We start from the raw sequence: 57,671 nt of genomic DNA, 5'->3' as shown, positions 1-57,671 counted from the left end.
TTTTTCCCGGAACTTAAATGTTTACTTTTTAATTTATTGGAATAATGGCAAAAGCTACCGCCAAAAACAAACCTAAACACATCGCAGTCGCGGGCAATATCGGAGCGGGGAAAACCACGCTCACGCAACTGTTGAGCAAGCATTACAAATGGATTCCGCAGTTTGAAGATGTTGACCACAATCCTTATCTCAACGATTTTTATGATGAAATGTCGCGCTGGAGTTTCGAGTTGCAGATTTATTTTCTCAACAGTCGTTTGAAACAATTGCTCGAAATCCAAAATGGTACGGAAACCGTGATTCAGGACAGAACCATTTATGAAGATGCCAATATTTTCGCGCCCAATCTTCACGATATGAACCTGATGAGCACACGCGATTTTAATAATTATTACAACTTTTTCAAGACGTTGAAAAGCATGGTAAAGCCGCCGGATTTATTGATTTATCTAAAAGCGTCGGTGCCGGCTTTGGTAGCACAGATTCAAAAGCGAGGCAGGGAATATGAAGATAATATTCGCCTCGATTATCTGAAAAAACTAAATGTTCTCTACGACAAATGGATTGAAAGTTACAAAGAAGGTCCATTGCTTGTAATTGATGTGGACAACATCAACTTTGCAGAAAATGAAGAGCATCTCGGCAATATTATCAACAAAGTGGATGGGCTTTTGTATGGACTGTTTTAAACCATGATTTATGGGATTATAAGGATTTTGAAGAAAAAAATTGAACAAGAAAATTATATTTGATAACGCTTGCACGTCATTCCCGCGAAAGCGGGAATCTCAATAAAAAATAATATGATTCAAAACATTTCTTTCATCACAATCGGTGTAAAAGATTTAGACAAAATGAAATCTTTTTACAAAGATATGCTCGGTTGGAAAACAAGTAATGATGAAGAAGGAATTGTGTTTTTTAAAATGGATAACGGATTAACATTTGCTTTGTTCCCTGAAAAAGAATTGGCTGAAGATATAGGAACGGCGCAGGTTTTAGCCGGGTATAAAAATTTTGCGCTCGCTATAAACTTGCCTTCACAAGAAGATGTGAATGATTTTTTTCAAACACTGATTGAGAAAAAAGTAACCATACAAAAAATGCCCGAACCTGTTTTTTGGGGCGGTTATCGCGGCTATTTTTCCGACCCTGAAAATAACTTTTGGGAAGTGGCATATAATCCGTTTTTGAATTAAACAAATTATTGTTGTATGCTGTGTGCGGTGTTCTCGCCGCGCATTTTTATTATGTCGCCTCATGTCGACTTTATAAAATGCAAACCGCCTTCTCATAGAAAAGACGGCTTGCAACAAGTTAGTTATTAATGCGCATCAAGCGTAGAACTTTACGTGTAAAATGATGAACGAATGATTATTATCAGGCTTTCAACCCCGAAGGGGGCAAACGTGCAGGTCGTATTTCTACTATAACATGTCATCCCTTTGGGATGAAATATCCGTTGTTTCTGCCGTCGTTATTACTTCGCTGTCGCTTACCCGGCAACAAACATCTTCCTGATGTCCAATACCTTTTAATAAATCATCTATCAAACAAAATATTCTTATAATTTTATCCTCGTTGAGCATTTGATATTACTTTTTGTGTCGTAACTCAAAGTTATATCTTATGCTCTTCTCTTTTATAACCCGCAACTTGGGTTAATTACATATTTTTTATCACTATTGTCCGACTAAAATAGATAAAAAAGCGGTTCCGAAGAACCGCCCGATTAGTTAAGTTTGAGTTACCAAGCTTAAACAATAACTAATGAGTGAAATTATAAAATTTACCGGACAGCCGATATTATCGCAGATATTAAATTTAATAAGCAGTTCTTTGATAAACAAAGCAGTCAGAAAACACCAGTCCAACCGGTACTACAAGAAATTACCGGTACGTATACATTTGATAAGCCTGCTGTATGGTGTATTCAGCTATTGCAACGGTTTGCGGGAGCTGTGCGAGGGGATGTTAGCCTGTGAAGGCAAGTTGGTTCACCTGGGTTTTGATAAAGCGCCTGCGCGCAGCACGCTGTCGGATGCCAACAGCAAAAGAAGTTTTCTGGTGTTCGAAACGATTTATACCGAATTGTTACAGCAATACCACAGTTTTATCTCGGACAGCCGGTTAAGGGGCTTGAGCATCCGTAATCTGAAAATAATTGACAGCAGCACTATTCAGTTGTTCAGCGAATTGCTTCGTGGCGTAGGGCGCAACACTAAAGACGGGAGCCGCAAGAAAGGCGGCATCAAAGTACACACAATGATGGATGCCTTTAGCGGAGTGGCTGAGTTTGTGCGTATGACCGCCGCCCGGGAGCATGACCGTAAGTTTCTGTACGAGTTGGATTTACCTGCCAACAGTTGGCTGGTGTTCGATAAAGCCTACAATGTGTATCGTCAGTTTTTGAAATGGACGGAACAGAAAATATGGTTTGTTACCAGGATGAAGGACAATGCTGTTTTTCACGTAACCAAAGTATTGGTGGACAGAACAAAGAAAAAAAATGCAAAAGGCGTGTTGAAAGAACAATACATCACCATCGGGGTAAAAACCGGCAATGGACAGGAACAACGGCTCAAGCTAAGGCGCATCACGTTCCAGACCCAGGATGGCAAGGCATATGTGTTCATTACCAACAATTTTACTTTACCGGCTTCGCAGATAGCCACGATATACAAAAACAGGTGGATGATAGAATTGTTGTTCAAGCAAATCAAGCAGAACTTTCCGTTGCGTTACTTTTGGGGCAATAGTGTGAATGCTATTAAAATGCAGGTATATTGCGTACTAATAGCACAACTGCTGATGGTGGTCATTAGGAAGAAAGCTGCAACCAGGAAATCTTTTGCCAACATGATCACCGTTATAAGATTGCACCTGATGAGCTATGTATCGTTGTTAGAGTTTATCAAAGACACGTATAAGGCATGGAGAAAAACACACAACGCTTCTTTTGCTTTTACACCATAGAAAAAAAATCGGGGGTACTCCCCCAATTTTGAAACAATAACTTTTTATGCTGTAGTCCTTTACTATAGAGAGTTACAGCAGATTTATACCCGATTTTAGTCGGACAATAATGATTTTTTATACAAATTATTAATTTCTTGTTTATTAGATTAACATTCAAAAATTATATCTAAATTTAATTATTCAAATTATTTAAAATGAAAAAGGGAAGCTTAAGCGATTTCGAGTTTAGTTACAGGAATGATTATGCACATAGATTTAGTTCAAGCAATTATGTTTTAGCGGTAAAAGATGAAGATTTTCCTGATCGAAATATTATTCCGATTTTATATTATGAGAATGGACAGGTTCAGGATATTAATAATGATGATATGGAAAAGATAGTCGTAATTCCTCATAAAACTATAAACGACAGGTCTTTATCAAGATTTCATTTAAACGAGCTGATTAAAATATCTTTTGGAAATATATACGACAATTCTAGATATTATGAAGGCTCTAAGTTACCTAAATGCGCTACAGTAGATTCTTATATCTATCCAACTGATAAAAATGATGTTGTTGAAATATTTAATGGAATAATAGACGAATCAACTTCTAGAATTAAATTATTGGATTCTTATTTAGATTCATTAATACTAGATATTTATGTAGAAGATAATACCCCAATATTTATTGAAACAAATAATAAGATTGTTGGACCATTTAAAGTTTTAGGAAAGGATAGTGAAGGATATTTCAACGTAGAAAAAAATCTATGGAAACCTTTTGGAGAATATAAACTTACAAATGAAATTTATATTGAATTTACGGTTAATGAGGTTACTCGTAAAATTCATATTCCTTCTTTTAATAAATTTGAACTTTTAAATACTCTTGATTTCAAGGATGACACTGAAATAATTAAAGAGTTTAAATTTGTACTAACTGAAAATTCAGAAACTTTTGATAAACAGCATATAGAAAATTTATTAGATATTCTGAGTAAAACATATAAAATAAAATCAATAGACAAATATATATCTGAAAACAAGAGAATTGCTGAAATTATTAAAAATACTGAGAACGTAATATTTTCAAACAAAGAACTTGCTCTACTAATTCCAGAGATTCACAACATAAAAATTGAAATTGAAAGACTACAAAATGAAGAGTTTGAACTAAAAAGCAATGTTGAAACATTCTCAACAAGAAAAGATATAATCCAACAAGAGTTACATCAAAAGCAAGAGGAATTACAAAAAGTAAGTTCTGAATTAGAAAATCTTAATAAAACGAAGGAAGAAGAATTACTTAAAATTAAATCGGGCTTAGAAAATGATATAACTGTTTTGCAAAATGAGAAAGACAATTTGGAGAATGATATAAAAACTGAAACCGAGAGTAAATCAAAAGAATTAAATTTTGTAAAAGAAAAACTTCAAGAATTAAAAAAAGCGGAAGAGGATTTAAAATATTCCGTTGATAAATTAAAAGTGGAGAATCAAGAGACTCAAAGAGATTCTCTGAAAGGATTAATTGATTTATTTAAAAATAAAAAATACTTTGATTTTTTTAGTGGACGAGACTTATCCGAATATGATAAAAAAGAAGATAAAGAATTTACCGATTTTTCTATTTTAGATACTTATTCTGATTATCTCCAATTAAGAACAGACTTGGTTTCAATCTTGAATAAAAATGGAAGAAATTTTGATACCCATTTTATTGATAACTTATTAATTTCAATTCATCAAAACACATTAACAGTATTAGCAGGACTTCCAGGTACAGGTAAAACCAGTTTAGCAAGATTATTAACAAAAATATTATCTCCAAAAGAGAGGATTTCAGAAGTGTCAGTAAGCCGTGGATGGTCTTCTCAAAAAGATTTAATTGGTTTTCAAAATCCATTAACTAATAAATTTCATTCTGCACCCACAGGTATTTATGAATTATTGACCCAACTAGATTATGAGTCTAAAAGCAAAAAGTATTTAGACTCTCCAATGGCATATATAATTTTAGACGAGGCGAATCTAAGCCCTATAGAACATTATTGGTCAACGTTTTATAATTTAACAGATTCTACTGCAAAGCAAAACAGTCTTTTATCAATTCCACTAGGGAATAACTTAAATCTGGAGTTTGCAAATAATCTTCGATTTATAGCAACAATCAATTACGACCAAACAACTGAGGGGTTATCTCCCAGAGTAATTGATCGAGCAAACATAATTCAAATTCCGGCAAATAGTTTTAACATCGATACGGTTTCGGTCGAGGAAATAGACAGGTTGAATATTTCATATCAAAAATGTATTGATTTTTTTAATCTTTTTGACTTTCAGGAAGAAAAACAAAATGTTGAGTTATCTGATGAATTGAACTTGATTTTTAATGATATAAAGAAACGTTTTAAAACTCTTAGAATTCCAATAAGCCCACGAGTGGAAATAGCTATTAAAAGATATTGTTTAGTAGCTAAAAACTGGATGAAAAAAGAAGTTTCTCGCCCATTAGACTATTGTGTTGCTCAAAGACTCTTACCTATGATAAATTTACAGGGAGATTCTGCAAAAAACAATCTGGAAGATTTACTAAATGTTTTTGAAAAAAACGATTTGAAAAAATCTAGTGAAATTCTAAAACGAATTATTGAAACAGGGAATGAAGACAGTATTTTTGAAGGAAATTATAATTATTTCTTAACCCTGACTTATGCTTAAAATATTTCTGGTAAATAAAGACAAAAAGATAGAGGTTGTCCCTTCAAATAATATTTATACTGTTTATGAATTGGGAAAATATGAGATATTCTATACGTCTGACAATATAATATCCAACAATGTATTTATTGAAGACATTCCTGTTGATTCAAATAAATTATCTCAAAATGGCAATCAAATAAAATTATTAGAATTTAGATATTTTGAAAATTATTTTGGCTACGCAAGTTTAAATTTGAATAATGAAATTTTTCTTTTCAACATCAAAATTGAAAAACTAAAATTATCAGAAATCGAAGATATTTTCATTTATCTATGGAAAAAAGAAGACAAACTTTTCAATATTTTCTTTTCTAAAAGTACATACGAATTAGACTTTAAAAGAAAAGGATTTGAATTAGGGCAAACTTCTAAGTTAATCTCATTCATTGAAAATTTTGTATCAACTTTCGAGAAATTATATTTTTCTTTTGAAAATTTACCCCACACTGTTTTGAGAAAATTTCATAAAAAAACTAAATATGATTCTGACAAAGTTACTGTCGATACAGTAGATTGGATGTTAAATAATTTAGACGAAATATATTTTGACAATTCTTTCAAAGGTCATTTTAATTCAATAAAAATCAGTAATAAATATGGAATAATTGACAATATCAAAACATCTGAAAATATAAATTCATTTAATATTTATGAAAATCAAATTATTTTAGGATCATTTAAGATTATTCTGAAAAAACTAAGTCAATTAAAATCTGAAATTAATTCAAACATCAATGTCCAACCAAATAAAGACGAATTATATGCAGATTTTAGGGATTTAAAAAGAATTCCTTTTATAAAACTTTTTGATGACTCTACTTCGTTAGAAAAAAAAGTAACTAAACTATTTAATAGATATCAAAAGCTTTTTAAAGAAGTACAACCTAAAATAGAAAAACCAATTTTAACGACAGTTTTTGCTCAAAAACTACACTATAAAAAAGCCTTTAGCTTAATAAAAAACTTGAATGATTATAAGTTTGATTTATTTGGAGAATTTAAACTATTAAATATAAGTAAGTTAAGTAAACTCTATGAAGTTTATAACTTATATATAATTCTTGAATCAATAAGACAAAAGTTAAGATTAGACTTGTTTAATATTATTGCATCTTCTGATAGAAATGATGAAATAATTGAGAAAATAATTTTTGATAGTAGTAATTATAGTATAAGGCTATTATATGAACAAAAATTCTATGATATTTCAAAAACGATACAAGAAACAGAACTTAGAAGAATTGACATAAAGAAAGGAAACTATTACAATCCTGACTATATCATAGAGATTTTTAATAAAATTGAACAAAAAAAGAAATATTATATTCTTGATGCGAAGTATTCGAAACTTCAAACCGTAAGAAGCATTCATCTACCAGATTTAATTGAAAAGTACATTATCAACACAGGAATAAATGGAAATCCTAATATGAAAATAAGTTATTTAAACTTAATTTTCCCAAATGAATACGGTCAAAGTGTTATTGAAAGTGAATATTTTGAGCCAACAATTAATCTAATAGCTTCCAAACCAAACTTTGAAAAAGAGTTAAATTTATTTGTTACAAGAATTATAGAAAAAAATCTACCTGAGAATTTGATATATCCTTATAATACTTTATATCAGAGTTAATTATAACTGTACAAAATAATGCAACTCAACTACAAATCTATCAACTCCGAATTTCAATATCCGTTTACCATATCCAACGGAAGAACCAAAACGCATCAGCCTGCGTTGATTGTTTCGCTGCAACTTGGCAACCACATGGGTTTTGGCGAAGCGCCTGCAATTACTTATTACAATATTACAGTCGAAAAAATGATAGAAGATTTGGAAGCGAAAAAAAATTTCGTGGAAAAATTTGCATTAACTGACCCTGAAAGATATTGGCATTACCTGCATCATCTTTTTCCGCAAAACCCGTTTTTGGTTTGTGCATTAGACATGGCTTGTTGGGATTTGTATGGAAAATTAAAAGGGCGACCTTTGTATAAATTATGGCAAACCGAATGGAAAAATGTTCCGCTTTGCGATTATACCATCGGTATAGATTCGATTGAAAAAATGCAAGAAAAAATCAAGGCAAATCCTTATCCGGTTTATAAAATAAAATTAGGCACAGATGAAGATATTGAAATCGTGCAATCGCTCCGAACCTTGACAGATGCGACTTTCCGCGTAGATGCAAATGCCGGCTGGACTTTGTACGAAGCCTTGCAAAAAATACCAAAGCTGAAAGAACTTGGCGTTGAAATGATTGAACAACCTTTGGCAAAAGATAATTGGGAAGGCATGAAAATTTTATACAAAGAATCTCCCATTCCATTGTTTGCCGATGAAAGCTGTGTATTTGAAAACGATGTTGAAAAATGTTTCAATCATTTTAACGGCATCAATATCAAGCTTACAAAATGCAGCGGCATTACGCCTGCGTTGCGTATGATAAAACGCGCCCGTGAACTCAACTTAAAAGTGATGATGGGCAGCATGAATGAAACCGAAATAGGCTCTGCTGCGGTTGCAAATTTTCTGCCTCAGCTCGATTTGGTGGATGTGGATGGTCCTTTGCTTTTAAAAACCAATAAACCCGAGGGCTTGAATATTAAAAACGGTGTTGTTTCTTTATCGGGATATGCCGGCTTAGGAGTAAAATTTTCTTGGGAATAAAACCTGTTGCCCAAAACATTCTCCACTTTTTGTGATTAGATTTTGTTGTTTATATTTTGATGGTATTTTGTGGAAACGTTTTCACAAAAATTCTTTATTTTTGATATATTGAAAGCATTTATTTGTGAAAACTAAATTTTTCAATATCTTTTCTTTAAAATAAAAGCGAATAATGAAGAAAGCTGTAAAGGATAAGATGGGAAGTAATACGATACTTCATGTGGCTGAGGCTTCGGGATTGTCGCCAGCGACTGTTTCGCGCGTGATGAACAATCATCCTTACGTGAAAGAAGAAACCAAGAAACGTGTATTGGATACGATTGAAAAATTGGGCTATCATCGCAATAATGTTGCTTCCGGATTGAGAAGCAACAAGACTAAAACTATTGGTTTAATTGTGCCGCGTATTTCCATGTTTTTTCATGCAGCGGTAATTACTGTGGTGCAAAATCATTTATACAAGCAAGGATACAATGTGATGATTTGCCAGTCGAATGACTCTTTGCAAATGGAAAAAGATTTGGTAAAGACATTACATTCCACAAGAGTGGATGCAGTGATTGCAGCCTGCACTTTGCAGACAACTGATTTTAGTCATTTTGATTTGTTGATGAAAAGCGGCATTCCGGTTATTTTTTACGACCGCGTACCTATGCAAAAAACTTCGGCTATATTGATAAAAGGCGATGATGTCCGTGGCGGTTATCTTGCGGCAAATCATCTGATTGAGTTAGGTTGTAAAAGAATTGCCCATATATCCGGCTTGTTGTCGTGTAATTTGTATCTCGACAGAACTGCCGGTTTTGAAAAAGCGATGAAGCAAAATAATATTCCCGTCAACAAAGACTGGATATTTCATCACGAGCTTACTTATGATAATGCGCGCAGAGATTTGGAGAAGATATTTAAAAAATCAAAAGTACCCGACGGTATTGTTGCGGACAATGATACATCGGCAATTGCTGCTTTGGAATATGCAAAAGAAATAGGACTGAATGTGCCTGTAGATTTAAAAATAATCGGTTATTCCAATGACCCTCGCAGTGCTATTATCAGTCCTTCAATCACGACAATTGAACAATATCCCGACTTAATGGGCGAAAAAATTGTGAAAGTGTTGATGTCCATCTTAAGCAGAACAAACACAGAGGATGTTTTGCAAGAGCCGACTGTTATCCCGGTACAACTGATAAGAAGATTTTCTGCGTAAAAAATTTATTATGCAAAAACAATTTATAAAATGATAAGAAAACGTTTTCCTATTTTATTGATTTTATTATTTACGGTTGGCTTTTTGAACGCGCAAAATATGCGTAAGTTGATAAAGAAGCAGTTTGAATTTGCCGACAAGCAATATAAAATTTTGCAACAGCATACACCCGAAAACAGAATGCCCAAAACATATTATGCGAAAGACAATAAGTGGGAAACAAGCGATACGCACTGGTGGTGTAGCGGGTTTTATCCCGGAAGTCTTTTGTACATTTATGAAAATACGAAAGATACATTTGCGTTGAATGAGGCAGAAAGACGGCTGAAAATACTGCAAAAAGAAGACCATAATACGCATACGCACGATTTGGGGTTTATGATGTTTACGAGTTTTGGCAATGCTTATCGAATTACGCACAACCCTTTGTACAAAGCTGTTATAGACACTTCTGCTGCTGCTCTTTCGACAAGATTCAGACCGAAGATTCCGGCAATTCAATCTTGGGATTCCAGCAAAAAATTACGTTGCCCGGTTATTATTGACAATATGATGAATCTTGAATTGCTGTGCTGGGATGCGCAGCACGGCGGGAGTAAACGTTTTCAAAAAATAGCAGAATTGCACGCTAATACAACTATGAAAAACCATTTCAGAAAAGATTACAGCTCTTTTCATGTGGTGGATTATAATCCTGAAACAGGTGCAATTATTAAAAGAGTTACAGCGCAAGGTGCGAATGATTCATCGGCTTGGAGTCGCGGGCAGGCTTGGGGTTTATATGGTTATACAATGATGTATCGTTTCACAAAAGACACAGCATATTTGAATCAGGCAAAGCACATCGCACATTTTATTTTGACCAATCCCAATTTGCCGAAAGATTTAATTCCGTATTGGGATTATAATGCACCCAATCTTCCCGACGCGCCTCGCGATGCATCGGCTGCAAGTGTGATGGCGTCTGCATTTCTGGAGCTTGGACAATATGTAGATGAAAAAGAACGTAAGCAATATGTTGCTGATGCAAAAAAAATTATCCGCAATTTATCGTCGCCGGAATACCGTGCGAAATTGGGCGAAAACGGCGGTTTCATTTTGAAGCATAGTGTCGGCTCGTTGCCTGCGCATTCAGAAGTGGATGTGCCGCTCACGTATGCCGATTATTATTTTCTCGAAGCATTACACAGATATAAAGAATGGTATTTATAAAAAAATAAAACAATGAGCTTACTCGATTCATATTTTAATCTCGAAGGAAAAACTGCACTGATAACGGGTTCCAACAAAGGAATCGGGAAGTCAATGGCAATTGCGCTCGCAGAAGCGGGTGCTGATATTATTGGTGTTTCATCAAGTTTTCCCGATGAGTCGGAAACAGAAACAACGATAAAAAGTTTGGGAAGAAAATTTACAAAATACAATGCCGATTTTTCCTCGCGCGAAACGCTGTATGATTTTATAAACAAAGTAAAAAATGATTTTAAACAAATTGATATTCTCGTAAATAATGCAGGAACAATCATGCGCGAGCCTGCTGCCACGCATCCCGATGAATACTGGGATAAAGTTTTAAAAATAAATCTGGATGCGCCGTTTATTTTGGCAAGAGAATTTGGCAAAGAAATGATTGCGCGTGGCAACGGGAAAATCATTTTTACGGCATCGATGTTGTCATATCAAGGTGGTATCAATGTTCCAAGTTACACAGCGAGCAAATCGGCAATAGCAGGTTTAATAAAAGCATTGGCAAATGAATGGGCGGGCAAAGGCGTGAACGTAAACGGCATTGCGCCGGGCTACATTGCTACTGACAATACAAAAAATTTAATCAACGACCCGATTCGCTCAAAGTCAATATTGGAGCGGATTCCCGTCGGTCGTTGGGGCGAACCGGACGACTTGAAAGGCGCCGTACTTTATCTCGCATCCAGAGCATCTGATTATGTGCATGGAACGATTTTAAATATCGATGGCGGCTGGATGGCGCGGTAAAAATCGTGAGTAGTGAGGCGTGAATCGTGAGAAAAAATTCGTGCATTCGTGGCACAAAAAACAATAAAACAATATTATGGAAGTACGATTTCAAAACAGCCCGAAAGAAACTAAAGCAATGGATTCGGCTGCATTGCGCGAAAATTTCTTAATTGAAAATTTAATACAAAACGATGTGTTGAAACTCGTTTACAGTCATTACGACCGCGTGATTGTCGGCGGTATAAGACCTGTAAACGAAAAAATATTTTTGCAAAATGAAGAAGAATTAAAAGCCGATTTCTTTTTACAAAGAAGAGAATTGGGCGTCGTAAACTTAGGTGGCGCGGGCATTGTAGAAGCGGATGGTATTATTTATGAATTAGAAAAATTATCTTGTTTGTATATCGGCAAAGACACCAAAGAAGTTTTCTTTTCTTCAAAAGATTCAACACAGCCTGCAATATTTTATATGTTGTCATCGCCGGCGCATCGGAGATATGAAACCACATTGTATCACAAAGAACAGGCATCGGGCGGCGAAATGGGTAGCGCGGAAACGGCGAACAAAAGAACCATTTATCGTTACATTCATGAGAAAGGAATACAAAGTTGTCAATTAGTTATGGGGTTAACTATTTTGGAAACAGGCAGCGTTTGGAACACCATGCCTGCGCACACGCACACGCGGCGCATGGAAGCGTATTTTTATTTTGATGTTCCTGAAAACCAAAGAGTGCTGCACTTGATGGGCGAGCCGACTGAAACGAGGCATTTAGTTGTGAACAATAATGAAGCGATTATTTCGCCGCCGTGGTCTGTTCATGCGGGTTGCGGCACATCAAACTACGGATTTGTGTGGGGAATGGCAGGCGAAAATTATACCTATGAGGATATGGATATGGTGGACATTAAAGATTTAAAATAAAGCATGATGAAATGAGCCATAAGCATTTTGCATACACAAGGCGATGATTATTTTGGCTCATTCCATCTGGCAATTAAAAAACAATAAAAATAAACAGGTGAAACAGAAGACTATTCTTTTAGTTGTATTGATTTCTCTTTCGTTAAATCTTTTTGCGCAAGCGGATAAAAGTTTTATTGTCTTGAAAAATCCGTTGAACCTACAACGCGACAGCGAGTTGATTGTACTTTCAAGAAAAAAAATTGAAAGTAAAATTGGCAAGTTGCAACCGAATGAATATGTAAGAATTTATAAAGAAAATGCCACTCCGCTTGTTGTGCAATTTGATGATATAAATCAAGATGGCATTTGGGACGAAGCTGTTTTTTTATATTCTTTCAAACCGGAAGAAACCGTAACACTAAAATTAAAAAAGTCTGAAACATTGATGGATACTAATGTCCAGCCACTTGCTCATGTGCGTATGAAGTTGAAAAATGCCGATGACAAATTCGGTCCATCAGTAAAGCACGTGGATATGCCTTACCAAAACAAGCCGACAGATTTTTCAAAACACGCGCTTCCGACTTATCTCACGGAAGGTCCCGGCTGGGAAAATGATAAAGTTGCTTTTCGCCTGTATTTCGATACGCGCAATGCAAAAGATATTTACGGCAAACGCATTCCGGGCATGGTCATGGACACCGTTGGCGCAAATCCTAAGAACAGTTATCACAAATTATCAGCCTGGGGAATGGACATACTCGCCGTCGGAAAGTCGCTCGGGGCGGGCGGTTTGGCATTTTCTTATAAGTTGGAAAACGGTAAAGATACGTTGGTACGTTTGGGCGAATTGAACATTAAATCCGAATCTTATGATGAAATTGCGGACGGACCTATTCGAGCAATTTTTAAAATGGATTATCATTGGGAATTAAATCATCAGCCTGTTGAAGTGGTTGAATACATCAGCATCTGGGGCGGGCAATATTTTTATCAAAGTAAAATATTTGTCAAGGGACATCACCTTCCTAAAGATTTAAAAGTGGATATGGGCATTGCAAATTTTTATGATAATCGCAGCGGCAATTTTTCTTCAGGAAATACAAAAGTCTTGTACAGTTTTGGAAAACAATCAGAAATAAAAGATGATTTAGGCATGGCAATTTTTTCCAGAGCGGAAGACTTTTCCAAATTTTGGTCGATTGGAAAAGAAGTAACGGCTGCATCTGATATTACGCAAACTTATCTTAGCGAAGAAAAAGTAAATTCGCTGAAACCTGCTGTTTATCGATATTTCGCGTGCTGGAATAAAACAAATACGTTGTTTAAAGATGAAAATAATTTTGTAAATTTTCTTCATTCGGAAGCAGAAAAATTTTCCAATCCAATCATTACATTAATAAAAAACAAAAAATGAAACGTTTTATAGTTGTATTGCTGATACTTTGTATGGCAGGCATTACGCAGCGAACTAAGGCACAAGCAAAAGTTTTCAAAGTGCAGGATGTACAAATACAAAAATATAAAAAGCCGCCGTTACCGGAGCATTATAAACAATATTTAGAAGAAACACGTGAAGTGGAAATTGCTGTTCAGCAACTGACCAAAGCCATGATTGATGCGGACAGTTCTCAATTATACGCATTGACTTACCGGAATTTAAAATATGCACATTCGACAGGCTTGGTGCAAAGTCAAAAAGAATTTGTGGATGGTATTACTTCCGGTCGTTCCGATTTTTTAAGTATTGATTTGTCTGACCAAACCGTTGATATTATTGACAGTACGGCTTGTGTGCGCCATATTCTTACCGCAAAAACTTTTGACAATAAAGTTCCCGGCAGCGTAAAACTTGCCATCTTATTGGTTTGGGTAAAACAGGGTGGAAAATGGCGTTTGCTCGCTCGGCAGGCTGTGAAACCGCAGCAATAAAGCCTTACATTTGCCAAAATTTTAATGATGAGAAATTACAGTATTTTGTTATGCGCAATCATATTTGTATTTAGCGGTTGTACGCTCAACAATGTAACGGTTGACGATAGTCTTCAAAAATATTTTACCGATAATGGTTTAAAAGGAACATTTGCTTTGTACGACAATTCGCACCAAACGTTTACGGTGTACGATTTGCATCGCTATAAAGATTCTTCTTATTTGCCCGGTGGAAGTTTTGATATTGTAAGCTCATTAATAGCCATTGAAACAGGGAGAGTAAATGATCAAAATTCGCTTGTAAAAACATTGCCGGATACATCAAAAACTGCAATTCTTAAAGACGCTTTTAAAAATAGCGATAGCGCCGTTTTTGCAACCATTGCTTCGTCCGTCGGGAAAGACACGCTGCAATTTTGGCTCGACAGTTTGCATTATGGCAAGGTTAAAATCCTTTCCGATAACGATAATTTCTGGTCGAATGATTCACTGAAAATCACAGCTGACGAGCAATTGGGTTTTATCGAAAAATTATATGCCTCTTCCTTGCCTTTCCAAAAACGTACACAGCAAATTGTACGCGACATGATGCTTAGAGAAAGCAACACAGCGTATTCATTTTCTTACAAAACTTCCTGGAACAAAAATATTGGTTGGGCGCTCGGTTGGATCGAAGAAAATAAGCACATTTATTTTTTTGTTATCAATGCTGAAAGCATTGCTGCAACTGCATCTCAGGAATCTTTACAAAAAACATTGAAAGACATTTTGACTTACGAAGGATTTTTCAAAGGAGAAAAATAATTTCTTTTTGTGCAGCTTTTTAAAAGTTCTGGAATGCGCTTGATTAGCTGTTTTTCATCTGTTTATTTTTTAATTGTTTTTAACGGTCAGATGGAATTAGCTGCGCCGAACTCTGTTTCGCCAAATAATCATCTCTTTGGGTATGCAAAGTTCTTATGGCTCATTTCATGTGTATGATATTTTGCAGATATACTTACCTTTGCGCACTAAAAAAATGATTAGGTCAAATAGTCAATCGGTCATTTTTATAATATATTGACTATTGACAATTGACTTGAAATTATGAGTTACGAAAAAGAAATCAGTCGCAGAAAAAGCTTCGCTATTATTTCCCACCCGGATGCGGGTAAAACCACTTTGACAGAAAAGCTGTTACTATTCGGCGGCGCTATTCAAACGGCGGGCGCAGTTAAGAGTAACAAGATTAAAAAGCACGCTACGAGCGACTTTATGGAAATCGAGCGACAGCGCGGTATTTCGGTGGCGACTTCTGTGATGACATTTGAGTACAAAGATTTTTTAATTAATCTGCTTGACACGCCGGGACACAAAGATTTTGCCGAAGATACTTATCGCACGCTCACGGCGGTGGATAGCGTAATTCTTGTAGTCGATAGTGTGAACGGTGTGGAAGACCAAACGCGCCGCCTGATGGAAGTGTGCCGTATGCGCGACACGCCTGTAATTGTGTTCATCAACAAGATGGACCGCGATGGAAAAAATAGGTTTGATTTATTAGAGGAAATTGAAAAAGAATTAAAAATAGACCTGCATCCTATGACGCTGCCTATCAACAGCGGCAAGGATTTCAAGGGTGTTTATAATCTGCACGATAAAAATTTATTGCTCTTTACTGCCAATACCAAAGCCGATGAAGACAGTGTTGAAATTAAAGATTTGAACAACGAAATTTTGTCTCAAAAAATAGGCGAGAGTGATGCAAATACTTTACGTGAAGACGTTGAATTGGTTGACGGCGTTTACGGCGAATTGAATGTTGAAGATTATTTAAGCGGAAAAACGGCTCCTGTATTTTTTGGCAGCGCGGTAAATAATTTCGGTGTGAAAGAGATGTTGGACACATTTATACGCATCGCGCCAAACCCGCAACACAGAGAAACGACGACAAGAATTGTTGAACCGAATGAAGAAAAATTCAGTGGCTTTGTATTTAAAATTCATGCCAATCTCGACCCGAAACACCGCGACCGCATTGCGTTTCTGCGCGTATGCAGCGGCAAATTCGAGCGTGGAAAATATTATGAACACGTGCGTTTGGATAAAGATATTCGATTCAACAATCCGTACAGTTTTTTGGCGCGTAGTAAAGATATTATCGAAGATGCTTACCCCGGCGATGTGATTGGTTTGTTCGATACAGGCAACTTTAAAATAGGCGACACGCTGACCGAAGGAGAGAAATTTTATTTCACAGGAATACCATCTTTTTCGCCCGAGATTTTCAAAGAGCTGGTCAATAAAGACCCGATGAAAACGAAGCAAATGGAGAAAGGCGTGGCACAGTTAACAGACGAAGGTGTGGCGCAGCTTTTTACACAGTTTGGCGGCAATAAAAAGATTATCGGTTGTGTGGGCGAACTGCAATTTGAAGTGATACAATACCGTTTGTTGCAAGAGTACGGCGCGGCTGTTGAGTTCCGGACATTGCCGTTTTATAAAGCTTGCTGGCTCACTTCGGAAAGTCCGAAAACGCTGGAAGATTTTCTTCGGTTTAAACAACAAAATGCTGCGGAAGACAAAGACGGAAATCCTGTTTATCTGGCGCAAAGCGAATGGTTTTTAAACACAGAAATTACCAACAATCCTGATATACAATTTCACTTTACGAGCGAGATTCATAAGTGATCAAAGATTGCGAGCATTTTTTTATAGGCTTCGACTTTCTCTTTTAGGCTCATAGTTGCGTATCGCGGCGATGGCGATGGGAGCGACCGGATGTTTTTGAAATAGGGAAATAGTTTTCTGAAATGTTTTTCTACAAATTTGCTTGTGCATAGCACGCATACATTCGGATATTGCAGTAAAATTATTTTCAGCGCTTTGTCGTTCCATTCTACTATGTCAAGGTTCTGGTCGAGATTGGTGTTTGCAGTTCGTTTTGCTTTCAGAATTACATCGGCAAGTCCTATGTTTAACGAATAAAATAGCTGCTGCTTTGCTTCTCTGGTTTTCAGTTCTTTTTCAAATACGCTTTCTATAATTTTCCAAAACTGGTTGCGGGGTGCACCGTAAAACCAGTTATTCAAAAGTTCAGTCGATTGCGTTTGTTCTTTGCCCGGAAAACTACCCACAATCAGTATTTCGAGGTTCTCGGGAATAAACGGTTCGTATGGATGATGTTCTGTTTTCATTTTACCGATAAATGGAATTAAAATAAATTGCACAAATTTCTTTCTTCAATAAAAATAAGCGGATTATTCGTATTATTGACTCTGCCGAATTTTCTTTCTAAGAAATTGGTGTAACAAAAATGTATGACAATGATTTATCCCAAATTATATATGCTGTTGTTAGGTTGCAAACCAGATGGCAGGCATACGGAACAGCACGATATTTTGTTTGCTATCGGAACGTCGCTAAAAGATTTGATTCCGCAAATAAATGATTTTTGGAAAGATGCCAGCAAGATTCATATCGATTCTTGGCGGGAAGTAACAAGTGTAAATAATAACGCAATAGAAATTGTAGAGCGAAAGTCATTTATTGAGCAGCCCGAAAAATTATTTTTCATCAATCTCGGCGGTTACAAGCCGAATGAGTTTGAAGAGTTTCATTATAAAGTTTTAGCGGTTAACGCGGAAAAATCTTTGGCAATTCAGCAAGTGAAAGAGACGGTTTTTTATAAACAAAAAATGTCGCCTCATATCGATGACAAGTACGGCGTGGATGTGGATGATATTTATGATGTGGAAGAAATTTTACCTGCACAATTAAAAGAAAAATATGCTTTGAAAATTTCTCACGGCATGGCGGGTAAAGAAGATGAATTGCATATCGGTTACGTAAAATTAAACGAGTTGTAAAACAACAAAGGAGCGCATTATGCGTTCCTTTGTTTCAGGCAGGGGAATTCTACTTTTTGTTTTCGATGTATTCTTTATTGCCACTTGGCGAAAGTGTGTATTTGCCGCCTTTCGGTCCTTGGTAAATTGTACGACCTTTGGCATCAGTTCCGATGGCTTTGTCCGCAGATTTGTTTACCGGATTTACTGCAGCAACTTTTTTTGTTGCTTTCGTCTTTGCTTTTGTGGGTGCAGCTTTTGTTGCTGCTGCCGTTGTTTTAGCTTTTTTTGTCGATTTTGTTTTAATTGCTTTTGCTACGCTTGCCGTAGAGTCGGCAGTTGCTTTTGTTTTCCTTACTTTTTTCTTTGCTTTTACCGCTGTGGTGGCCGCAGAAGTTGTTACCTGTTGTGCATGGGAAACATTTGAAAAAATTATGAAAGAAACGAACATAAACAAACCGAATAATGCTTTTTTCATTTTATTTGATTTTTGTTTAAAGAATAAAATTATTGACAAATTATTGTCTGAAAATTTTTCGATAATATAATTTATTGTTATAACCCGGTTGCAGATAAGTGTCAAGTAATTCGCTGTTGGTTTTCGTGTAGAGAGTTAGCGCCCGGCATGCTATTCGATCATTCGTCTTGTAAAGATAATATTGCATCTAAAATATTGAATGCCCTTGTTCTGCAACAACAAGGGCATTCAATATTTATTAGATTTAAATTGTTTTAGTTGCTTTGAATTTTCGCAATATCCTTTGTGTCTTCCTGTTCTTTTTCCTTATCCTGTAGTTTTTGATAAGCAACAAGGAATACAGCGCCAAGATTTTCATAAGGTGGTACATAATCTGCAAAGCGGGTGTCTTTGCTCAACGATTGAGAAAAGCCTTTCCACATATTTACCCAATCGAGGTTTTTACCTTTCTGCAACGTAAGCACAATGCCTGTAATCATAGGCAGATTGAGGTCTCCTGCACCGGTTTGTTTGGTGGAAATAATTTGTGCGCCGGGTGCTTTTGTAAACACATCGCTAAGGCTTTGGAAACCGCCGCAACTGCCAAGAAACACTATTTTTTCCGATGATTGCATTTGAGCGATAGATGATTTTAAGTAATAACTATGCCCGCGATGAAACATGAGTGTGGGATGAATATTATTTTCGTCCAGGTAATCATTCAGTGCATTTTGCGCATCATCGTCCAAGTGTTGATTTTCATCCAAAGGCTTGTTGGTATAAATGGTTATGGGCGTTCCTTTTGTTGATGAAACTGTTGACCAATATTTATTGGATGTTTCTTTCCAGCCGAGGCTTGCAAATTCGCCCATGAAATTTTCATAATTGGTTCTGCCGTCCAGGTCGCCGTAAGTTGTTTGTTGTATTACAATTCTGCCTGTGCTGTCTTTCAGTTTGTCAATAGGCATAAAGTAAACCGGTTCTATGCCCAATCTTGCAGATACATCAATGTTGTTGGTCGAATCCATGGAAAGAAACAGCGTGTTCAGAATATAATAAATATTGTATGCTTTTGTGTTGTGGGTTCGTTTTGCCTGTGTAAGGCACGACTGAACTTCGTTTAGTACTAATTGTCTCATTTCCGGCTGGTCTATGCTGGAGTAGCTTGCCGCGACATTCACGGCATCTTCAAGACTATCCGGGCTGTTGCTTTTATCGAGGTTTCTTACAAATGCTTTCATTAGTTGCTGCGCATTGCCGGGCTGCATTCTGCCTAAAAAGTCGTCCAGCGTATTGTAATTGGCAGCCATTTTAATCCATTTTTTAAAATAGTCAAATTTTACAGCCATCATCAGCGAATCGCCGGTAAGTTCTTTACCGCCTTTTTGCCAAAGTAAACGATATAAACCATAGTCTTTACCATTAACATAAGAAGACGTGTAAATGTTTTCCTCTATCGGCGTAACTACTAAATAATATAAATCAATTGCAGATAAAGGTTTAAGACAAGCGTAGCGAATATCGTTGGACTTTTCGTGCAGGCTGTTGACAATACCTACAAATTTATCCGTTGCAACTTCTGTCAGTTTTCCCTTTAATATTTGCCAAGCCAAAGCAGTATCTTTATGAATAGATCTTTCCGCGTAGTTTATTTCTGTATTTACCAATAATTTGTAGTATTTCACATTAGATGCGTCTTGCATAGCATCGTCTATCTGGTCCATTGTCAGGTTGCCTTTGTACAAATCGTCGAGAAAAGGCATATAAAACCTTCCTGTATGAGAGCCGTCAAGTCCCTGTGCATTGGCGATTCTGCTGATAGTTTGCACCAGTGGATTGCTGCTTTTACGAATGCGTTCGCCTAACTGTGTAGAGGAGCTTGCATAATTATAGATAGCGTCGGAATTGTCATGAGCAATAGCATTGATAACGCTGTCCGTTGCAGGGAAGTTGGGATTTTTTTGCAAAATCAGCATTGCCTGTGACGGATTTTCTGCCAATTGCTTTCTTATGACAACGTTGTTAAAGTTGTCTTTTCCGGGATTATTTTTGAGTGCAAAATTTTGAGTAAGTATTATGCCGATAACCGCATGGTATTTTTCTATTACCGGCAATGCGTCTTCGCCCTGCGCATCCAGCTGAATACTTTCTTTGTATGCTTTGACGAGATTTACGAGCTGCGCGCCGCTAATTTGTTTCATTACAAAATAATTTCTGTAAGTAAACAGTAGCTCATACAATCCGCGCAGGTATTTGATTTTTGTATTATTGTCAAAATCCTGTTTTTCGATATATGCCTGCAACGCATCCACTTGTTCAGTAGCTGCATTATTAGCGGCTTTGTTCAGTTTATCATTATCAGTATAAGGAGCAAATTCTCCATCGGTTTTTCCGTCGGCAGCACATATTGTAAGTTGTGCTTTGTTTACTGCGTCGTGAAATGATTGTCTTGAAAAGGGAATGTTTTGAGCGTTCACACTTGCAACAATGCACGGGAAAATCAAAACAAGGCTATAAAGTTTTTTCATATTTACACGGTTCTAAAATGTTTGCTACTGCAAAAATACGACCAATTAAGTGCAAATACACTTAACAATTATATAATCCCGAAAATGCGCGGTATCTTTAAGGCGAAATTATTTTTGCGTAACCAAATTGTTAGATTTTAAATGGATAACAAGCCTAAAAAAATTCTCATAGCCGATGATGAACCTGATATTTTGGAAATAATCGGATACAATCTGAAGCGCGAAGACTACGAAGTACACACAGCCAAAGACGGCAACGAAGCCATTGTGAAAGCCAAGGAAATAAAGCCCGACCTCATTATTCTTGATATGATGATGCCTTATCGCAACGGTATGGAAGTGTGTGAAATACTGCGGGCGCAGCCGGTTTTTGAAAACACCTTAATAGTTTTTCTTACCGCTATCAACGACGATAACAACGAGATTAAGGGTTTTGAAACCGGTGCGGACGATTATATTACCAAGCCCATTTCTCCTAAAGTGCTTACAAGCCGTATCAACGCTTTATTCAGGAGAAACAGTAAAGATGAAGAAGTGAACAAAGTGCTTCAAATCGATAATATCAAAATAGACCCTGTACAATTTCTTGTATTTGTCGATGGCGTGGAAGTGGTATTGGCAAAGAAAGAATTTGAGTTATTGTACCTGCTGGCTTCTGCTCCCGGTCGTGTTTTTCTGCGCAACGAGATTCTTAATAAAGTGTGGGGCGCAGAAGTAATTGTAGGCGACAGAACCATCGATGTTCACATCCGGAAAATCCGCCAGAAATTAAATCTCGATTGCATTGCAACTGTGAAAGGAGTGGGGTATAAGTTTGTGTTGTGATTTATGTATAATTTTTGTGATATTAATTTTACTAATAGAGAGCAGTAAAGGGTTGCACTGGAATTGCTGAATATTATTTGACGATATATAACAGGCTTTCTTTTGGAAGCCTGTTTTTATTTTAAAAATAAAGATAACTTAACATTGCTTTCCTGCATAACTTTGATAAAAACTGCTGCGCTTCGTATTTTCGTTCATTGTACATTTGATAAAATATGTTTGGCAAAAATTATTCTCCTGCACAGTTAGCGCTCATCACGGCATTGCTTGTAAGTGTTGCCGTAGGCATTTGTTTTTTATTTTTCCGGATACTGTGGTGGCACGCGCTCATCGCGGAAGCATTTGTGTTTCTATGCAGTTTCCTGGTATTTCGAGAAGTGTTGCGCCGCTTTGTTTACAGAAAGATAAAACTCATTTATAAATTCATTTATCAGACCAAAGCTAATAAGCGCGAAGAATTTTTTTACAAAAATGTACTTCCGCAAAAAACTATTGAAGAGGTAGAAGAAGATGTACAGGAGTGGGCAAATAAAAACCATGAGGAAATGGAATTGCTCCGTGCCAATGAACAATACAGGAAAGAATTTTTACAGAATTTTTCGCACGAAATCAAAACGCCTATTTTTTCCATTCAGGGTTATCTCAATACATTGTTGTCCGGCGCTTTGGAGGATGAAGAGCTGTCTGTAAAGTTCCTTACCAATGCTGCACGAAATATCGACCGGATGGTAAATCTGGTAAACGATATTGACGAAATTTCGCGTCTCGAATCCGGTACGCAACCATTGCATAAAACCGGTTTTGTGATTCAGGATTTGATAAAAGAAGTATTTGAAAGCCTGCAAATGCCAATGTCGGAAAAAGCAATTAAGTCTTCCATAAAAAAAGGCTGTGAAGCGCCCATAACCGTTGTCGCCGACCATGAAAAAATACGGCAAGTGCTGACGAATTTGGTGGTAAATGCCATAAAGTACGGCACGCAAAACGGACATATTACAGCGAGCGTTTACAAAATGGGCGACTCGCGGGTGCTGATAGAAATGAGCGACGACGGCATTGGCATTGCCGAAGAGCATTTGCCGCGCATCTTTGAGCGTTTTTACCGTACCGATACCGGAAGAAGCCGCAACAGCGGCGGCACAGGGCTCGGACTTGCCATTTGTAAGCACATTGTGGAAGCGCACAATCAAACCATTCATATTCGCAGCAAGCCGACGGTAGGAACAACTGTCGGTTTTACGCTACAGTTGAAAGGTAAATAATCGTTTGTTTTTAAGTGGATAAACGGTGCATAAATATTAGCTGTCTCTTATGCAATAACAGGAAAAAGCCTGCGTTATTTTATCGTTATCAAATAGAATAATTGTTTATGACAGATTTTTACTCCAATCTTCTACTTCGTTATTTATACAACGAGACAAGTGAGACATCTGCACTGCGTGCAAAACGTTTGTTGGAATCCGATTCGGAGGCAGAGGAATTGTACTGCCGTCTTAAAGAAGGGCGCCGGCTGATGGCGAAATATCTTCATGTTCAGCGTCCCCGCAAGTCTTTGGTAAATAATATTTTGAAGTACGCAGCGCATTAGATGCCATCGTAAAACGGGATTTGCAATAAATAATTTTTGTTGTTGTCAAAAAACATAACAACGATGTAAATTCGTGTCATTATTCAAAAAGATTATGACACGAAAAGAGCGCTACGATTATATCATTCATTATTTTCAGGAACACGCACCCAATGCCGAAACGGAATTGATTTACGACAATCCGTATCAACTGCTCGTTGCCGTTGTACTTTCTGCGCAGTGTACCGATAAACGTGTAAACCTTACCACGCCTGCAATTTTTCATAAATTTCCATCGGCAAAAGAATTAAGCAAAGCCAAGTTTGACGATTTATTTCCGTTAATCAGAAGTATCTCTTATCCTAATAATAAAGCTAAACATCTTATTGCGGCTGCACAAATAATTGAAGAAAAGTTCAACGGTGAAATACCCATGACGGTGGACGAATTAATAACGCTTCCGGGTGTCGGCAGAAAAACAGCAAATGTAATTACTTCCGTGATAGACCAACAGCCCAACATGGCTGTGGATACGCATGTTTTCCGGGTTTCAAACCGTGTTGGACTTACCTTAAATGCAAAAACGCCTTTGGCGGTTGAAAAACAATTAGTCAAATTTATTCCGAAGGAATTAATTCACAAAGCGCATCACTGGCTCATCTTGCACGGGCGGTACGTGTGTGTGGCGCGTAAGCCGAAATGCGATGAATGCGGCATTACAAAAGCGTGTAAATATTTTGAGAAAGTTGTGAGCCGCGAAAAATAAAAATAACAGATAACCAACAACGAATAACAGATAACAAAATTTACCTTTGGCACTCAATTTTTTAAACGCTCATGTTACAAAGGTTTCTTAGAAATAGAAGTTCCAATCCTGATGCGGAAATGCCGTTTGTTGACCATTTAGAAGCATTAAGATGGCACATTATACGTTCTGCGCTTGCAATACTTGTTTTGGCTGTTGTGGTATTTTCTTTCCATAACTGGGTATTTGCAAAAGTAATTGCCGGTCCCGTAAATCCGGATTTTATCAGTTACAGAATGTTTTGCAAGCTGTCGCAAATCACACATATTAAGAGTTTGTGTATGACGCCTGTTCGTGTAGAAATGCAATCCACAACATTCGGCGGACAGTTTCTCGGCACGTTTACCATTGCATTTGTAGGCGCTTTCATTGCTGCGTTTCCATATATCTTTTGGGAATTTTGGAAGTTTACAAAGCCGGCGTTGAAAGATGGCGAACTGAAAAATACACGATTTGCTATCTTTTGGGTATCATTTTTTTTCTTTCTCGGTGCAGCTTTCGGATATTTTGTATTAGCGCCGTTTACGTTTAATTTTCTCGCAGGGTTTCAAATCAGCAGCGATTTATCCATCATGGTTACGCATCCTACGCTGCACGATTATCTTTCCAATCTTACGGATATTATTCTCGGTTGCGGCGTGGCTTTTGAATTGCCTGTAATGGCATATATTTTGACGCGGGTTGGTATTATCACACCAAAGTTTTTAACGAGTAAAAGAAGGTATGCTGTGGTTATTTTATTGATAATTGCAGCATTTATTACGCCGAGTCCCGACTGGATTAGCCAGATGATTGTGTTTATTCCTTTAATGACTTTGTATGAAATAGGCGTAGCAGTTTCCAAACGAGCAGCAAAAAATATGGTGGAAAAAGAAAAAGAGGAATGGAGCTGATACTGATTAATTAATATGAGAATTGTTTCGCTCGTGGTAAGGTTATTCATTATTACTGCGAGCGAAACATTTTTTAAAATTATTTCAACAATACTTTCTTTCCGGTCTTCGCCGATTCTTTTGCGGCGTTTAAAATTTTAACCACGATAACGTTATTTTTCAAAGAAGATAAATCATCGCCCGGATTGATTTCCCCGCGCAAAACAGCCGTTACATAAGGCACATAATCCTGATAAGGTGCAGCAGGTGCGGGCAGTTGCCGGATTTGATAATCTGTATGATCGTTTCTTGTGCGCAAAGTATTGCCGTTCACAGCTTGTAAATAGCCTGTTTTGCCAAACACTTCCCAATCTTTAATGCCGAATGGCCAGTTCCATGAAGCTTCTATAATGCCCGTCGCTTGAGGATATTCGAGCAGTATGGTTGCATCGTCATCTACCTTCGGGTAAACATCGGGCTTGATTTGATGTGTAACTGCAGACACAGAAACCGGCATTTGATTGTCCATCAGCCAGGTAAATAAATTCGCGCCGTAACAACCAAAATCATTCAACGCGCCGGCGCCGTTTTTTACAGGGTCGGTAAGCCAATCCAGAAAATAACTGCTGCAACCGATTTCTTTTGGTCCCTGATGACCGTCGTGTGCAATCATTTTTACCACGTTGCCAATAGCATTTGCCTTTACTTGCTTATAAACATCCTGATTCGTGGCATACCATTCCGTTTCATAATCGGTAAGTACCTGAATATTGTATCGTTTCGCAAGCGCGGCAATGGTTTCGGCATCTTTCACGGTGGTCGCCAAAGGTTTTTCCACCATTACATTTACGTGTAGCGGTGCGCAGGTTTTGACTACGTCAATATGTTCGTTAATCGGGTCGAACGCCATAACAACCTCAGGTTTTTTGTGTGCCAATAAAGTTTTTAAATCGGGATAAAAAAGCGAGTCGGGAATATGAAAGTTTTTTTCAAATTTCGCCACAAGTTCTTTGTTCGGCTCGGCAATGCCTACGAGGTTTACATCGCCTTTTTTATAATGTTGCATCATCAGGTAAACATGGTCGTGATTAAGACCGGCGAGCGCTACGGAAAGCGGATGATTGTCCTGCGCTTTTGCCGAAGAACACGCGCACGATATGAGCGTGAAGGCTCCTAAAAAGTATTTCTTCATTGTATAAAATTTAAGTGAATAAAGCAGAAATGTACTCTGCTAAATTACTTTTTCCTTTGACTTAAAAAGTTAATAAAATGTTTTTGACCATCGATTTCCTACCATTCACACAAAAAACAATACCAATTACACATTTCCCGTAAATTTATTGCTGACGATGCAGAGTTTTGGGGAGAAATAAAAAATTGAATTATGAAAAAGATATTCTTATTATCGTTGTCGTTTTTTACAGTAAAACTCAACGCTCAACTGAGCCTGAAGAATCCATACGTTTATACCAACGGTTATTGGGCTGATGGAAAAAAGCATTACGCAACTATTCCTTACATTGATACACTTAGATTGAACCAAAAAGATGCTGTGCGTGTTGTAGATAAGCCCACTAAATATGGAGATTTTAATGTGCTGCTATTAAACAAATCTATCAACAAAAGTATAGATTCGAGCTTGCTTGGATTTTTTGACTCAACTACAAACAATACATATAAAAAAATTGATGATACTACATACGAAATAGATATTCGTAACCTAAGTAAAAACGTGTTAATTGTGTACGATAATAAATCAAATTACATGACTTCAACGAATGAAACATTGAGTGATATGCCAACTGTAAAAGGTGGATTAGATGCGCCTGATTTTATGGGCTTAGGTGTTAAAAATGTTCAATTTTCATTTGATGATATTACTCATGATTACAGTAATATTATATCCATTAATCCATTGAAAGAATATACTATTGAATTTGGCAAAACCAAAAGCGACTATTCTCCTACGAACGTAATCAGAAGGTTTATCATAAAGCCGATTCTCCCTAAACCCGTTTTGATAAATGTATTTACAGAGTCGAGTGCTTTGTGGGCTATTAATGATAAGAAAGCAAATCCGGGATATGATTTTGGCGGTACGAGCAATCTAGATATTCCTTATTTAAACGCTATGAAGATAAACAGAGATGCTGCATTGCGAGAAAATAAACACACTTTACTCTTTGCTTTTGCACATTTCGGCGGTCTTTTAAGAAACGACAAAATGGATTTAATACAGTATAAATTAGATACCTCAACACAATGGTCATTAACTTCGTTGAGTAATTCTCCTTCTGTTTTATTGGAAAATCTTTCCGTTGGTAAACATACATTGTATGCAAGATATCCTTCTGTGTCGGGCAATTCTGAAATCTTAAAAATCAATTGGGAAATTACGCCGCCTTGAAAGCCATCGCCTTTGTGGTATGTGTTTTTAGGCATGATAGTTTCCGCAATTCTTTTCTATTTTATTTTCAGGGTAAGAGTAAAAAGAGCAAAAGAAAAAGCACAAAAAACAAAGCTCGAATTACAGGCAATACAGGCGCAGCTCAATCCGCATTTTATGTTCAATGCATTAGGTTCGATACAGTATTTGGTCAATAATAATGATAAAGAGAATGCCAATCAGTATTTAACCGAATTCAGCAGCCTGCTGCGTAATTCTTTGTACAACAACGAGCAGGAAATGGTTCCGTTATCTAAAGAACTGCAAACGATGGACAGCTATATTCGTTTGGAAAAATTGCGATTTAATTTTCAGTATCAATTGAATGTTGCGCAAAATATTCAGCCCGAAAATATTTCCATTCCTACTTTGCTCATTCAACCGATGATTGAAAATGCAATTAAGCACGGCATTTCGTCTTTGAAAGAAAATGGTGTTTTGTTAATTAATATTGAACAGAAAACGAAAGATTTAGTTGTTGAAATAAAAGACAACGGCAAAGGTTTTGATACGACTCAACCGTCCAAAGGTTTCGGAATTAAATTGGTAAAAGAAAGAATTGAGGTATTGAATAAGCAAGGTTATAAAATCAAATTTTCCATTGTTTCAAATAATGGAACAAGCGTGCGGTTTGTGTTTGAAAATTGGGTGTAAAGCGGCGAAATGCAGCGCAGCTGTATTTCGTTTTTTATTTCCTAACTTTACTTCAATAAAACGAAATTATCATGCAACAAAATGAAATGAATACTTTAAGTGAAGTATTGGAAAATCTGAAAAACAGAAGTTGCGATGTTGAATTTTTATGGAATGAAAATTCGTTGGTTGCAGGCGGGAAAAATTATGAACCGCAATCTTTGCAAATCATCAAAACGTACCGCTTTGAAGGCGACTCAAATCCGGATGATTCCGCCATTTTATACGTTCTCAAAACCAACGACGGAGTGATTGGCTACAGTTTGGATTCATACGGCGCCAACTTAAATTACGATGAAGCGTACAACAATTTTATCCGTCAGATTCCTATTTCCGGACATAACGAGCAATTGAAATTTGAACTGTAATAATTTTTGTTACAGTTTTGCTTCATCAATACTTTTTAAAATTATTTCGCATACGTTTTGCAACTCTTCATCCGTAATAATCAATGGTGGAGCGACGCGCAAACCTTCCGGGTTAAACAAAAACCAATCGGCAATCAATCCGTTTTCGATACATTTATCAATTACTTTTTTATTCGTTTCAAAACTGTCAAATGCAATGCACGCCCACAATCCGGCAGTCGAAAGATTTTTTATTTTAGGATGAACAATTTTATCCTGAATAATTTTTTCTTTTCGTTTTACATTATCAATAGATTCTCCGTCTAACAAAACTTCCAATGCAGCTTTGCCCGCCGCGCAACTTACAGGATGTCCCGCAAATGTACTGATATGCCCGAGCACAGGATTGAACGTAAAACTGTTCATGATGTTGATGTCTGAAATAAACGCACCCAAAGGCATTCCGCCGCCAAGCGCTTTGCCCAGCAATAAAATATCGGGCGCAATATCAAACTGCTGAAACGCCCACAGCGAGCCGGTTCTGCCGAAACCTGCCTGTATTTCGTCAAGAATTAAAAGGGTGTTTGTTGCTGTACATTTCTCCCGGATTTTTTTGAACCAGTCTTTTTTCGGTTGAATAATTCCTGCTTCTGCCTGCACGGTTTCCATGACGATGCAAGCGGTGTTTTCATCTATCAAACTAAAAACTTCGTCATCGTTATAATCCACATGAAAAACATCGGGCAGCAACGGTCGAAAAGCATTGCGAAAATATTCGTCGCCCATCACGCTGAGTGCGCCTTGCGTAGAACCGTGATAGCTTTTGTTGAATGAAATAATTTTGCTTCTTCCTGTGTAACGTTTTGCCAGTTTCATGGCGCCTTCGGTGGCTTCCGCGCCGCTGTTGGTAAAGTAAACGCTGTTGAGATTTTCGGGTAATAAATCAACAAGCATTTTGGCATATTGCACTTGCGGCGATTCAATAAATTCGCCGTACACAATCAGGTGCATATATTTTTCCGCTTGCTCCTGCACAGCTTTAATCACTTTCGGATTAGAGTGTCCGATGTTGCAAACGCTGAAACCCGAAATCAAATCCACATACTTTTTTCCGTTCACATCAAATTGATAAATGCCTTCGGCTTTTACCATTTCCAAGCCGATAGGTGCTGGCGAAGTTTGCGCTACGTGCTGTAAAAATAATTGGCGATTGTTCATTGTCAGGCAAAAGTAAAAATTATCTTCGCACGATATGTCGGAATTAATTATTTATACAGATGGTTCTTCACGCGGAAATCCCGGTCCCGGTGGATTTGGCGTTATTTTAATGTATGGAAATAAGCGCAAAGAATTGTCGCAAGGCTTTAGATTAACGACCAACAATCGTATGGAATTGCTTGCTGTAATTACGGCTTTGGAAGCATTGACGAAGAAAAATATTCCTGTGAAAATTTTTACCGATAGCCAATATGTTGTAAACAGCGTTGAAAAAAAATGGTTGGATAACTGGATAAGAACTGATTTCAAAGGCGGTAAAAAAAATAAAGACTTATGGCTGCGCTATGCAAATATTGCCAGGCATTTCAGTATAAAATTTTATTGGGTAAAAGGGCATGCAAATAATCCGTTTAACAATCGTTGCGATGAACTGGCAACATTCGCTGCCGATGGAAAAGATTTATTGGTGGACGAAGGCTACGAAAGCGAGAATTTATGACACTAATTTTATCGAATTACACGAATTTGTTTAAATGATTGCACCAAATTCATTCGTGTAATTCGTTTTCATTCGTGCAATTTTCCTTGCACCACAATCACAATTTCGCCTTTCACGGTTTTCTGACTGAAATAATCATGTACTTCCTGCAAAGTGCCACGTTTGTTTTCTTCAAACATTTTCGTAAGCTCGCGGCTCACGCTGCACGGGCGTTCCGCGCCAAAATACGAAACCATTTCCTGCAAGGTTTTTACCAGCCGCACAGGACTTTCATAAAAAATCATGGTGCGCTCTTCTTCGGCTAATTTTTTAAACAAAGTTTGCCGTCCTTTTTTCAGAGGCAGAAATCCTTCAAAAAGAAACCGGTTGCAAGGCAAACCGCTGTTCACAAGCGCCGGAACGAAAGCCGTAGCGCCGGGCAAAGTTTCTACGCGAATATCATTTTTTGCACATTCTCTCACGAGCAAAAACGCCGGGTCGGAAATTCCGGGCGTGCCGGCATCTGTAATCAAAGCCATATTTTTACCGGCTTGTAACTGCGTTACAATATGCTGTAAAATTTTATGTTCGTTGTGCTGATGATACGGCGTTAGCGGCTTTTCTATCTGATAATGCTGCAACAGTTTTGACGATGTTCTCGTGTCTTCACAAAGAATCACATCAACGGTTTGCAGCACTTCGAGCGAGCGCAATGTGATGTCTTTGAGATTTCCTAAAGGGGTGGGAACGAGGTACAACATAATTTGAAAATGTGGCAATTTGAAAATTTGAAAATGACTGCCACCACATTTTCAAATTAACTGACTTTCAAATTCTCAAATTAATTTACCAGTTCAATTTCAAAATATTCCATTACGGGATTTGCCAATAATTTACTTGCAGTAGTTTCTGCTATTTGCTTTGCTTCAGTTTCGCTTGCGGCGTCAATTTGTAAAGTGATGTGTTTGCCGATGCGAATGTCCTGCACGTTGTGAATATCAAGGTTTTTGAGGCTTCCCAAAACGGCTTTTCCCTGTGGGTCGAGCAATTCTTTTAGCGGCATTACTTTTATCTGAATGTTATAAATCATGGTATAGTATTTTGTGTGGCAAAGGTAGCGGAAAAATGGGTTTGAATGGGCGTATAAAATCAAACTATTTTTTCAGATAAAGTCCGATAAAACTTAACACAAGCGCAATAATAACGCCGATAAACCATTGTTGTAGTGTTGCGGTCGATTTGTGTATTTCAACCCGTACATTCTCAATTTCGGCGCGCACATAATCTTTGGTAGCAATCTCTTTGGTACTTTCAATTGCCTCTTCTTTTATTTTTTCATCGACATACGTTGTCAGCGCCTCTGCTTGCTGACGTCCAATTTTATCTTCTAAAATCGCATATAATTTTGTAAGTGTAACCGTAGCCATGACTTTACAGTAAATTAAAATAAATTACAATAATGTTTTTTCTTTCTTCAGTACTATCAAAGAAAGTAATATATAGACGATAAACAACAACGGAACAGCTAACCAATGGAAAAATATTGCAAATATGATTGCTGCAAACACAAGCAATAGCTGATGCCAGTTTCCATTCCATGAAATACTTTTAAATTTCATGCTGAGCATCGGCAAGGTGGAAACCATGAGATAGCTTATCAGTAAAATGACGATGCACCAAAAAAGATAATTTGTCATTATGGTTTCTGTGAAACTTGTTGTAGCCGAGATAAAAATTACCGGAAAAGAAGCAATTAAAATTCCTGCTGCAGGAATCGGAAGTCCTTGGAAATTCAGTGTTTTGGTAGTTGATAAATTAAATCTTGCCAAGCGAAATGCACCTGCACACGGCAATAAAACCGCCGGCAATAAATACCAGATGTTTACCGGCATTTCAGGATGATTTTTTGCAAAGCTTATTTTTAAAAACTGAAAAACAATCAATCCCGGTGCTACGCCGAAACTTACCAAATCGGCGAACGAATCCAACTGTTTGCCCAACTCGGAAGCAGCTTTGCAGATGCGGGCAATCAAGCCGTCGAGAAAATCCACTACTGCTGCAATACAGATAAACACCGATGCCCAATAAACTTCTCCGCGCGGAAAAATTTCGCTTTGTGTTTCGCTTGAAAAGCCTTTTAAAATATAAATCACAGCGAGAAACCCGAACACAAGATTCAATAAAGTAAAACAGTTGGCGAGATTTTTTTTCATTCCGTTTGTATAAGATTCAAATTTAAAACATCTGCATGACTTGGAAAGTTAAACAAGTGATTTTAAAATTTCTTTACACAGAAACGACAATGGATGTTGTAATTTTATTTTTCATTAATAAATTTTAGTTATGAAAAAAATCGTTGTTTTTCTTGTTGCGCTTTTTTGTGTTCAAATGGGTTTTGCGCAAAGCAATGAATCTTTTGCCGGAGAAATTGCGGCTTTTAAGCATCAGGATTCTGTTAATTTTCCTCCGAAACACGCGATACTTTTTGTAGGCAGTTCTTCGTTCAGAAAATGGAAAGATGTACAGAGTTATTTTCCGGATTGTACAATTATCAATCGGGGTTTTGGCGGCTCTCAGTTGGAAAACGTAATTTATTATGCACCTCAAATTATTTATCCATACGAGCCGAAGCAAGTGATTATTTATTGCGGCGATAATGATTTTGCTTATGATGAAAGCGTTTCTGCGAAAGTTGTTTTTGAGCGGTTTGAAAAATTATTTTCATTAATCAGAATGCATTTGCCCAAAGCAAATATTGGTTTTGTTTCCATCAAATTCAGTCCGAGCCGAAAGCAGTTTTGGAATAAAATGAAAGAAACTAATTCTTTAGTTAATTCGTTTTTGTCTAAGCAAAAAAATGCGGAGTTTATAGATGTTACAAAGGATATGAAAGATGCCGACGGTAATGAACGAACCGATATTTATCAAAGCGATATGTTGCATTTAAAACCTGCAGGTTATAAGATTTGGCAAAAAGATATTCAGCCTTATTTGTTGAAGTAAACTTCGTGTCCTCTTGGTCTTTGCCGCAAAGACACGAAGCTACAAAGTTGAAATATCATTTTCTTTTCATCAATGCTTCAATTTCATCCGCAGTAATCGGAATGTTTTTGAACAAATCTTTATTGCCGTTTTTGGTAAGCCAGTAATTGTTTTCAATTCTTATTCCAAGATGTTCTTCTTCAATATAAATTCCCGGTTCGATTGTCAATAACATTCCGGCTTTTAAAGGTTCTGCTTTCGGTCCCAAATCATGTACGTCAATTCCTAAATGATGCGAAATGCCATGATACAGAAACTTACGGTACGCGCGGTTTTCGGGCGATTCATTTTTTATGTCGACTTTGGTAAGCAAACCTATTTTCTGGAAAACTTTGGTTGCTTCGTCGCCCACTTTTTCATGATAATCATTTATCGTAATACCCGGTTTTAAGATGCTTGCAGCATAATAATGCAAATGCAGGCAGGCGTTATATACTTCTTTCTGGCGTTTGGTAAATTTGCCGCTTACGGGCACTGTTCGCGTTAAATCGGCATTGTAACCGCCGTAGCGCGCACCAAAATCCATGAGAATTAACTCGCCTTCTTTACACTCTCCATTGTTAAAAATATAGTGCAATGTTCTGGCTCTGTCGCCGCTCGCGATGATGCTTCCATAAGCCTCGCCGCTTGAGCGGTTGCGCAAAAATTCATGTATAATTTCCGCTTCGATTTCATATTCGAAAATGCCGGGCTTGATGAACTGTAAAATCCTGCGGAAAGCTTTTTCTGTAATGTCCACGGCTTGCTGTACTACTTCGATTTCATACGCGGTTTTTACGGCGCGAAGCGCTGCGGTAATTTTTGCAGCGCGCAAAAAATTATGCAAAGGATAACGCTGCTTTAATTGCTGAATGTAGCGGTAGTCGCGGGTTTCAAGTGCTGAACCTTTGCGGTCGTTTTCATTTGTATTGAGATAAATATTGTCGGCAAGATGAATCCACATTTGCAATAAAGCATCCAGACTATCGAGCCAAACGATTGTTTTAATGCCCGAAATTTCCTGCGCTTCTTCCACGCGCAGGCGATGCCCGTCCCATTTTTCTTTCAGTTCGTTCGGGCGAACCAACACCAATACTTCGCGGTATTTTTCATCGGGATTATCGGGAAATAAAACCAACATCGTATCTTCCTGCTCTATGCCTGTAAGCCAGTACAAATCGCTGTTCTGGACAAATTTATACAATGCATCGCCATTCACGGGAACTTCATCATTGCTGTTGAAAATGGCGATGCTATTGGGTTTCAACTCTTTTGTAAAACGTTTTCTATTTTCTGCAAACAACTTATTGTTGAGCGGTAAATGTTTCATGTGTATATAGTTTATTTGTTTTGTAGTTGTTGCGTGAAATACCTGCGGCACTTTATGCGTGAAAAAATATTTTCTTAAAAAGATGCTGCAAGATAGTACATAATTGTTGTTCGGGAGATAGTATATCTGTTGATGAAACTTGTGTGCCTGTGTGCCGCCGGCGTTTAGAAAGCAGATAAAAAATCTGTACTATTTGAGGCTAAAAAATCTTTGGCTTCGCCAATTTTTTTATAATAATCTTTCTCGTTTTGTTTAAAAGAATACGAAAAGCCTTTATTCATCAATGTTTCAGCTAAATATTCTTGTTCGGTTTGTCCCGGTGTAGGAATGAAAATGGCTTTCTTCTTTAAATAAAATAAATCCATGACCGTTGAATATCCTGAGCGTGCAATCACAAATTCGCTTTGCGCAATAGCTTCGGATAAATCATCTGCATCGAAATAATTTTTAACAACGAAATTGTTAGTTGAAGCCAATTCATTGACTTCGTTTGGTAAGCCGCGTACGAGCAGAACTTTTCCTGTAAACCGCTGCTTTATTTGCAAAAAACGGTTCTCCAAAATCGTTCGTTGCGGTTCCGGACCGGAAAGTAAAATGAGGAAATCATATTTTTTTTCTGCTTCGGTTTTCTTTAGCCGGCTTAGTGCGCCAATATATTTTACCGGAATTTCCGGCAGTTTTTCAGGGTGGGAAAGCTCGCCGGCGAGATTGTTTTTACTTTCAAAATCGGGAATCCAACATTCGCTGAAATGGTTGATATAGTTGTAATTCAGCCGCCGGATGAATTTTTTTAAAAAAGAAAATGGTGCAATTATCTGCAACTGATGCGTAATGAAAATGGATTTGACTTTTTCATTAAAGAATCCGTAGCGGTTATCGGAAATAATCATGTTGAAATGATATTGGTCGCACCATTTTGCGACTTGTTTTCTTTCATTTTTTATCGAGGAAATTATTCGGGGAATCTGGCGGACGATTTTCCAAGCAAATAATTGCGGGCTTTTCGCATACGCGATGTGGTAACCACGCAACGGGAGAAAATGTGCCTGCGGAAATTCCCGTTTCAAAATTTTTTCCGAAGCGCTGTGCGGCTCGCACGCTATAAAAATATCGTATCCTTTTTCAACAAAGCTTTTTAACACGGGAATGCTGCGCGTAGTGTGCCCCAGACCCCAATCGAGCGCAGAAAATAAAATCTTAAAATTATCGTTTGTATTACTCAAGGTATCGTTTTAAAAAATAAATTTGTATTTTTATAGCATACCACGCAAAAATAAGAAGTGCAGATGCGCCCGCAAAGAGATTTAATTATTTACACAAGGTCGGAAACAATTGACATGGAAGCGATTGAGCGCGAAGTGCGCCACATCAATGCTATTCTGTATTTTGTAGAAGGTATGGACGTCTTTTGCAGAACAAATGAAGTGATTGATATTAACCGTTACAAAGTAGTTACTGCCCCGTATATCATACATAAAACGCTTGCCGATAAGCGCGACGAACCCTTTGTTTTTATCTTCAATAAAAATTAATTCTTGCTTTTGAAATCGTTCCGGTACTTCATTGTTTACAAACCCTATCAGGTACTAACACAATTTTCTCCGCAGGAAAATAAACAGACTTTAAAAGATTTTTTTGATGTGCCGAAGGATGTTTATCCTGTCGGTCGCCTGGATTACGATAGTGAAGGATTATTAATCCTGACAAATGATGCAAGGTTAAATCATCAATTGTTGAACCCGAAATTTGCACACGAACGCGAATATTGGGTGCAGGTAGATGGCGCTATTACGATGGAAACAATTGAAAAATTAAAAAGCGGTGTGGACATAAATATCGACGGGAAAATTTATCGAACGAAAAAATGCTGCGCCGAAATTTTTAGTGAAGAACCGAATGTCCCGGAACGAAACCCGCCGATACGTTTCAGAAAAACAGTGCCCGCGCCGTGGGTTAAAATAATTTTGTCCGAAGGGAAAAACAGGCAGGTTCGTAAAATGTTTGCTGCTGTCGGGTTTCCGGTACTTAGGCTGATAAGGCGGCGAATTGAAAATATAGAGCCGGACAATCTGCAACCTTCCGGTTTGTTGGAACTTTCTAAAACAGAAATAGCAAAAAGTTTGGGTATTAAATTATAAATTTTAACTTGCCCGTAATGAATATCGGAGCAGGCACATTTATCATCAGTACACCGGCAATAGGCGATGAACACTTTGAGAAAGTGGTTATTTTTGTTACAGAGCATAACAAAAACGGTACTTCCGGTTTTGTGATAAATAAATTGTTTCCTCTAAAGCTGAACGATTTACTGGAGTTTAATCATTCTTTGGCTTTTCAGTTGTATCATGGCGGACCGGTCGAAAACGAAAAATTATACATTCTTCATCAGCGACCGGATTTGATAGAAGGCGGAATTGAACTATCAGATACAACTTTTTTAGGTGGAAATTTTGAACAGGTGGTGGTGCATATTAACAATGGAACGCTTACCGGAAACGACATTAAATTGTTTATAGGCTATTGTGGATGGGATTACGGACAACTGGAAACTGAAGTTGCAGAAGGTTATTGGCTGTCTGTAAGTTTGGAATCTATTCAAGCGATTTTTTCGGCAAACGATACTTTGTTGTGGGACGAACTATATGCTACTTGGGCGAACTGATTTTTGCCGCATTTTAAGGTGTTTTTCCTGCAATGGGAAAGGCAGAAAAATGAAGCTTGCAGTATGCAGAAAATAATAATTTGGTAATATCAATAAAAATCCTGTTAATTTTACGCGTAATAAAATTTGAGAAAAATCTGAATGCCTTCCTACTCCGAATACAGCGATGTGCAATTACTGGAATTGCTGAAAGAAAGCGACGAAGCGGCTTTCTCGGAAATTTATTACCGTTATTGGGATATCATGTTTTCACTCGCTGTTAACAAAACCGATAGCCCCGATGATGCTAAAGAAATAATACAGGACATTTTTATTTCTGTATGGAACAGGCGTGCAGAACTGACTATTAATTATTCCATTAAAACTTATCTGGCGGCTGCCGTTAAGTTGCGCGTATATAGTTTTCTGGCAAAAGAGTACCGGCTTAAAACTCAAAAGGCGGTTACAGTTGCCGAAGATGCGTTTGTGCTGCCGGAGATTGAAAGCCGGCTGTCTCTCGACGAACTGATGCAAAAGGTGGAACTTGCAACAGCTGCTTTGCCTGCCCGTTGCCAAATGATTTTTCGCCTGAGCAGAGAAGAAGACTTGTCGAATAAAGAAATTGCGGCACGTTTGTCTCTTTCCGAAAAAACGGTTGAAAGCCATATACACAAAGCGCTTAAGGTGCTGAAAGCTTCTTTGCGTTCCATCTTTTTTTCCCTTTTTTAATTACGTGTTTTATACGACAGAACAAAGGATAATCTTCCCGTCATCTGGTTTTGTTTAAACCTCTGTCTCGATTAAGAGGTAAAATTTCCTCATTGCATATCTAAGCTTTTAAATAAATTTTTATATTATTTTAAAAAAAATATTAAGGTTTTGTAAGTGCTACGCATTTTTTTAATGACTAATTAAATACAGCCGATATATTTTTTATGGCAAATAACAATTTTGATAAAGATTATTACCGCGCGTTAGCCGATAAATGGGTACGCGGCATTATTTCAGATGCAGAGCTGGGAGAGCTGGAAGCATGGTATAATGACCACGGAGCGTATCCCGTTGAACTGCCGCCCGGGTTTGCGGCAGGCAAGCAACAACTTGCCGATACTATGTTAGACAACATAGAAGCAAAAACCGGAACTGTACACATATCGGTTGGAAACAAAAAGAAGTTTCAATTTTATCGTTGGGCAGCTGCGGCGGTGCTTGTTATCGGGCTGGGCATTGGGTTAAAGTATTATTTTTTTAAAAATAATACTGACGAAAGGCAAAGTTTAATTGTATATAAAGATGTTCCACCGGGACACGATGGTGCGGTACTCACGCTTGCCGATGGTAGCAAGGTTGTTCTGGATAGTACGAGTATGGGGCGCAAGCAAGTTGCGCAGCAAGGCAGCGTACGCATTGTGAGTGTCAATGGACAGCTTAGTTATAATGGAACTAATGCCGGTGTGGTTAAACCGGCTTATAACACTTTGGCTACGCCAAGGGCAAGACAGTATAAAATTGTGCTGCCGGATGGTACAAAGGTATGGCTGAATGCCGCTTCATCTATTACTTATCCTGTTGCATTTACAGGCAATACACGAGAAGTATCTGTAACGGGGGAAACTTATTTTGAAGTGGTGCATGATGCTGCAAAGCCGTTTAGGGTAAACGTGCGCGGGCAAGCAATAGAAGACATTGGTACGCATTTCGACATCAGTGCTTATGATGATGAGCCGGTTGTAAAAAGCACTTTGCTCGAAGGCGCAGTACGTGTGGTTAAAGGTGCTCAAAGTGTAATACTGCAACCGGGACAGCAAGCAATTGTAGGTAACAGCAACGCAAATATACAGGTCGAAAAGGTAAAAACCGACGATATTGTGGCATGGACAAGAGGTTTCCTGTTGATGAACAACAACAGTGTTCGCGAGTTCATGAACCGGCTATCGCGCTGGTACAATGTAGATGTACAGTTTGAAGGCAATATGCCCGAAGGCAACTTTGGCGGTATGCTCAACAGTAATGCTAATTTATCGGATATTTTATCTGCATTGGATGCAGGCGGCATACATACCCGCTTTGACGGGAAAACAGTAACTGTATTATCTCATTAGTAAACCTTAAAAATTATATGCAATGAAAAAAACATAAGAAGGAAAAACGTTGCACCATAAAAAAACGGATTTCGGCTGGACCCCGAAACCCGTATAATCGTTGGGCAATCAGAAAAACCACCACTACTTATTTGATGACTATTCCAAAATCCAAACCGTACAAAAGTATGATAAATATTACTTTCTACAAACCGGCGTACCCGTTCGGGCGCGTCTGTACTAAAATCAGGAAGATTATGCGTTTGACTGCCGTCTTAATCCTCATTTCCACTATCACTGTTAGCGCTAAAAGCTATTCACAAAAAGTAAGTCTTACACTTAAAAATGCTTCGGTAGAAACCGCATTTGAACAAATAAGACAGCAGACAGGCTACTCTTTTTTATGGCAGCAAAATGCTGTTGAAGGTTTATCGCCGATAACATTGTCTATTCATAATGCAGATATAAATGAAGCTGTAAAAGCATGTATTAATGGCTTGCCGCTTACTTACCAGATACACGGTAAAGTGGTCTATATAAAAAACAAAACTGTCGAAATAACAAAACCCGCAAATCCATCGGCATTTTATGCAGGCGCAGCAATTCCTCAACAATTTGTCATTCGGGGTTTTGTGAAAGATTCTGTGGGTAACCCGTTGGATGGCGCTACCATTCGTGTGCAGGGAACAGGATTTGAAACTCATGCAAATGATAAGGGAGAATTTGAAATAGATAATATTTCTATAGGAGACACGCTTGTTATATCTTATGTAGGGTATCTTACCCAAAGGATTGTTGTTAGAGGAAGGACAAATTATCTTTACATCATGTTAAGTGCCAGTGATAACGAACTTGACAAAACAATTGTAGAAGCTTATGGTACTACTTCCAGGCGCTTTAGTGTAGGGGCAATTTCTACGGTAGATGCCTCTGCTATTGAAAAACAGCCGGTAACCAATCCTTTACTTGCGTTGGAAGGACAGGTGCCCGGATTGTCCGTTATTGCTAAGAACGGCGTGCCCGGCTCAACAACATTGGTGCAGATACGAGGACAAAATTCATTAGCTACTGATAGGCTTAGTTTTAAGCCGTATGACCAGCCTTATTTTATTGTGGACGGTGTGCCTTTCGCTTCGGGAAATGCCAATATCAGTCAATTAAGCAATCTTGCCAATGCGCAATCTTTTAACGGAGGATTGAATCAGGCAACCGGTATTGGTGCTTTTAACGGCATTGACCCGCATGATATAGAAAGCATTACTATACTCAGGGATGCGGACGCGACTGCTATTTATGGTTCGAAAGGCGCTAACGGCGTTGTTTTGATTACGACAAAAAAAGGAAAAGCCGGCAGAACATCTGTCGATTTAACTGTAAATACACAGCTTAACCAGGTTGCCAGGCCGATACAATTTTTAAATACGCAACAGTATCTTCAGTTAAGAAAAGAGGCTTTCGCTGCAGACAGTATAATACCAAATGATAATCCGAACGATTATTCCGGCGCTTATGCGCCTGACCTGACCATTTATGATCAAAATAAATATACCAACTGGCAAAAAATCGTTCAGGGAAATTCGACCCACAATACAGATGTACACGCTACCGTTTCAGGCGGGTCCGCTAATAACACATTTATTATTTCCGGTGGTTATACACGCTCGGACTTCAATTATCCGGGGGACTTTGCAGATCAGAGATATAGCTTACACAGTGCGCTAACCAGCGCTTCGGCAAATAGAAAGTTTAATCTGACTTTCATTACTGACTTTTCCTACGATCAGAATCGTTCTGCTGGTTTCGGCGGTAGTTCGTTCGTAACGTTACCTCCGAATGCTCCCGATCAGATAGACGGGAATGGTAATTTAATATGGAGTTACAAAGGAGTGGAGATGTATGATAATCTTTACGCTGGCCTAAAACAACCCACTACTCTCCAAGCGTATAATTTTAATACTTCCTTAAGCCTGAATTATGAAATAATCAAGGGCTTAACCATTGGCGGCAATGTAGGCTATAATCGTAATACGAATACAGAACATTCTATAAACCCTTCAACTTCGCAGGCACCGGATATATATGAGCCGCCCAATATAAGTGCAGCATTTGCGAATACTGTCAATCAGGCGCTTAATGTGGAGCCGCAGATAAATTATCATACAGTGCTTGGGAAGGGAACATTAACAGCCTTACTGGGAGGCACTTACCAAAAGACTACAACTTATTCTTCCCAGACCCAGGCTTACGGTTATTCAAACGATGCTTTTCTTGGCTCCGTTGACGGAGCCGCCACAACTTCTGTTTTTGATAATCAAGACCTCAACAAATATGTAGCGGCTTTTGGCCGCCTGAAATATATTTATGATCAAAAGTATATTATAGAGCTTAGCGGCAGGCGGGACGGTTCAAGTAATTTTGGCCCCGGCAGGCAGTTCGGTAGCTTTGGTTCTGTAGGTGCCGGCTGGATATTTTCTGAGGAAAAAGCTTTTAAAAATGCCTTACCTTTTATGAGTTATGGTAAGCTTACCGGAAGTTATGGCACAACAGGAAGTGACGCTTCTCAATCTTATCAATTCCAGGCATTGTACGGCCCTTATCCATATACTAATACTACGCCTTTCCAAGGCATCAGGCAAAATATCCCAAAGAACCTGTATAACCCGGATTTTCAATGGGCAACAACAAAAGAGTTAAACATAGCGATCGATCTCGGTTTTTTTAAAGATCGCTTATTGTTAAATGCTACTTATTATAGGGACCGCCAGTCTAATCAACTGGTTGCTTATCCGTTGGCGGCACAAGCCGGTTTTGCTACTGTGTTTGAAAATCAAAATTCTACTGTTCAAAACAAAGGATTTGAATTTACAGTAACATCCACGAACGTAAAAAGTAAAAATTTCAACTGGACGACCAGTTTTAACTTAACATTCAATCGCAATAAATTGCTTGCCTTTCCTAATTTAGCTTCTTCTTCTTATGCCACACAGTATGTTATCGGCCAGCCGACTTCGGTAGTATTTGGTTACAGATATAAGGATGTAAATCCTACTACAGGCATGTTTGAGTACTATGCAGCTGACGGATCTCTTACTTCCAATCCTAACTATAAACCGGTTTCACAGGGTGGCGATGAAGTGGTAATAGGCAACAGGGAAATTAATTATATGGGCGGTTTTGGCAATACTTTCACGTATAAACGTTTAAGTCTTTATATATTCTGTCAGTTTCAAAGCAGTATGCAGCCTAATGCTATTTCCTCTCTCTACAATAATCCTCCGGGTTATGAAGATAATTTGCCTGCTTATGTGCTTGGGAAATATTGGACAGGACCCGGCGATACGCACGCCACACTTCAACGGCTGGTAACCAGTTATAATTCGCAATACACTGCAGGTGTATACGCGTTTCAGTCATCAACCGGGGCATATACCAACGATACTTATCTGAGGGTCAAAACGGCAGCATTGTCTTATGCCTTTCCAGATGCCTGGATGAAAAAGATCGCTATTAAAGGTGGCAGTATTTTTTGTAATGTACAAAACCTGTTCACTTTCACCAATTACAAATTTGGTGATCCGGAACAGCCGGGTGATTTTCTGTCCTTTCCTTTGCAACGTATCATAGCTTTTGGTTTAAACCTCAAATTTTAAATAATGATGATCATGGAAAAAAATTTTTCTGATAAATATAAAATACCGGTAGGAAGCTTGTTACTTATTTTTAGTATTTTAGTCTCCTGTAAAAAATTAATACAGATACCGGGCAATCCGCCGACAAATATCACCAGGCAACAGGCATTTGCAGACAGTGCTACGGCTATGACAACAGTTGCAGGCGCATATTCTTTAACGCCCGGCGGGGCGGGGCTTCCTTATCAGGATGGGAGTTTTACTTTTGCTACCTCGCTTTCGGGGCGTGAAATAAATTATGCTGCCGGTTACGGAGATGTTGGACAATTTTACAGTTATAATGTGACACCGGTAAACAGTGAAGTTAATTCAATATGGGTAGCGCATTATAAGGAGATATACCAGGTAAATGATATACTGGCGAATATAAAGGACAACCCTAATTTATCGGCTTCATTCATCCGACAAATTACAGGCGAGATGGAATTTGTACGCGCCTTTTGTTATTTTAACATGGTTAACTTATTTGGCGGTGTTCCTTTGGTTACTACAACTGACTATACCACCAATGCACGTTTACCCAGAGCCACCGCTGATAGTGTTTATACACAAATCTTAGCAGACCTTGAGGATGCCGTTAAAAAGTTGCCGGCAACTTTCCCTTCCGCAGGACATATGCGCCCTAACCTTTATACTGCAACGGCATTGCTGGCAAAGGTTCATTTATACTTAGGACAATGGCAGGCTGCGTATAACGAAGCGGATTCGGTGATTAAATCCGGCGATTTTAGTTTGTTATCTAACCTCAATAACGTGTTTTTGGATGGGAGTAACGAAGCGGTTTGGCAGGTACCGATCCTAAACATTGCCCAGGGGTCGAGTGAAGCGGGAAATTTTTTACCTTATTCTAATACAACGACGCCAAACTATGTAATAACGGACTCTTTGTTAGATCAATTTGAAGCTAATGACCTGCGCAAGGTAGCTTGGTTGGGTGTAAATGTAGTAAATAGTCAGAATGTATATTATCCTGCCAAATATAAGGATAGATATCCGACTACACCTGCAACGGATTATATGTTGCTACGGTATGCCGATATAATCCTGATCCGTGCCGAAGCCGCTGCACAATTGAATAATCTTAGCCAGGCCGTAATGGATATAAATATAATTCGCACGAGAGCGGGATTGCCCGGCACTTCGGCTGACCCAACATCCCAATCTGCTGTCTTAGCTGCTATTAGAAAAGAGAGACGGACAGAAATGTTTACCGAGTTTGGCAGCCGGTGGTTTGACCTGAACAGGACTAGCGCAGATACCAAATACCCGGCGAGCACACAAGCACCTGCCGTATTAGATGGTTGGACAGAAAATGCAGCTTTATATCCGATACCGCAGACACAAATATCATTAAACAATACACTTACGCAAAATCCCGGCTATCATTAACCAATACATTTCTGATAGTAACGGTATTTTAAATCACAACTTCCTGGTAAGATGCATATATAGAATAAAGCTTTTATTTTAATAAAATTAAATATGGAAAATTCAATTTTGAGTATTAAGAATTTATCCCACCGTTACAGTGGAACGCACTGGGCGATACGGGATATTAATATGGAGATAGACAATACGGGCATTGTGGGGTTGTTAGGCTCCAACGGAGCCGGCAAGTCCACCACTATGAACATTGTGTGCGGTGTACTCAACCAGACAGAAGGCAATGTCTTCATTAACGGCATCAATACCCGTGAAGCACCGGAAGAAGCCAAAAAAATCATCGGCTTCCTGCCGCAGAACCCGCCGTTATATACAGACCTGACCGTAGATGAATACCTCACCTACACGGCAGATCTTCGAAAAATGGACAAAGATAAAATCAAGCCGGCACTGGAAGAAGCTAAAGAAAGGTGCGGCATTACGCATTACAGCAGCCGGCTAATTAAAAATCTCTCCGGCGGGTACCGCCAGCGCGTGGGTATTGCACAGGCAATTATCCACAAACCTAAATTGGTGGTATTGGACGAACCGACCAACGGACTTGACCCGAACCAGATTATTGAAGTAAGAGCGTTGATTAAAGATATTGCTAAAGAGCATGCGGTCATTTTCTCTTCTCATATACTGACAGAGATACAACTCTTATGTAAGGAAATCAAGATGATTGAACAAGGCAGGATTGTATTTTCCGACACGATGGATGCATTTAATAATTATGTGGAGCCACATAGTGTATTAGTCAGAATGGAAAACCCGCCTTCGGAAGCACAATTGCTGGAAATAAGCGGCATTGATAAAGTGGACTTCCTGACCGAAAAGCAATTGCGGCTGTACTTCACAGGCGATGGGGAAATAACCGAAAGGATTATTGAAGCGAGTGTTCAAAACGGGTGGCATCTGCGGGAAATAAGTCTCGACAAAACGGCACTCGATGAAATTTTCAAGCAATTGTCTTCCTTTTCAACAAAATAAAAAAGATAATAAAATTGAAAATATATAGTCCAATAACAACAAAGAATTTCATCTGTTCTCAGAAAATAATAAAAAATACAAAATGAAACTTATATTCAAAATAGCGCGAACGGAACTCCGCAATCTGTTTTATTCTCCTATTGCATGGTTCTTAACCATTGCCTTTTTAGTACAGTGTGCATTGACATATACCAATATGCTGCATTCTTATGCTACGGAACAAGAGATGGGTGGTATAAGCCTGCAATATATGACCCGGTTAACATTTCAAATATTTGACAGTCCTTGGGGAGGTTTATTTTCCAATGTAATGCAGAACCTGTACCTATATATTCCCTTGCTGACAATGGGACTTATCAGCCGGGAAATTAACGGCGGTACGATAAGTTTGTTATATTCTTCTCCGGTAAAGGTAAGAGAGATAGTTCTTGGTAAGTATATGGCTATGATGATATACAGCCTGGTATTGGTAGCGGTGGTAAGTATTTTTATGGTATCAGGAATATTCAATATTAAATCTGCGGATGCAGGGCTGCTTTGGTCAGCTGTTTTGGGTTTCTTTCTTCTGTTATGTGCTTATTCAGCTATCGGTTTGTTTATGTCATCACTGACCAGTTACCAGGTAGTGGCAGCCATCGGTACTTTTATTATCATCGGCATTCTTAGTTATATCGGCAGGCTTTGGCAAGGTATTGATTTTATCAGGGATTTGACCTATTTTCTTTCGCTTAATGGTCGTACGCAGCATATGCTTCAGGGGCTGATTACCACAAAAGATGTGATATACTTTATTATTATAGTGTGCATGTTCCTTGGTTTTACCATCTTTAAACTTAAAGGCAGCAGAGAATCAAAGCCGCTGTCCGTAAAAATAGCCCGCTATGCGGTAATTATTGTTTCTGTATTGGCTATCGGCTATCTTAGTTCTCGCCCTGCCCTTATTGGTTACTTGGATACTACGGCTAATAAAGACAATACCTTAACACCCAATGCCCAGAAAATTATTCATGAGTTGGGCGATTCTACACTGGAAATAACTGCTTATGCTAACTTTCTGGATAATTATTATTATTTCGGAGAGCCGGAAGAACGTAATAGTTATCTGTCAAAGTGGGAGCCTTATCTAAGATTCAAGCCGGACATAAAATTCCGGTATGTGCGTTATTATGATAGTGCTTACGCTAACGGGTATAACATGTTCAGTTTTTATAAGGGTAAAACGATGCAGCAAATAGTGGAGCAGCGTGCCAAGGCATCGGATATTAGCTTATCGGATTTTAAAACACCTGAGCAGATACATCAGATGATTGACCTTAAACCGGAACTGAACCGTTTTGTGATGCAGTTAAAATACAGGGGACACAGCACTTTTTTAAGGGTGTTTAATGACCAGATGCAGTGGCCAAGTGAGACTGAAGTGTCCGCAGCCTTCAAAAGGTTGTTACAGGCTAAAATGCCGACGATAGCTTTTGCAACTGGCAATGGTGAGCGCAGCACGGAGAAAAAGGGCGACAGGGCATACAGGACACTGACTTACGAAAAAACCTTCCGCTATGCGCTCATCAACCAGGGCTTCGATGTGGATACTGTGGATTTGGATATACAAGCGATTCCGGACAGTATTACTGCATTGGTCATTGCAGATCCGATAACTATGCTGAGTCCTGCTGCTATTAATAAAATAGAACGATATATTGCTAAAGGTGGAAATCTGCTCATTGCCGGAGAACCCGGCAGGCAAAGTTTTATTAATCCCGTCATTCATCAGCTTGGTGTCCAAATGATAAACGGTATGCTGAAACAGAAAAGCGATGATTATCCGCCTTCATTGGTACAATCATACATGACAAAGACAGCGATAAGTTTTGCTAAAATTCTCGAAAAACCCTCTATAGATACACTTCCTGTTTCTATGAACGGTGTTTCAGGACTGACGTATGTAGATACAATAGGTTTTAACGTGCAGCCGTTATTGGAAACGGTGATGGGTAAAGCATATAATACCTTTGCCCGTAACCCCGATTTAGACTTGGTGGATAATGACAGTGCAACGAATAACACAAATTCGTCGGGGCTAATTGCTGTTGCCGCAAGTGGTGGTGGTATGGCTTTGTCGGTATCTCCATCTTCCGTTGGTACGCTCAAAACTGCCGGTGCGATAAAAAAAATACAAGTAGATACTGTAAAGCGACTGGGTGTTACAACTGTTAAATATACCACGGCTTTGGCGCTTAGTCGTAAAATTAACGGTAAAGAGCAGCGTATCATTGTCAGTGGTGATGCAGATTTTATGGGCAATTTGGAATTGCTGCGAACTAATCCTCGAGTATCGAATTTTTATTTTGCGACCGCCTTATTCAGTTGGCTGGACAACGGGCAGTTTCCGATAGATACTTCCCGTCCGGATTCAAAAGATAATCGTGTGCGTATCAGTACCGACGGCGTGGGCGTGTTGAAGATTATTTATATTTGGGTACTTCCTGCATTATTGCTCCTTTTTGGTTCATTATTATTGATTCGCAGGAAAAGAAAGTAAACGGCGATGGTGTGAATGCCATCTCCGCGTGTTGTGTATTGCAAAATGTATCACTTAATAACTTATTACTCGTGTTCATAACAGATAAACAGACGATAGACGATTTAGGAATATTCAGCCATCGCAACGGCAGCAGCATCTATGAGCTATATAACCGTACACATACGCGCGGTGGCGAAGCTGTGTTAAAAGAGATGTTCGAGAACCCGCTCTCGGATAAAGGGGAAATCAACCGGCGCGCCGGCATTATCGCATACTTTTCGGGACAATCCCTTTCTTTCCCGTTTAATGCTTCCTTGTTTGATACAACGGAGAAATATCTCGCAGATAAAGATGAGCAGGCAAACACAGCAGCACATCGGTCAGTATTAGGAGAGAAAGAAATACAGCAGGGGGTAACAGCTACCATACAGTTAATCCAAGGTATTAAGATATTTATAGAGCAAAATGATATTGCCGGTGTTGCTGGGTACGCAAAAGAGAGGGATATGATTAAAACTCTTGTGGAAGATGCAGATTTTTTGCCCGTTCTCAAAGAGAACCCGAAGAGCAAACCGTCGTATGCAGCAATTGCTGCTTATGATACGCTTTTCAGAGAACAGCAATATAAAAAGATAAACCGGTTGCTCAGGCACATTTATTACTTAGACGTATATCTGTCGATAGCTGCGCTGGCAAAGGAACGGAAATTTGTTTTTCCGAAAGCATTGGAAAAAGGACAGTGCATTTTGCGGCTTGAAGGCGTGTATCATCCGGAATTAAAAAATCCGGTAGCTAATTCTATAGACATGAGTGCGGACAGCAATGTTGTTTTTCTTACCGGAGCGAACATGGCAGGCAAGTCCACCTTTTTACGCTCTGTGAGCACGGCGGTGTACGTAGCGCACATAGGCTTTCCTGTTGCTGCAAAAGCGATGGAATTTTCCGTGCTGGACGGTATTTATACAACGATTAATTTGCCGGACAATTTGGGCATCGGCGCCAGCCATTTTTACAACGAAGTGTTGCGGGTAAAAAAAGTAGCGATGGAACTTAATCAGGGCAAATCTTTATTTGTAGTCTTTGACGAATTGTTTCGCGGTACGAATGTGAAAGATGCGCAGGAAGGCACAGTGGCCGTAACAGGCGCTTTTGCAGGTAAGAAGAACAGCCTGTTCATCATTTCCTCGCATATTGTGGAAGCTGGGGAAGAGCTTAAAAAGCAGCCCTCGGTATTTTTCCGTTACCTGCCTACGCGCATGAACGGGCATGTGCCCGAATATACCTACACACTGGAAAAGGGTATTACCGACGACCGCCACGGTATGCTCATCATCCGTAACGAAGGCATATTAGAAACACTTAAAAACGGTAAAAAGAAAAGAGTTGCAGAGTAAACAATAAACCTGTGAACATCGTACTCAATTATTTCAAATTCATTATTTACAAACTCATTCAAGATGGTTTTTAATACAGACAAACAGACACTGGAAGAACTGAATCTGTTGGGCAAATTTAAAAGTGGTTCGGTGTACGGGTTATTCAATAAGGTAAAGACAGCGGGCGGCGAGCGTTTGCTGAATGATATGTTCCACCACCCGCTGGAAGATGCCGCCGCTATCAATGAACGGAGCAGCATTATTCGCTCTTTTGAACTGGCCCGGCTTAGTTTCCCGTTCGACGTCCGGCAATTAATTTTAATGCGCGATTATCTTGATATGGGAACAGGTAAAAACAAACTGCTTTCTTTTACAGATATCCTTACCAAGAAAATGCTCTCATGGCTTGCCCGGGACGAACGTTACAAAAAAATGATACAAGGCTTGCAATCCGTGATTGTAACACTGGACAAATGTTACCGGTTCTTACAAACAATGCAGTCCACTGAAATTGCAGCAGGAGTTTACGAACCGAAGATAAAAAATATAGACTCCATTCTATCGGGGGGGAAGTTGGCGGCGCTGCGCAAGACAGATATTTACAAGGCTCTTCCGGTAAAGACACTGGTTGATTATGACCACTTGCTAAAAAACAGCCTCCGTCAGGAAATGGAAGAAGTATTAGCTTTTATCTACGAGTTGGATGTATATATCGCGGTAGGCGGTGTGGCAGCCGACAAAGGATTTAGCTATGCGCGGGCATTGCCGGCTCAGGACAATATGTTGGAAGCTGCAGGGCTTTATCATCCATGTATCAATAATGCCGTGGGTAATGCCATATCGCTAAACCGAAAAAATAATGTATTGTTTTTAACGGGAGCCAATATGGCCGGTAAATCTACTTTAATGAAATCTGTCGGCATTAATCTTTACCTGGCACAGATGGGTTTTCCTGTTGCGGCAACGCAGATGAAGTTCTCGGTAAGGGAAGGTCTGTATAGTTCCATCAATGTAGCGGATAATATCAATTTGGGTTACAGTCATTTTTATGCGGAAGTTGTGCGTGTAAAGCAGGCTGCGGAAGCAGCCGCAAGCGGACAGAGGCTGCTGCTGATGTTCGATGAGTTGTTCAAAGGCACCAATGTGAAGGACGCTTATGACGGCACGCTTGCGGTAACGGAAGCCTTTGCAGAATACGAAGAATGTTTGTTTATCGTATCTACACATATCATCGAAGTAGGAGAAGCTTTGCGCGACACGCCAAATATACAGTTTGCCTATATGCCTACGGAAATGGAAGGCAACCGTCCGCGCTATACATACAAAATGCAGCAAGGTATTACCGAAGACCGTCAGGGAATGATGATTATAAAAAATGAAGGAATATTGGAATTGCTGGGAAGTTGAATATAAAAAAATCAAAAGATAAATCTTTAATAATAAAAGCCCGTAAACCGGGCTTTTATTATTAAAGATTTGATTGGTATTATACTCTTGAACATATACAAATGCAAGTACAATAGAATTGATACTATTCCGCCATCAAAGTAAATCCGTCGTGGATGTACACATTCTTTTTTACCACTACAATACCGTCTTTAACAGTGTATAATTCTGTATCCTGATTGGGTAAAGTAGCGCCGCCGACAATAGTTACGTTATTTCCTATGTGCACATTTTTGTCAATAATGGCATTCTCAATCACACAATTTTCGCCGATGCCGAGTAGCGGAATACCTTTGCTTTTTTGTTCATTGATGCGTGCAAGAGTTTCATAATAATCGTTGCCCATGATGTAGGTCGATTTAATTTTTGTCCCAAATCCTATGCGGGCACGGATGCCGACTACACATCTTTCGACACTTTCACATAGTATAATGCTTCCTTCCGCGATGATGGAAGATTGTACACACCCGGAATTGAGCTTGGCGGCAGGCAGCATTCTCGCCCGTGTGTAAATAGCTTTGTCTGCATCGTATAAATCAATGGAAGGAATGTCTTTGGTTAAATCCAGGTTTGCTTCAAAGAAAGAATAAATATTGCCGATGTCTGTCCAGTAGCCTTCGTACTGATAGCTGCTTACTTTATATTTCCCGATTGCAGACGGGATAATTTCTTTTGCAAAATCTGTTGCTTCGGGATGAATCTTTAGCAGTAAATCTTTCATCACATTTTTGTTGAAAACATAAATGCCCATCGATGCCATAAAGTCGCGCCCCTGTGCGTGCATAGCTTCGCCTGTATCGCTTGTCCATTGCGGCAGTAAGTCGGAAGACGGTTTCTCTATAAACGAAGTAATGTGCTGCTCTTCGTTGGTTTTCATTATCCCGAAATCGGTAGCGTCTTTAGCGTTCACGGGAATGGTGGCAATGGAAATCTCTGCACCGCTGTTGATGTGCTTGTCAAGCATATCTTTAAAGTCCATTTGGTAAAGTTGGTCGCCGCTGAGAATGAGAATATACTCATAATCTAAAGTGGACAAATACTTCAGCGATTGACGTACAGCATCGGCTGTACCTTGAAACCATTCTTTGCTTTCCGGCGTCTGCTCTGCTGCAAGAATATCTACAAAACCTTTACTGAACGCATTGAACTGGTAAGTGTTTTTGATGTGCTTGTTTAATGATGCGGAATTGAATTGTGTGAGCACATACATCCGTTGAATATCCGAATTGAGGCAATTGCTTATGGGAATATCGACCAAGCGGTATTTTCCTGCAATAGGTACTGCCGGTTTGGAACGTGTTGCCGTAAGTGGATAAAGTCTTGTGCCTGCGCCGCCGCCTAAGATAATCGAAACGACATTGTCTGACATGAAGCTCATAGTTCTGTTGTTTTATAGATTTTAAGAAATGAATTGTTGATATAAATCGATGTATTTTTCTACAGTGTTGTCCCAGCTGTTGTCAATCTGCATCATCTTTTTACGATAAGCGTATAACATTTTTTTTGACTGATAAATTCCTATTGCTCTGTTGACTGCGTGTTTAATGTCTTCGATATTTGCGTGGTTAAAGCAAATGCCGTAACCTGCATCGCCTATGTCAATCACGGTGTCAATCAAGCCGCCTGTGCGTCTAACCAAAGGCATTGTTCCGTAACGAAGCGAGTACATTTGGTTTAGCCCGCAAGGTTCGACCCTGCTGGGCATTAACAGGAAATCTGCACCCGCATACATTTGATGACTAAGCCTTTCGTTGTAGCCTTTGTAAAAATTATAACTTTCAGGATAAATGTACTTTATTTCTTCCAAACGGTCTTCAACAAAAGGGTCGCCACTGCCAAGAACGAGAAAGTTTGCGGCTTGTTGTGTTTCCCATAAAATAGTTTTGACGGCATCGGGTAAAACATCGGCGGCTTTTTCGCCCACCAATCTTCCGATGAAGATAAACAAGGGTTTTTCAATATTCAACCCAAACTCGTTGCATAAGACTTCTTTATTTGCCTGTTTGCCTTTTGCGGCGCCGGCAATGTCATAATTAGCTTCGATATAAGTATCTGTTTTTGGATTCCACAGTTCCGTATCAATGCCGTTCAAGATGCCGGTACACTTGCCTTTTTCGTACTCAAATAAATCTTCCAGTCCATTGCTGTTATGGCGAAGTTCGCGCATATAGCTTGGGCTCACAGTTGTAACTGCCCACGCATTTTTTATGCCGGAGGCTAATGGGTTGATGACATTATTCCATTCGAGTAAGCCGGTTTTCCACAGGTCGTAGCGGGGAAGCCATACACTTTTGTTCCAGTCCAGCCAACCCTGGTATTCTGCATTGTGAATGGTAAGAATGGTTGGTATATCACTCAATGAATTGTAATCATAGCAATACTTGAAAATGAAAGGCAACAAGCCGGCGTGATAGTCGTGGCAATGAACAATACCCGGTTTGTGATGCCATTGACGTAACCAGTTTGCTACACAAATCTGAAAGGCGATAAAGCGTTGCGCATCGTCGTCGTAACCGTAGATTTTTGGTCTGTCCAGCAAGCCATGAATTTCTACGAGGTATAAAGTAAAACCGAGCTTATTTGTTTTCTCCTTCAGGATTTTATAACTAAAAAAATAGTCTCCAAGGTTGGTGCGGCCTGTATAATCGGTTTCCCATTCACTTTCGTGAACAAATTTTGTGGAGTAATAAGGCATTATCAATTTTACATTATGCCCGTGATGTTGTTCATATTTGGGTAGTGCACCTGCTACATCGCCCAGTCCGCCTGCCTTTGCGACAGGATAACATTCTGCGGTTACATGCAATATTTCCATAGAAGTTTCTTAGTTCAGTTAAATGTACGAACTATTTCCTAATCTGTAACATTTGTTAGTATAAATAAATTGTGAAGAAAAAAGATATTTACGGTTTATAATTATTAATTTCTTTATGTGACTAATTGTTTAGTTGTTTGGTGCTTATATACTTTCTGCACTTATTCTTGATTGAAGGGCTGTCAGCTCGTTTGCACTTTCTTTCAGTTGTTGCTCTAAGGAGGCTATTTCGGAATATTTTGTATTCATAATAATTCCTGTATAACTGTTGAACTTTACGACATTGGATTTGTCCTGATAAGTAAGTATATAATCCGGCGCAACGTCGAAGATGTCGGCTATTTCGTAGAGCCTTTTGAGCGTAATATCGGTATTGTTATTCTCGATGTTGTTATATGCTTTTGCACTGATGCCTAATGCTTTGGCTACATCTTCTTTTTTTAGTCCTTTTTCTTTCTCACGTATTGCTTTTATGTTGCTGCCTATTTCCATTGGGGTTGATTTTTTACGGGTTTATAGTAGAAAGGGTCTTCATTTTTTATTGCAATTTAGAAATCTATATTGTAGCTTTTTAATAATGCTTCCAGTAGTCTTATCCGCTTTCTTTCAATAGTTAGTAATTCCTTATATAGTTCTTCTGTTTTTGAGTGTTCTGTCTGTACTCTGTTTGTTTGTCCGGTATCTGGATTTGCGTTTCCGTTGTTATGAATATTATGTAAGTAAGAGTCTTTGATTTTTTTGTAATTCAAGATATACTGCGGTGTACATTCCAGAATGACGGCTATTTTTTCCAGCCGGTTCAAGGTAATGTTGGCTATATTATTCTCAATATTGGCGTATGCTCGTGTAGAGATGCCGAGCTTTTGCGCCACATAAGTACGCTTAAAACTTTTTTCTACTTCTCTTATCTCACGTATCGATTCGCCTACTTTCAACGACTGATTGTTTTGTAAGATTAGCTGTTACAGATGTGTAAATTTTCCGGCTCATTAAAACGCCTAAGTCTGCTTAATACGATTGTGTTTTTGTTTAGTCTGTTGTTGGTTTCGCAGAATTAATTATTGTCATCTGTAATGGTTTGCTCCTCTTGGGTTAATAAAGGCTTTGTTTATGCTTCTCAGCATTTTTATGAAGCAAATGTATAATCACACCGCTATTATTTCCAAAAAGGAGGGTGTATGTTAAACTACCAAATAGGAAGTTTAGCTTCCATTTGAGTAGTGTCAAAATTTGACTGGCGTAATAATAATGATTGCTTTGCACTCGACAATACACAAACGTTTATACAGGTTTATTATACCCTTGAAACAATCAACATAAACCCTAAACTAAGTGTTAGTTCAAAATCAATTTAAACCCCAAATTTTACAATGAAAAAAATCTTTACTTTAATTATTGGCAGCACATTATTGTCTGCAAACATTTACGCTCAATGCTGGGTACAGCCGGATTGTACAAACGAAGTTACCGTTAGTGGAACATTAACTAATAAAAATTATAATGGGAGTACTTGTTTTGAAGGTAGTGGGACGATTTCCAATTCCGTAAATATCAATAATTGGGACTATTTATCATTTACGGGCACTATTACAGTTGCACAAGTGCAGAATGTAACTTCGAAAGAAATATATGCTTCAGGAAATATCAAATTTGGCAATATTAGTCTTGGAGGAACAAGTACCATTTTTGTGTTTGGAAATTTATCGTTAAGTGGGTATAATAACAACGGACAAACTACAGTCATATTAGGCGATGAGTCGTCATCTATAACGATTAGTGGAAAAGAATACCATGCGGGCGATACGATTAAACAAAACTCCAATTATATTGCTATTACATCATGTAAAGCTACTTCTTTACCCATTACGCTTAAATCATTTACCGCAACTCCAACAGGCAAAAGCGTTGCACTTACCTGGATTACCGGTAGTGAAATCAACAGCAAAGGTTTTGATATTGAAAGAAGCGCCAATAAAGGCAGCTTTACTAAAATCGGATTTGTAAATACAAAATCAAGCAACGGCAACAGCAGCGGAGATTTGACTTATCACTATACAGATGCAGCACCATTATCTTCAACAAGCTATTACCGGCTGAAAGAAATTAATAGTGATGATACCTATAAATATTCGCCGGTAGTGTCTGTGTATATTACGGCAGGTTCATCGCCTTCGGTGTATCCAAACCCGGTAGTGAGTTTGTTACACGTAACTAATCTGGAAGCGGGCAGTACCTACCGTATTGTAAATGTTGCGGGTAGTGTCGCAGCGTCCGGAAGCGTTTCAGGAACAGAGCTGTCGCTGAATATTTCTTCGTATGCTTCGGGTATTTACTTTGTAAATATTACGAATAAAAATGGAAAATCCACTTCTTTGGAATTTATCAAGAAGTAAAAGTTGGTTTATATAAAGAAAGGATTGTTTAAGGTTTTTCATGTTAGTTAAGCTGGTTAAACTTAGCTAAAAAGGCGGGTGGTTTTTACTACCTGCTTTTTTTATAAAAATCAACAATTTCTTTAGCTGCATTTGCCGAAGCATTGCCTCCGGCAGAGAGGATGTTTTTCAATTGTTGATAATCGTTTTTAAGCTGCATTTGTTTGGCTTCGTCGGTCAAAAGAAGCCGTAATTCTTTTACAAGATTATTTTCTGTTAAATCGTTTTGGATTAGCTCTTTCACTACCAATTTATCCATAATTAAATTCACGAGCGAAATATATTTCACTTTAATCAATCGTTTCGCAATCTGATAACTGATGTTGCTTCCTTTGTAACAAACAATTTCCGGCACGCCAAATAAAGCTGTTTCCAAAGTTGCCGTTCCGCTTGTAACCATTGCTGCGACTGCGTTTGAGAGCAGGAGATAGGTTTGGTTTTTTACAATCGAAACATTCGGGTAATCGCTTAAAAAAGGTTGATAAAAACTTTCGTCCAGCGAAGGAGCTTGTGCAACAATGAATTGGTATTCGGGAAAATGCTTTGCCGTTTGTAACATAACCGGCAATTTTTTAGCCACTTCCTGTTTGCGGCTTCCGGGTAAAACAGCAATGATTTTTTTGTCGCTTAAAGCTGAATGATTGATGTTTTCATTTTTAAAATCTTCAATCACTTTTACAAGCGGATGCCCCACGTAATCAACATTCCAGCCGAATTTATTTTTGAAATAATCTTTTTCAAAAGGAAGAATCACGAGCATATTATCAATGCTTTGCATCATCTTGGGCACACGGTTTTCTTTCCAAGCCCAAACTTGAGGAGCAATGTAATAAACAACTTTTATATTTTGTTGTTTTGCCCATTCTGCAATGCGCAAATTAAAACCGGGATAATCTATCAATACTAAAACGTCGGGCTGGAAACTGATAATATCGTTTTTGCAGAAAGAAAGGTTTTTTAAAATGGTTCGCAGGTTTATCGCAACTTCCACAAAACCCATGAACGCTAAATCTCTGTAATGCTTTACCAGCGTGGCTCCTGTGGCTTGCATTTTGTCGCCGCCCCAGCAACGAATAATACAGTCATGGTCGAAATGTTGCAATTCTTTGATTAAATTGCTTCCGTGCAAATCGCCGCTTGCTTCGCCTGCTATAATGTAGTATTTCATTTTTTAGTTAATAGTCCATAGAAGAACTGTTTAATTGCCTATGAATAATCAAATGTTATTCGAGATTCCCGCCTGCGCGGGAATGACGTGCAAACGTGTTCCTCGTTTTTTCCTAAGTCCCTCCTTTGGAGGGATTTAGGGAGGCTTTATTCAAAAAATATTCTGATAGACTGATAAAACCACGTTCTTGCTTTTTGAGAACTATTTTCTTCGTTATAACCTTGTAAGCCGAATAAGCTCGCAAGATTTCCGT

The 57,671-nt window shown here is 38.5% G+C and carries 54 protein-coding genes and 1 pseudogene (1 of these 55 cut by a window edge); 37 read left to right on the top strand and 18 right to left on the bottom strand.

The window, feature by feature from the left end; translation table 11 throughout:
* Positions 1–44 precede the first annotated feature (44 nt).
* Together A9P82_RS06720 and A9P82_RS06715 are read left to right on the top strand one after the other, a co-directional pair.
* A complete protein-coding gene (locus A9P82_RS06720; protein WP_066205748.1) occupies positions 45–689 on the top strand; it encodes a deoxynucleoside kinase in 645 nt (214 codons plus the stop codon).
* 114 nt (positions 690–803) lie between these two features.
* Complete coding sequence (locus A9P82_RS06715) at positions 804–1,199, top strand: VOC family protein (RefSeq protein WP_066209673.1); 396 nt, start codon at positions 804–806, stop codon at positions 1,197–1,199.
* A gap of 270 nt (positions 1,200–1,469) precedes the next feature.
* Here the strand turns inward: A9P82_RS06715 and A9P82_RS15725 are convergent.
* Positions 1,470–1,589, bottom strand: a pseudogene (locus A9P82_RS15725) (IS982 family transposase); the annotation flags it as partial.
* Positions 1,590–1,770: 181 nt separating this feature from the next.
* Between A9P82_RS15725 and A9P82_RS06710 the strand changes: the two are divergent.
* The 12 genes from A9P82_RS06710 (at position 1,771) to A9P82_RS06655 (ending at position 17,093) form a co-directional block, all read left to right on the top strand.
* Positions 1,771–2,976, top strand: coding sequence for an IS4 family transposase (locus A9P82_RS06710; RefSeq protein WP_066205739.1), 1,206 nt, complete (start codon positions 1,771–1,773; stop codon positions 2,974–2,976).
* Between the two features lie 197 nt (positions 2,977–3,173).
* Positions 3,174–5,684 carry a hypothetical protein gene (locus tag A9P82_RS06705; protein ID WP_066205734.1) on the top strand — a complete coding sequence of 837 codons (2,511 nt, stop codon included), beginning with the start codon at positions 3,174–3,176 and terminating at the stop codon, positions 5,682–5,684.
* Positions 5,677–7,359: a PolC-type DNA polymerase III family protein gene (locus A9P82_RS06700; RefSeq protein ID WP_066205731.1), complete on the top strand. Its 1,683-nt coding sequence runs from the start codon at positions 5,677–5,679 to the stop codon at positions 7,357–7,359. The genes A9P82_RS06705 and A9P82_RS06700 overlap by 8 nt, the downstream gene beginning before the upstream one ends.
* Before the next feature lie 18 nt (positions 7,360–7,377).
* Positions 7,378–8,397, top strand: coding sequence for a dipeptide epimerase (locus A9P82_RS06695; protein ID WP_066205728.1), 1,020 nt, complete (start codon positions 7,378–7,380; stop codon positions 8,395–8,397).
* Between the two features lie 172 nt (positions 8,398–8,569).
* On the top strand, positions 8,570–9,607 hold the full coding sequence (locus tag A9P82_RS06690) for a LacI family DNA-binding transcriptional regulator (protein WP_066205725.1): 1,038 nt from the start codon (positions 8,570–8,572) through the stop codon (positions 9,605–9,607).
* Positions 9,608–9,637: 30 nt separating this feature from the next.
* A complete protein-coding gene (locus A9P82_RS06685) occupies positions 9,638–10,819 on the top strand; it encodes a glycoside hydrolase family 88 protein (protein ID WP_066205720.1) in 1,182 nt (393 codons plus the stop codon).
* 12 nt (positions 10,820–10,831) lie between these two features.
* Positions 10,832–11,602, top strand: coding sequence for a 2-dehydro-3-deoxy-D-gluconate 5-dehydrogenase KduD (gene kduD, locus A9P82_RS06680; RefSeq protein WP_066205717.1), 771 nt, complete (start codon positions 10,832–10,834; stop codon positions 11,600–11,602).
* A 76-nt stretch (positions 11,603–11,678) separates the two neighbouring features.
* Complete coding sequence (gene kduI / locus A9P82_RS06675) at positions 11,679–12,509, top strand: 5-dehydro-4-deoxy-D-glucuronate isomerase (protein WP_066205714.1); 831 nt, start codon at positions 11,679–11,681, stop codon at positions 12,507–12,509.
* Between the two features lie 97 nt (positions 12,510–12,606).
* Positions 12,607–13,908 carry a DUF4861 family protein gene (locus A9P82_RS06670; RefSeq protein WP_197492262.1) on the top strand — a complete coding sequence of 434 codons (1,302 nt, stop codon included), beginning with the start codon at positions 12,607–12,609 and terminating at the stop codon, positions 13,906–13,908.
* On the top strand, positions 13,905–14,423 hold the full coding sequence (locus tag A9P82_RS06665; RefSeq protein ID WP_082915262.1) for a nuclear transport factor 2 family protein: 519 nt from the start codon (positions 13,905–13,907) through the stop codon (positions 14,421–14,423). Before A9P82_RS06670 ends, A9P82_RS06665 begins: the two co-directional genes overlap by 4 nt.
* Positions 14,424–14,447: 24 nt before the next feature.
* Entirely contained in the window at positions 14,448–15,227 is a 780-nt protein-coding gene (locus tag A9P82_RS06660; protein ID WP_066205711.1) for a penicillin-binding transpeptidase domain-containing protein, read from the top strand.
* Between the two features lie 282 nt (positions 15,228–15,509).
* Positions 15,510–17,093 carry a peptide chain release factor 3 gene (locus tag A9P82_RS06655; protein WP_066205707.1) on the top strand — a complete coding sequence of 528 codons (1,584 nt, stop codon included), beginning with the start codon at positions 15,510–15,512 and terminating at the stop codon, positions 17,091–17,093.
* Here A9P82_RS06655 and A9P82_RS06650 read toward each other — a convergent pair.
* Entirely contained in the window at positions 17,084–17,599 is a 516-nt protein-coding gene (locus tag A9P82_RS06650; RefSeq protein WP_066205704.1) for a uracil-DNA glycosylase family protein, read from the bottom strand. The two genes, A9P82_RS06655 and A9P82_RS06650, sit on opposite strands and share 10 nt — an antisense overlap.
* 129 nt (positions 17,600–17,728) lie before the next feature.
* On the opposite strand from A9P82_RS06650, the gene A9P82_RS06645 reads away from it, so the two are divergent.
* On the top strand, positions 17,729–18,271 hold the full coding sequence (locus A9P82_RS06645; protein ID WP_066209667.1) for a DUF1543 domain-containing protein: 543 nt from the start codon (positions 17,729–17,731) through the stop codon (positions 18,269–18,271).
* A 49-nt stretch (positions 18,272–18,320) separates the two neighbouring features.
* On the opposite strand, the gene A9P82_RS06640 is transcribed toward A9P82_RS06645, so the two are convergent.
* The gene (locus A9P82_RS06640) at positions 18,321–18,728 is read right to left on the bottom strand and encodes a hypothetical protein (protein ID WP_066205702.1); all 408 of its coding nucleotides are present in this window, start codon (positions 18,726–18,728) and stop codon (positions 18,321–18,323) included.
* A 254-nt stretch (positions 18,729–18,982) separates the two neighbouring features.
* On the bottom strand, positions 18,983–21,235 hold the full coding sequence (locus A9P82_RS06635; RefSeq protein ID WP_066205698.1) for a hypothetical protein: 2,253 nt from the start codon (positions 21,233–21,235) through the stop codon (positions 18,983–18,985).
* Between the two features lie 141 nt (positions 21,236–21,376).
* On the opposite strand from A9P82_RS06635, the gene A9P82_RS06630 reads away from it, so the two are divergent.
* The 5 genes from A9P82_RS06630 to tatC all read left to right on the top strand — a co-directional run bounded on the left by A9P82_RS06630 (position 21,377) and on the right by tatC (position 25,325).
* Complete coding sequence (locus A9P82_RS06630; RefSeq protein ID WP_066205694.1) at positions 21,377–22,060, top strand: response regulator; 684 nt, start codon at positions 21,377–21,379, stop codon at positions 22,058–22,060.
* Positions 22,061–22,275: 215 nt separating this feature from the next.
* Positions 22,276–23,322: a sensor histidine kinase gene (locus tag A9P82_RS06625; RefSeq protein ID WP_066205691.1), complete on the top strand. Its 1,047-nt coding sequence runs from the start codon at positions 22,276–22,278 to the stop codon at positions 23,320–23,322.
* A 107-nt stretch (positions 23,323–23,429) separates the two neighbouring features.
* Positions 23,430–23,648 carry a hypothetical protein gene (locus tag A9P82_RS06620; RefSeq protein WP_066205689.1) on the top strand — a complete coding sequence of 73 codons (219 nt, stop codon included), beginning with the start codon at positions 23,430–23,432 and terminating at the stop codon, positions 23,646–23,648.
* 94 nt (positions 23,649–23,742) lie between these two features.
* On the top strand, positions 23,743–24,393 hold the full coding sequence (gene nth, locus A9P82_RS06615) for an endonuclease III (RefSeq protein WP_066205687.1): 651 nt from the start codon (positions 23,743–23,745) through the stop codon (positions 24,391–24,393).
* A gap of 71 nt (positions 24,394–24,464) precedes the next feature.
* On the top strand, positions 24,465–25,325 hold the full coding sequence (gene tatC, locus A9P82_RS06610) for a twin-arginine translocase subunit TatC (RefSeq protein ID WP_066205686.1): 861 nt from the start codon (positions 24,465–24,467) through the stop codon (positions 25,323–25,325).
* A gap of 79 nt (positions 25,326–25,404) precedes the next feature.
* Here the strand turns inward: tatC and A9P82_RS06605 are convergent, their stop codons facing one another.
* Complete coding sequence (locus A9P82_RS06605) at positions 25,405–26,496, bottom strand: Gfo/Idh/MocA family protein (protein WP_066205684.1); 1,092 nt, start codon at positions 26,494–26,496, stop codon at positions 25,405–25,407.
* Between the two features lie 192 nt (positions 26,497–26,688).
* On the opposite strand from A9P82_RS06605, the gene A9P82_RS06600 reads away from it, so the two are divergent.
* The 3 genes from A9P82_RS06600 to A9P82_RS06590 all read left to right on the top strand — a co-directional run bounded on the left by A9P82_RS06600 (position 26,689) and on the right by A9P82_RS06590 (position 28,811).
* Positions 26,689–27,711, top strand: coding sequence for a hypothetical protein (locus A9P82_RS06600; protein WP_066205681.1), 1,023 nt, complete (start codon positions 26,689–26,691; stop codon positions 27,709–27,711).
* Positions 27,712–27,744: 33 nt separating this feature from the next.
* Entirely contained in the window at positions 27,745–28,404 is a 660-nt protein-coding gene (locus A9P82_RS06595) for a sensor histidine kinase (RefSeq protein WP_066205678.1), read from the top strand.
* Positions 28,405–28,475: 71 nt separating this feature from the next.
* Positions 28,476–28,811 (top strand): hypothetical protein, encoded by a 336-nt coding sequence (locus A9P82_RS06590; RefSeq protein WP_066205675.1) that lies wholly within the window; start codon positions 28,476–28,478, stop codon positions 28,809–28,811.
* 9 nt (positions 28,812–28,820) lie between these two features.
* Here the strand turns inward: A9P82_RS06590 and A9P82_RS06585 are convergent, their stop codons facing one another.
* Entirely contained in the window at positions 28,821–30,008 is a 1,188-nt protein-coding gene (locus A9P82_RS06585) for an aspartate aminotransferase family protein (RefSeq protein ID WP_066205672.1), read from the bottom strand.
* Positions 30,009–30,042: 34 nt separating this feature from the next.
* Between A9P82_RS06585 and rnhA the strand changes: the two genes are divergently transcribed.
* Positions 30,043–30,507, top strand: a complete 465-nt coding sequence (gene rnhA, locus A9P82_RS06580) for a ribonuclease HI (RefSeq protein WP_066205669.1) — start codon at positions 30,043–30,045, stop codon at positions 30,505–30,507.
* Positions 30,508–30,575: 68 nt separating this feature from the next.
* Here rnhA and rsmI read toward each other — a convergent pair whose 3' ends face one another.
* The 4 genes from rsmI to A9P82_RS06560 all read right to left on the bottom strand — a co-directional run bounded on the left by rsmI (position 30,576) and on the right by A9P82_RS06560 (position 32,699).
* Complete coding sequence (gene rsmI / locus A9P82_RS06575; RefSeq protein ID WP_066205667.1) at positions 30,576–31,247, bottom strand: 16S rRNA (cytidine(1402)-2'-O)-methyltransferase; 672 nt, start codon at positions 31,245–31,247, stop codon at positions 30,576–30,578.
* Between the two features lie 80 nt (positions 31,248–31,327).
* Positions 31,328–31,576, bottom strand: coding sequence for a phosphoribosylformylglycinamidine synthase subunit PurS (gene purS / locus A9P82_RS06570; protein ID WP_066205664.1), 249 nt, complete (start codon positions 31,574–31,576; stop codon positions 31,328–31,330).
* 64 nt (positions 31,577–31,640) lie between these two features.
* On the bottom strand, positions 31,641–31,913 hold the full coding sequence (locus tag A9P82_RS06565; RefSeq protein WP_066205661.1) for a hypothetical protein: 273 nt from the start codon (positions 31,911–31,913) through the stop codon (positions 31,641–31,643).
* Positions 31,914–31,937: 24 nt separating this feature from the next.
* Positions 31,938–32,699 (bottom strand): CDP-alcohol phosphatidyltransferase family protein, encoded by a 762-nt coding sequence (locus A9P82_RS06560; protein WP_066205658.1) that lies wholly within the window; start codon positions 32,697–32,699, stop codon positions 31,938–31,940.
* A 130-nt stretch (positions 32,700–32,829) separates the two neighbouring features.
* Here A9P82_RS06560 and A9P82_RS06555 point away from each other — a divergent pair, with 130 nt between their 5' ends.
* A complete protein-coding gene (locus tag A9P82_RS06555; RefSeq protein ID WP_066205655.1) occupies positions 32,830–33,489 on the top strand; it encodes a GDSL-type esterase/lipase family protein in 660 nt (219 codons plus the stop codon).
* Positions 33,490–33,544: 55 nt separating this feature from the next.
* Here A9P82_RS06555 and A9P82_RS06550 read toward each other — a convergent pair whose 3' ends face one another.
* A complete protein-coding gene (locus tag A9P82_RS06550) occupies positions 33,545–34,837 on the bottom strand; it encodes an aminopeptidase P family protein (protein ID WP_066209665.1) in 1,293 nt (430 codons plus the stop codon).
* A 164-nt stretch (positions 34,838–35,001) separates the two neighbouring features.
* Positions 35,002–36,060 (bottom strand): glycosyltransferase, encoded by a 1,059-nt coding sequence (locus A9P82_RS06545; protein ID WP_066205652.1) that lies wholly within the window; start codon positions 36,058–36,060, stop codon positions 35,002–35,004.
* Positions 36,061–36,123: 63 nt separating this feature from the next.
* Here A9P82_RS06545 and A9P82_RS06540 point away from each other — a divergent pair, with 63 nt between their 5' ends.
* The 11 genes from A9P82_RS06540 to A9P82_RS06490 all read left to right on the top strand — a co-directional run bounded on the left by A9P82_RS06540 (position 36,124) and on the right by A9P82_RS06490 (position 50,964).
* Positions 36,124–36,369, top strand: a complete 246-nt coding sequence (locus tag A9P82_RS06540; RefSeq protein WP_066205649.1) for a hypothetical protein — start codon at positions 36,124–36,126, stop codon at positions 36,367–36,369.
* Between the two features lie 9 nt (positions 36,370–36,378).
* Positions 36,379–36,975, top strand: a complete 597-nt coding sequence (locus A9P82_RS06535; RefSeq protein ID WP_066209663.1) for a pseudouridine synthase — start codon at positions 36,379–36,381, stop codon at positions 36,973–36,975.
* 17 nt (positions 36,976–36,992) lie between these two features.
* Positions 36,993–37,499, top strand: coding sequence for a YqgE/AlgH family protein (locus A9P82_RS06530; protein ID WP_066205647.1), 507 nt, complete (start codon positions 36,993–36,995; stop codon positions 37,497–37,499).
* Positions 37,500–37,640: 141 nt separating this feature from the next.
* On the top strand, positions 37,641–38,207 hold the full coding sequence (locus tag A9P82_RS06525; RefSeq protein WP_066205645.1) for a sigma-70 family RNA polymerase sigma factor: 567 nt from the start codon (positions 37,641–37,643) through the stop codon (positions 38,205–38,207).
* 206 nt (positions 38,208–38,413) lie between these two features.
* On the top strand, positions 38,414–39,580 hold the full coding sequence (locus A9P82_RS06520) for a FecR family protein (protein ID WP_066205641.1): 1,167 nt from the start codon (positions 38,414–38,416) through the stop codon (positions 39,578–39,580).
* Between the two features lie 167 nt (positions 39,581–39,747).
* Positions 39,748–43,209 carry a SusC/RagA family TonB-linked outer membrane protein gene (locus tag A9P82_RS06515; RefSeq protein ID WP_066205639.1) on the top strand — a complete coding sequence of 1,154 codons (3,462 nt, stop codon included), beginning with the start codon at positions 39,748–39,750 and terminating at the stop codon, positions 43,207–43,209.
* Positions 43,210–43,221: 12 nt separating this feature from the next.
* Entirely contained in the window at positions 43,222–44,637 is a 1,416-nt protein-coding gene (locus tag A9P82_RS06510) for a RagB/SusD family nutrient uptake outer membrane protein (protein WP_197492261.1), read from the top strand.
* A 93-nt stretch (positions 44,638–44,730) separates the two neighbouring features.
* A complete protein-coding gene (locus tag A9P82_RS06505; protein ID WP_066205634.1) occupies positions 44,731–45,663 on the top strand; it encodes an ABC transporter ATP-binding protein in 933 nt (310 codons plus the stop codon).
* Positions 45,664–45,745: 82 nt separating this feature from the next.
* Complete coding sequence (locus tag A9P82_RS06500) at positions 45,746–48,199, top strand: Gldg family protein (RefSeq protein ID WP_066205631.1); 2,454 nt, start codon at positions 45,746–45,748, stop codon at positions 48,197–48,199.
* On the top strand, positions 48,133–49,575 hold the full coding sequence (locus A9P82_RS06495) for a MutS-related protein (RefSeq protein WP_231891218.1): 1,443 nt from the start codon (positions 48,133–48,135) through the stop codon (positions 49,573–49,575). The genes A9P82_RS06500 and A9P82_RS06495 overlap by 67 nt, the downstream gene beginning before the upstream one ends.
* A 63-nt stretch (positions 49,576–49,638) precedes the next feature.
* Positions 49,639–50,964, top strand: a complete 1,326-nt coding sequence (locus A9P82_RS06490; RefSeq protein ID WP_066205628.1) for a MutS-related protein — start codon at positions 49,639–49,641, stop codon at positions 50,962–50,964.
* 124 nt (positions 50,965–51,088) lie between these two features.
* Here A9P82_RS06490 and A9P82_RS06485 read toward each other — a convergent pair whose 3' ends face one another.
* From A9P82_RS06485 to A9P82_RS06470, 4 genes are all read right to left on the bottom strand, one after another.
* On the bottom strand, positions 51,089–52,381 hold the full coding sequence (locus A9P82_RS06485; RefSeq protein ID WP_082915261.1) for a glucose-1-phosphate adenylyltransferase: 1,293 nt from the start codon (positions 52,379–52,381) through the stop codon (positions 51,089–51,091).
* Between the two features lie 21 nt (positions 52,382–52,402).
* A complete protein-coding gene (locus A9P82_RS06480) occupies positions 52,403–53,818 on the bottom strand; it encodes a glycogen synthase (RefSeq protein WP_066205623.1) in 1,416 nt (471 codons plus the stop codon).
* 144 nt (positions 53,819–53,962) lie between these two features.
* Positions 53,963–54,310 carry a helix-turn-helix domain-containing protein gene (locus A9P82_RS06475; protein ID WP_066205620.1) on the bottom strand — a complete coding sequence of 116 codons (348 nt, stop codon included), beginning with the start codon at positions 54,308–54,310 and terminating at the stop codon, positions 53,963–53,965.
* 56 nt (positions 54,311–54,366) lie between these two features.
* Positions 54,367–54,753: a helix-turn-helix domain-containing protein gene (locus A9P82_RS06470; RefSeq protein WP_066205617.1), complete on the bottom strand. Its 387-nt coding sequence runs from the start codon at positions 54,751–54,753 to the stop codon at positions 54,367–54,369.
* A gap of 435 nt (positions 54,754–55,188) precedes the next feature.
* Between A9P82_RS06470 and A9P82_RS06465 the strand changes: the two genes are divergently transcribed.
* The gene (locus A9P82_RS06465) at positions 55,189–56,211 is read left to right on the top strand and encodes a T9SS type A sorting domain-containing protein (protein ID WP_066205614.1); all 1,023 of its coding nucleotides are present in this window, start codon (positions 55,189–55,191) and stop codon (positions 56,209–56,211) included.
* Positions 56,212–56,299: 88 nt separating this feature from the next.
* Here the strand turns inward: A9P82_RS06465 and lpxB are convergent, their stop codons facing one another.
* Positions 56,300–57,418: a lipid-A-disaccharide synthase gene (lpxB, locus tag A9P82_RS06460; protein ID WP_066205611.1), complete on the bottom strand. Its 1,119-nt coding sequence runs from the start codon at positions 57,416–57,418 to the stop codon at positions 56,300–56,302.
* Between the two features lie 146 nt (positions 57,419–57,564).
* On the bottom strand, positions 57,565–57,671 hold the end of the coding sequence (locus tag A9P82_RS06455) for an SAM hydrolase/SAM-dependent halogenase family protein (RefSeq protein ID WP_066205608.1). It continues 712 nt past the right edge of the window; the window shows 107 of its 819 coding nt (coding positions 713–819); the start codon falls outside the window, past its right edge; the stop codon is at positions 57,565–57,567.

The sequence above is a fragment of the Arachidicoccus sp. BS20 genome (genome assembly GCF_001659705.1).
GTDB lineage: Bacteria > Bacteroidota > Bacteroidia > Chitinophagales > Chitinophagaceae > Arachidicoccus.
Note: the sequence above shows the minus strand (reverse complement) of the source record. Positions and strands in the feature narration are given on the sequence as shown.

Coding starts and splice junctions, on each gene's coding strand:
- A9P82_RS06720 (WP_066205748.1), top strand. CDS start 45: ATGGCAAAAGCTACCGCCAAAAACAAACCTAAACACATCGCAGTCGCG.
- A9P82_RS06715 (WP_066209673.1), top strand. CDS start 804: ATGATTCAAAACATTTCTTTCATCACAATCGGTGTAAAAGATTTAGAC.
- A9P82_RS06710 (WP_066205739.1), top strand. CDS start 1,771: ATGAGTGAAATTATAAAATTTACCGGACAGCCGATATTATCGCAGATA.
- A9P82_RS06705 (WP_066205734.1), top strand. CDS start 3,174: ATGAAAAAGGGAAGCTTAAGCGATTTCGAGTTTAGTTACAGGAATGAT.
- A9P82_RS06700 (WP_066205731.1), top strand. CDS start 5,677: ATGCTTAAAATATTTCTGGTAAATAAAGACAAAAAGATAGAGGTTGTC.
- A9P82_RS06695 (WP_066205728.1), top strand. CDS start 7,378: ATGCAACTCAACTACAAATCTATCAACTCCGAATTTCAATATCCGTTT.
- A9P82_RS06690 (WP_066205725.1), top strand. CDS start 8,570: ATGAAGAAAGCTGTAAAGGATAAGATGGGAAGTAATACGATACTTCAT.
- A9P82_RS06685 (WP_066205720.1), top strand. CDS start 9,638: ATGATAAGAAAACGTTTTCCTATTTTATTGATTTTATTATTTACGGTT.
- kduD (WP_066205717.1), top strand. CDS start 10,832: ATGAGCTTACTCGATTCATATTTTAATCTCGAAGGAAAAACTGCACTG.
- kduI (WP_066205714.1), top strand. CDS start 11,679: ATGGAAGTACGATTTCAAAACAGCCCGAAAGAAACTAAAGCAATGGAT.
- A9P82_RS06665 (WP_082915262.1), top strand. CDS start 13,905: ATGAAACGTTTTATAGTTGTATTGCTGATACTTTGTATGGCAGGCATT.
- A9P82_RS06660 (WP_066205711.1), top strand. CDS start 14,448: ATGATGAGAAATTACAGTATTTTGTTATGCGCAATCATATTTGTATTT.
- A9P82_RS06655 (WP_066205707.1), top strand. CDS start 15,510: ATGAGTTACGAAAAAGAAATCAGTCGCAGAAAAAGCTTCGCTATTATT.
- A9P82_RS06650 (WP_066205704.1), bottom strand. CDS start 17,599: ATGAAAACAGAACATCATCCATACGAACCGTTTATTCCCGAGAACCTC.
- A9P82_RS06645 (WP_066209667.1), top strand. CDS start 17,729: ATGATTTATCCCAAATTATATATGCTGTTGTTAGGTTGCAAACCAGAT.
- A9P82_RS06640 (WP_066205702.1), bottom strand. CDS start 18,728: ATGAAAAAAGCATTATTCGGTTTGTTTATGTTCGTTTCTTTCATAATT.
- A9P82_RS06635 (WP_066205698.1), bottom strand. CDS start 21,235: ATGAAAAAACTTTATAGCCTTGTTTTGATTTTCCCGTGCATTGTTGCA.
- A9P82_RS06630 (WP_066205694.1), top strand. CDS start 21,377: ATGGATAACAAGCCTAAAAAAATTCTCATAGCCGATGATGAACCTGAT.
- A9P82_RS06625 (WP_066205691.1), top strand. CDS start 22,276: ATGTTTGGCAAAAATTATTCTCCTGCACAGTTAGCGCTCATCACGGCA.
- A9P82_RS06620 (WP_066205689.1), top strand. CDS start 23,430: ATGACAGATTTTTACTCCAATCTTCTACTTCGTTATTTATACAACGAG.
- nth (WP_066205687.1), top strand. CDS start 23,743: ATGACACGAAAAGAGCGCTACGATTATATCATTCATTATTTTCAGGAA.
- tatC (WP_066205686.1), top strand. CDS start 24,465: ATGTTACAAAGGTTTCTTAGAAATAGAAGTTCCAATCCTGATGCGGAA.
- A9P82_RS06605 (WP_066205684.1), bottom strand. CDS start 26,496: ATGAAGAAATACTTTTTAGGAGCCTTCACGCTCATATCGTGCGCGTGT.
- A9P82_RS06600 (WP_066205681.1), top strand. CDS start 26,689: ATGAAAAAGATATTCTTATTATCGTTGTCGTTTTTTACAGTAAAACTC.
- A9P82_RS06595 (WP_066205678.1), top strand. CDS start 27,745: ATGATAGTTTCCGCAATTCTTTTCTATTTTATTTTCAGGGTAAGAGTA.
- A9P82_RS06590 (WP_066205675.1), top strand. CDS start 28,476: ATGCAACAAAATGAAATGAATACTTTAAGTGAAGTATTGGAAAATCTG.
- A9P82_RS06585 (WP_066205672.1), bottom strand. CDS start 30,008: ATGAACAATCGCCAATTATTTTTACAGCACGTAGCGCAAACTTCGCCA.
- rnhA (WP_066205669.1), top strand. CDS start 30,043: ATGTCGGAATTAATTATTTATACAGATGGTTCTTCACGCGGAAATCCC.
- rsmI (WP_066205667.1), bottom strand. CDS start 31,247: ATGTTGTACCTCGTTCCCACCCCTTTAGGAAATCTCAAAGACATCACA.
- purS (WP_066205664.1), bottom strand. CDS start 31,576: ATGATTTATAACATTCAGATAAAAGTAATGCCGCTAAAAGAATTGCTC.
- A9P82_RS06565 (WP_066205661.1), bottom strand. CDS start 31,913: ATGGCTACGGTTACACTTACAAAATTATATGCGATTTTAGAAGATAAA.
- A9P82_RS06560 (WP_066205658.1), bottom strand. CDS start 32,699: ATGAAAAAAAATCTCGCCAACTGTTTTACTTTATTGAATCTTGTGTTC.
- A9P82_RS06555 (WP_066205655.1), top strand. CDS start 32,830: ATGAAAAAAATCGTTGTTTTTCTTGTTGCGCTTTTTTGTGTTCAAATG.
- A9P82_RS06550 (WP_066209665.1), bottom strand. CDS start 34,837: ATGAAACATTTACCGCTCAACAATAAGTTGTTTGCAGAAAATAGAAAA.
- A9P82_RS06540 (WP_066205649.1), top strand. CDS start 36,124: ATGCGCCCGCAAAGAGATTTAATTATTTACACAAGGTCGGAAACAATT.
- A9P82_RS06530 (WP_066205647.1), top strand. CDS start 36,993: ATGAATATCGGAGCAGGCACATTTATCATCAGTACACCGGCAATAGGC.
- A9P82_RS06525 (WP_066205645.1), top strand. CDS start 37,641: ATGCCTTCCTACTCCGAATACAGCGATGTGCAATTACTGGAATTGCTG.
- A9P82_RS06520 (WP_066205641.1), top strand. CDS start 38,414: ATGGCAAATAACAATTTTGATAAAGATTATTACCGCGCGTTAGCCGAT.
- A9P82_RS06515 (WP_066205639.1), top strand. CDS start 39,748: ATGATAAATATTACTTTCTACAAACCGGCGTACCCGTTCGGGCGCGTC.
- A9P82_RS06510 (WP_197492261.1), top strand. CDS start 43,222: ATGGAAAAAAATTTTTCTGATAAATATAAAATACCGGTAGGAAGCTTG.
- A9P82_RS06505 (WP_066205634.1), top strand. CDS start 44,731: ATGGAAAATTCAATTTTGAGTATTAAGAATTTATCCCACCGTTACAGT.
- A9P82_RS06500 (WP_066205631.1), top strand. CDS start 45,746: ATGAAACTTATATTCAAAATAGCGCGAACGGAACTCCGCAATCTGTTT.
- A9P82_RS06490 (WP_066205628.1), top strand. CDS start 49,639: ATGGTTTTTAATACAGACAAACAGACACTGGAAGAACTGAATCTGTTG.
- A9P82_RS06485 (WP_082915261.1), bottom strand. CDS start 52,381: ATGAGCTTCATGTCAGACAATGTCGTTTCGATTATCTTAGGCGGCGGC.
- A9P82_RS06480 (WP_066205623.1), bottom strand. CDS start 53,818: ATGGAAATATTGCATGTAACCGCAGAATGTTATCCTGTCGCAAAGGCA.
- A9P82_RS06475 (WP_066205620.1), bottom strand. CDS start 54,310: ATGGAAATAGGCAGCAACATAAAAGCAATACGTGAGAAAGAAAAAGGA.
- A9P82_RS06465 (WP_066205614.1), top strand. CDS start 55,189: ATGAAAAAAATCTTTACTTTAATTATTGGCAGCACATTATTGTCTGCA.
- lpxB (WP_066205611.1), bottom strand. CDS start 57,418: ATGAAATACTACATTATAGCAGGCGAAGCAAGCGGCGATTTGCACGGA.